Annotated in this window: 53 protein-coding genes and 2 tRNA genes (1 of these 55 running past the window's edge); 41 read left to right on the top strand and 14 right to left on the bottom strand. The window is 67.6% G+C overall.

Features of this window, described 5'->3' with window-relative positions:
* Together cfa and C1H66_RS16315 are read right to left on the bottom strand one after the other, a co-directional pair.
* Positions 1 to 1,003: the 5' portion of a cyclopropane fatty acyl phospholipid synthase gene (cfa, locus tag C1H66_RS16320; protein ID WP_102628936.1), read on the bottom strand. The gene continues 152 nt to the left of window position 1, outside the view; the window shows 1,003 of its 1,155 coding nt (coding positions 1–1,003); the start codon lies at positions 1,001 to 1,003; its stop codon lies off the left edge, out of view.
* 181 nt (positions 1,004 to 1,184) lie between these two features.
* Positions 1,185 to 2,120, bottom strand: coding sequence for a LysR family transcriptional regulator ArgP (locus C1H66_RS16315; RefSeq protein WP_102628935.1), 936 nt, complete (start codon positions 2,118 to 2,120; stop codon positions 1,185 to 1,187).
* A 96-nt stretch (positions 2,121 to 2,216) separates the two neighbouring features.
* On the opposite strand from C1H66_RS16315, the gene C1H66_RS16310 reads away from it, so the two are divergent.
* The 27 genes from C1H66_RS16310 (at position 2,217) to C1H66_RS16180 (ending at position 31,983) form a co-directional block, all read left to right on the top strand.
* Entirely contained in the window at positions 2,217 to 2,831 is a 615-nt protein-coding gene (locus tag C1H66_RS16310; RefSeq protein WP_102628934.1) for a LysE/ArgO family amino acid transporter, read from the top strand.
* A gap of 253 nt (positions 2,832 to 3,084) precedes the next feature.
* Positions 3,085 to 4,176, top strand: a complete 1,092-nt coding sequence (gene hppD / locus C1H66_RS16305) for a 4-hydroxyphenylpyruvate dioxygenase (RefSeq protein ID WP_102628933.1) — start codon at positions 3,085 to 3,087, stop codon at positions 4,174 to 4,176.
* Between the two features lie 179 nt (positions 4,177 to 4,355).
* On the top strand, positions 4,356 to 5,816 hold the full coding sequence (locus C1H66_RS16300; RefSeq protein ID WP_102628932.1) for a sodium-dependent transporter: 1,461 nt from the start codon (positions 4,356 to 4,358) through the stop codon (positions 5,814 to 5,816).
* A gap of 93 nt (positions 5,817 to 5,909) precedes the next feature.
* Positions 5,910 to 6,740, top strand: coding sequence for a uroporphyrinogen-III C-methyltransferase (gene cobA, locus C1H66_RS16295; RefSeq protein WP_102628931.1), 831 nt, complete (start codon positions 5,910 to 5,912; stop codon positions 6,738 to 6,740).
* Positions 6,741 to 6,922: 182 nt separating this feature from the next.
* On the top strand, positions 6,923 to 7,297 hold the full coding sequence (locus C1H66_RS16290; RefSeq protein WP_205738685.1) for a septal ring lytic transglycosylase RlpA family protein: 375 nt from the start codon (positions 6,923 to 6,925) through the stop codon (positions 7,295 to 7,297).
* A gap of 71 nt (positions 7,298 to 7,368) precedes the next feature.
* On the top strand, positions 7,369 to 9,063 hold the full coding sequence (locus tag C1H66_RS16285) for an ATP-binding protein (RefSeq protein WP_102628929.1): 1,695 nt from the start codon (positions 7,369 to 7,371) through the stop codon (positions 9,061 to 9,063).
* Positions 9,064 to 9,114: 51 nt separating this feature from the next.
* Positions 9,115 to 9,891, top strand: a complete 777-nt coding sequence (locus C1H66_RS16280) for a response regulator (RefSeq protein ID WP_102628928.1) — start codon at positions 9,115 to 9,117, stop codon at positions 9,889 to 9,891.
* Positions 9,892 to 10,042: 151 nt separating this feature from the next.
* Positions 10,043 to 11,047, top strand: coding sequence for a Bug family tripartite tricarboxylate transporter substrate binding protein (locus tag C1H66_RS16275; protein ID WP_102628927.1), 1,005 nt, complete (start codon positions 10,043 to 10,045; stop codon positions 11,045 to 11,047).
* Between the two features lie 117 nt (positions 11,048 to 11,164).
* Positions 11,165 to 11,647 (top strand): tripartite tricarboxylate transporter TctB family protein, encoded by a 483-nt coding sequence (locus C1H66_RS16270; RefSeq protein ID WP_102628926.1) that lies wholly within the window; start codon positions 11,165 to 11,167, stop codon positions 11,645 to 11,647.
* Positions 11,648 to 11,687: 40 nt separating this feature from the next.
* A complete protein-coding gene (locus tag C1H66_RS16265; protein WP_102628925.1) occupies positions 11,688 to 13,184 on the top strand; it encodes a tripartite tricarboxylate transporter permease in 1,497 nt (498 codons plus the stop codon).
* Positions 13,185 to 13,456: 272 nt separating this feature from the next.
* Positions 13,457 to 14,785 (top strand): ATP citrate lyase citrate-binding domain-containing protein, encoded by a 1,329-nt coding sequence (locus C1H66_RS16260; RefSeq protein WP_205738683.1) that lies wholly within the window; start codon positions 13,457 to 13,459, stop codon positions 14,783 to 14,785.
* A gap of 13 nt (positions 14,786 to 14,798) precedes the next feature.
* Complete coding sequence (locus C1H66_RS16255; RefSeq protein ID WP_102628923.1) at positions 14,799 to 17,510, top strand: CoA-binding protein; 2,712 nt, start codon at positions 14,799 to 14,801, stop codon at positions 17,508 to 17,510.
* Between the two features lie 457 nt (positions 17,511 to 17,967).
* Positions 17,968 to 19,269 carry an urea ABC transporter substrate-binding protein gene (gene urtA / locus C1H66_RS16250; protein WP_240618367.1) on the top strand — a complete coding sequence of 434 codons (1,302 nt, stop codon included), beginning with the start codon at positions 17,968 to 17,970 and terminating at the stop codon, positions 19,267 to 19,269.
* A gap of 157 nt (positions 19,270 to 19,426) precedes the next feature.
* Positions 19,427 to 21,022 (top strand): urea ABC transporter permease subunit UrtB, encoded by a 1,596-nt coding sequence (gene urtB, locus C1H66_RS16245; protein ID WP_102628970.1) that lies wholly within the window; start codon positions 19,427 to 19,429, stop codon positions 21,020 to 21,022.
* Between the two features lie 6 nt (positions 21,023 to 21,028).
* Entirely contained in the window at positions 21,029 to 22,171 is a 1,143-nt protein-coding gene (urtC, locus tag C1H66_RS16240) for an urea ABC transporter permease subunit UrtC (RefSeq protein ID WP_102628921.1), read from the top strand.
* Complete coding sequence (gene urtD, locus C1H66_RS16235) at positions 22,168 to 23,007, top strand: urea ABC transporter ATP-binding protein UrtD (RefSeq protein WP_102628920.1); 840 nt, start codon at positions 22,168 to 22,170, stop codon at positions 23,005 to 23,007. Before urtC ends, urtD begins: the two co-directional genes overlap by 4 nt.
* Positions 23,007 to 23,705 (top strand): urea ABC transporter ATP-binding subunit UrtE, encoded by a 699-nt coding sequence (gene urtE / locus C1H66_RS16230; RefSeq protein ID WP_102628919.1) that lies wholly within the window; start codon positions 23,007 to 23,009, stop codon positions 23,703 to 23,705. The genes urtD and urtE overlap by 1 nt, the downstream gene beginning before the upstream one ends.
* Before the next feature lie 307 nt (positions 23,706 to 24,012).
* Entirely contained in the window at positions 24,013 to 24,921 is a 909-nt protein-coding gene (locus C1H66_RS16225) for an urease accessory protein UreD (protein ID WP_240618364.1), read from the top strand.
* 282 nt (positions 24,922 to 25,203) lie between these two features.
* Positions 25,204 to 25,506: an urease subunit gamma gene (locus tag C1H66_RS16220; RefSeq protein ID WP_102628918.1), complete on the top strand. Its 303-nt coding sequence runs from the start codon at positions 25,204 to 25,206 to the stop codon at positions 25,504 to 25,506.
* Between the two features lie 25 nt (positions 25,507 to 25,531).
* Positions 25,532 to 25,864 (top strand): urease subunit beta, encoded by a 333-nt coding sequence (locus tag C1H66_RS16215; protein ID WP_102628968.1) that lies wholly within the window; start codon positions 25,532 to 25,534, stop codon positions 25,862 to 25,864.
* A complete protein-coding gene (gene ureC, locus C1H66_RS16210; protein ID WP_102628917.1) occupies positions 25,861 to 27,564 on the top strand; it encodes an urease subunit alpha in 1,704 nt (567 codons plus the stop codon). The genes C1H66_RS16215 and ureC overlap by 4 nt, the downstream gene beginning before the upstream one ends.
* 161 nt (positions 27,565 to 27,725) lie before the next feature.
* Positions 27,726 to 28,235 (top strand): urease accessory protein UreE, encoded by a 510-nt coding sequence (ureE, locus tag C1H66_RS16205; RefSeq protein WP_102628916.1) that lies wholly within the window; start codon positions 27,726 to 27,728, stop codon positions 28,233 to 28,235.
* Positions 28,225 to 28,947: an urease accessory protein UreF gene (locus C1H66_RS16200; RefSeq protein WP_102628967.1), complete on the top strand. Its 723-nt coding sequence runs from the start codon at positions 28,225 to 28,227 to the stop codon at positions 28,945 to 28,947. The genes ureE and C1H66_RS16200 overlap by 11 nt, the downstream gene beginning before the upstream one ends.
* Before the next feature lie 202 nt (positions 28,948 to 29,149).
* Positions 29,150 to 29,803 (top strand): urease accessory protein UreG, encoded by a 654-nt coding sequence (gene ureG / locus C1H66_RS16195; protein ID WP_102628915.1) that lies wholly within the window; start codon positions 29,150 to 29,152, stop codon positions 29,801 to 29,803.
* 44 nt (positions 29,804 to 29,847) lie between these two features.
* Entirely contained in the window at positions 29,848 to 30,081 is a 234-nt protein-coding gene (locus C1H66_RS16190) for a hypothetical protein (protein ID WP_102628914.1), read from the top strand.
* 180 nt (positions 30,082 to 30,261) lie between these two features.
* Positions 30,262 to 31,686, top strand: coding sequence for a phospholipase D-like domain-containing protein (locus tag C1H66_RS16185; RefSeq protein WP_102628913.1), 1,425 nt, complete (start codon positions 30,262 to 30,264; stop codon positions 31,684 to 31,686).
* 69 nt (positions 31,687 to 31,755) lie between these two features.
* Entirely contained in the window at positions 31,756 to 31,983 is a 228-nt protein-coding gene (locus C1H66_RS16180; RefSeq protein WP_102628912.1) for a lipopolysaccharide assembly protein LapA domain-containing protein, read from the top strand.
* Positions 31,984 to 31,997: 14 nt separating this feature from the next.
* Here the strand turns inward: C1H66_RS16180 and C1H66_RS16175 are convergent, their stop codons facing one another.
* Entirely contained in the window at positions 31,998 to 32,924 is a 927-nt protein-coding gene (locus C1H66_RS16175) for a YihY/virulence factor BrkB family protein (RefSeq protein WP_102628911.1), read from the bottom strand.
* 345 nt (positions 32,925 to 33,269) lie between these two features.
* Entirely contained in the window at positions 33,270 to 33,461 is a 192-nt protein-coding gene (locus C1H66_RS16170; RefSeq protein WP_102628910.1) for a hypothetical protein, read from the bottom strand.
* 152 nt (positions 33,462 to 33,613) lie between these two features.
* On the opposite strand from C1H66_RS16170, the gene C1H66_RS16165 reads away from it, so the two are divergent.
* The 6 genes from C1H66_RS16165 to dcd all read left to right on the top strand — a co-directional run bounded on the left by C1H66_RS16165 (position 33,614) and on the right by dcd (position 38,573).
* Positions 33,614 to 34,288 (top strand): spermidine synthase, encoded by a 675-nt coding sequence (locus tag C1H66_RS16165; RefSeq protein ID WP_102628909.1) that lies wholly within the window; start codon positions 33,614 to 33,616, stop codon positions 34,286 to 34,288.
* Position 34,289: 1 nt separating this feature from the next.
* Positions 34,290 to 34,892 (top strand): hypothetical protein, encoded by a 603-nt coding sequence (locus C1H66_RS16160; protein WP_102628908.1) that lies wholly within the window; start codon positions 34,290 to 34,292, stop codon positions 34,890 to 34,892.
* A 53-nt stretch (positions 34,893 to 34,945) separates the two neighbouring features.
* Positions 34,946 to 35,707 (top strand): RNA pseudouridine synthase, encoded by a 762-nt coding sequence (locus tag C1H66_RS16155; RefSeq protein WP_102628907.1) that lies wholly within the window; start codon positions 34,946 to 34,948, stop codon positions 35,705 to 35,707.
* Positions 35,708 to 35,829: 122 nt separating this feature from the next.
* Positions 35,830 to 36,822, top strand: coding sequence for a coiled-coil domain-containing protein (locus C1H66_RS16150; RefSeq protein WP_102628906.1), 993 nt, complete (start codon positions 35,830 to 35,832; stop codon positions 36,820 to 36,822).
* A 132-nt stretch (positions 36,823 to 36,954) separates the two neighbouring features.
* Entirely contained in the window at positions 36,955 to 37,761 is an 807-nt protein-coding gene (gene apbC, locus C1H66_RS16145; RefSeq protein WP_102628905.1) for an iron-sulfur cluster carrier protein ApbC, read from the top strand.
* A 245-nt stretch (positions 37,762 to 38,006) separates the two neighbouring features.
* Positions 38,007 to 38,573 carry a dCTP deaminase gene (gene dcd / locus C1H66_RS16140; RefSeq protein ID WP_102628904.1) on the top strand — a complete coding sequence of 189 codons (567 nt, stop codon included), beginning with the start codon at positions 38,007 to 38,009 and terminating at the stop codon, positions 38,571 to 38,573.
* A 105-nt stretch (positions 38,574 to 38,678) separates the two neighbouring features.
* On the opposite strand, the gene purN is transcribed toward dcd, so the two are convergent.
* Both purN and purM read right to left on the bottom strand, forming a co-directional pair.
* Complete coding sequence (purN, locus tag C1H66_RS16135) at positions 38,679 to 39,419, bottom strand: phosphoribosylglycinamide formyltransferase (RefSeq protein ID WP_102628903.1); 741 nt, start codon at positions 39,417 to 39,419, stop codon at positions 38,679 to 38,681.
* Complete coding sequence (gene purM / locus C1H66_RS16130) at positions 39,416 to 40,480, bottom strand: phosphoribosylformylglycinamidine cyclo-ligase (RefSeq protein WP_102628902.1); 1,065 nt, start codon at positions 40,478 to 40,480, stop codon at positions 39,416 to 39,418. Before purM ends, purN begins: the two co-directional genes overlap by 4 nt.
* Before the next feature lie 154 nt (positions 40,481 to 40,634).
* On the opposite strand from purM, the gene C1H66_RS16125 reads away from it, so the two are divergent.
* Complete coding sequence (locus tag C1H66_RS16125) at positions 40,635 to 41,711, top strand: AI-2E family transporter (protein ID WP_102628901.1); 1,077 nt, start codon at positions 40,635 to 40,637, stop codon at positions 41,709 to 41,711.
* Entirely contained in the window at positions 41,708 to 42,409 is a 702-nt protein-coding gene (gene hda / locus C1H66_RS16120) for a DnaA regulatory inactivator Hda (RefSeq protein ID WP_102628900.1), read from the top strand. The genes C1H66_RS16125 and hda overlap by 4 nt, the downstream gene beginning before the upstream one ends.
* A gap of 49 nt (positions 42,410 to 42,458) precedes the next feature.
* Here hda and ehuB read toward each other — a convergent pair whose 3' ends face one another.
* The 4 genes from ehuB to C1H66_RS16100 form a co-directional block, all read right to left on the bottom strand.
* Positions 42,459 to 43,331: an ectoine/hydroxyectoine ABC transporter substrate-binding protein EhuB gene (gene ehuB, locus C1H66_RS16115; protein ID WP_102628899.1), complete on the bottom strand. Its 873-nt coding sequence runs from the start codon at positions 43,329 to 43,331 to the stop codon at positions 42,459 to 42,461.
* A gap of 104 nt (positions 43,332 to 43,435) precedes the next feature.
* The gene (locus tag C1H66_RS16110) at positions 43,436 to 43,978 is read right to left on the bottom strand and encodes a carboxypeptidase-like regulatory domain-containing protein (protein ID WP_102628898.1); all 543 of its coding nucleotides are present in this window, start codon (positions 43,976 to 43,978) and stop codon (positions 43,436 to 43,438) included.
* Positions 43,979 to 44,122: 144 nt separating this feature from the next.
* The gene (locus C1H66_RS16105; RefSeq protein ID WP_102628897.1) at positions 44,123 to 44,491 is read right to left on the bottom strand and encodes a phasin family protein; all 369 of its coding nucleotides are present in this window, start codon (positions 44,489 to 44,491) and stop codon (positions 44,123 to 44,125) included.
* A gap of 137 nt (positions 44,492 to 44,628) precedes the next feature.
* Positions 44,629 to 45,660 (bottom strand): alpha/beta hydrolase, encoded by a 1,032-nt coding sequence (locus C1H66_RS16100; RefSeq protein WP_102628896.1) that lies wholly within the window; start codon positions 45,658 to 45,660, stop codon positions 44,629 to 44,631.
* 142 nt (positions 45,661 to 45,802) lie between these two features.
* On the opposite strand from C1H66_RS16100, the gene C1H66_RS16095 reads away from it, so the two are divergent.
* The gene (locus C1H66_RS16095) at positions 45,803 to 47,182 is read left to right on the top strand and encodes a class II fumarate hydratase (protein ID WP_102628895.1); all 1,380 of its coding nucleotides are present in this window, start codon (positions 45,803 to 45,805) and stop codon (positions 47,180 to 47,182) included.
* Positions 47,183 to 47,336: 154 nt separating this feature from the next.
* A complete protein-coding gene (locus C1H66_RS16090; RefSeq protein ID WP_170064172.1) occupies positions 47,337 to 48,092 on the top strand; it encodes a helix-turn-helix domain-containing protein in 756 nt (251 codons plus the stop codon).
* Between the two features lies 1 nt (position 48,093).
* Here the strand turns inward: C1H66_RS16090 and C1H66_RS16085 are convergent, their stop codons facing one another.
* Complete coding sequence (locus tag C1H66_RS16085) at positions 48,094 to 48,567, bottom strand: hypothetical protein (protein WP_102628893.1); 474 nt, start codon at positions 48,565 to 48,567, stop codon at positions 48,094 to 48,096.
* A 208-nt stretch (positions 48,568 to 48,775) separates the two neighbouring features.
* Here C1H66_RS16085 and C1H66_RS16080 point away from each other — a divergent pair, with 208 nt between their 5' ends.
* Positions 48,776 to 49,459 carry a cyclic nucleotide-binding domain-containing protein gene (locus C1H66_RS16080; protein ID WP_102628892.1) on the top strand — a complete coding sequence of 228 codons (684 nt, stop codon included), beginning with the start codon at positions 48,776 to 48,778 and terminating at the stop codon, positions 49,457 to 49,459.
* A gap of 144 nt (positions 49,460 to 49,603) precedes the next feature.
* On the opposite strand, the gene C1H66_RS16075 is transcribed toward C1H66_RS16080, so the two are convergent.
* The 3 genes from C1H66_RS16075 to C1H66_RS16065 all read right to left on the bottom strand — a co-directional run bounded on the left by C1H66_RS16075 (position 49,604) and on the right by C1H66_RS16065 (position 53,141).
* On the bottom strand, positions 49,604 to 50,668 hold the full coding sequence (locus tag C1H66_RS16075; RefSeq protein WP_102628891.1) for an endonuclease/exonuclease/phosphatase family protein: 1,065 nt from the start codon (positions 50,666 to 50,668) through the stop codon (positions 49,604 to 49,606).
* Positions 50,669 to 50,729: 61 nt separating this feature from the next.
* Positions 50,730 to 52,232, bottom strand: coding sequence for a glycerol-3-phosphate dehydrogenase (glpD, locus tag C1H66_RS16070; protein WP_102628890.1), 1,503 nt, complete (start codon positions 52,230 to 52,232; stop codon positions 50,730 to 50,732).
* Between the two features lie 150 nt (positions 52,233 to 52,382).
* Positions 52,383 to 53,141, bottom strand: a complete 759-nt coding sequence (locus tag C1H66_RS16065) for a DeoR/GlpR family transcriptional regulator (protein ID WP_102628889.1) — start codon at positions 53,139 to 53,141, stop codon at positions 52,383 to 52,385.
* Between the two features lie 152 nt (positions 53,142 to 53,293).
* On the opposite strand from C1H66_RS16065, the gene glpK reads away from it, so the two are divergent.
* From glpK to C1H66_RS16050, 3 genes are all read left to right on the top strand, one after another.
* Positions 53,294 to 54,781 (top strand): glycerol kinase GlpK, encoded by a 1,488-nt coding sequence (gene glpK, locus C1H66_RS16060; protein ID WP_102628888.1) that lies wholly within the window; start codon positions 53,294 to 53,296, stop codon positions 54,779 to 54,781.
* Between the two features lie 89 nt (positions 54,782 to 54,870).
* A tRNA-Val gene (locus C1H66_RS16055) sits at positions 54,871 to 54,947 on the top strand.
* 35 nt (positions 54,948 to 54,982) lie between these two features.
* A tRNA-Val gene (locus C1H66_RS16050) sits at positions 54,983 to 55,059 on the top strand.
* Positions 55,060 to 55,409 lie beyond the last annotated feature (350 nt).

The following is a 55,409-nucleotide window of genomic DNA, read 5'->3' as shown; positions in this document are numbered from 1 at the left end:
GCCAGTGGGTGTCGAAGTTCGCGAGCCACGCCATCAGGGTGTGGTCGTAGTCGGGGCCGAAGTTCTGCCAGTCCTCCATCATCAGGTGCGCCGATTCACTGGCCTTGGCGATATGCATGGCCGAGGGGAGCACCCCGTTGGGGAAGATGTAGCGGTTGAACCAGGGATCGGCGCTCACCACGGAGCGGTTGGAGCCGATGGTGTGCAGCAGGAAGAGGCCATCCTCGGCCAGCAACCGCTCGACGGTCTGGAAGTAGGTCTCGTAGTTGCGATGCCCCACATGCTCGAACATGCCGATCGAGACGACGCGGTCGTAGTGGCCCTCCAGCTCGCGGTAGTCCTGCAGCAGGATCTCCACCGGCAGCCCGGCGCAGCGCTGCCGGGCCAGTTCCGCCTGCTCGCGGGAGATGGTGATGCCGGTGACCTCGACCCCATGGTGGCGCGCGGCATGCTCGGCGAAGCTCCCCCAGCCGCAGCCGATATCGAGCACCCGCAGGCCCGGCGCGAGTTCGAGCTTGCGACAGGCCAGTTCGAGCTTGGCGAGCTGCGCCTGGTGCAGGGTGGCCGCGTCCTTCCAGTAGCCGCAGGAGTAGCACATGGTGGGGTCCAGCATGCGCTCGAACAGGTCGTTGCCCAGGTCGTAGTGGGCCTCGGCGACGATATAGGCGCGGGCCTTGCTCTGCAGGTTGAAGAAGCCCGACTGCAGGCGATACATCAGCCGTTCGGAGGGGGTGCGAGCGCGCTCGCCGAGGCCGTGGCGCAGCAACCGACAGGCCATCTCGTCGATCCTGTCGCACTCCCACCAGCCGTCCATGTAGGCCTCTCCCAGGCCGAGCGTGCCCTGGTGCAGCACCCGGGAAAAGAAGTCGGGATGGAAGATGCGCAGGTCGTGAGGGGCATCGCCGTTGAGGGTGACGCCAGAGCCGTCGAGCAGTTTCTCGACGACACGCCGGGCGCGGGTGTCTGGCAAGGCTAGGGGGCCGATGCGGGGATCACTGGTCATGGAGTCCTCCTGGTCCAGCAGGATCGAGGGTCATCGCAGGGCTGGCGGCAATGCTCGTGTCGTGCACCATCGGGTCTGACTGAATTGCATTGAGCATAGACCAGCCTGAAAAGACCGGGAAAATCCGTACGATCCAGCGCTGGATGGTTTGATGCCGCGGAGCAATCGCCGGGATGCATGGTCATGCCGCCGGCGGTGGCGTCAACCAGGCGTCAACGGTGCGCAGCAGATGGTCGGTCAGGTCGTCGAGGATCTCGCCGCCCTGACGCCAGTGGTGCCAGTAGAGCGGCACGTCGATGACGTAGCCCGGCGAGAGGTCGACCAGGCGGCCGTCGGCCAGGTGGGGCCCGGGATCGATTTCCTGCAGGCGCCCCTCGTGCAGTTCCCGCTCGGCCTGTCGTTCGGGCACCATGCCGTAGCCGAGCCCGGCCAGCGCCAGGCCGACGAAACCCTCCGACGAAGGGCACAGGTGGTGGGGGAAGGGCGGCTCCACGCCGTGCATGGCCAGGTAGCGGTGCTGGAGCCGGTCGTCGGGACCGAAGACGATGGCCGGCGCCCGACGCAACGCCTCGGGTGTCACGCCGTCGGGAAAATGGCGCGCCATGAAGGCGGGACTGGCCAGGGCGCGATAGCGCATGCTGCCCAGCGCATGGCTGCGCGCCCCCTGCACCGGCCGTGGCGAGTCGCAGATGCAGCCGGCCACGTCACCGTCGCGCATGCGCTTGAGCGCCACCTCCTGATCCACCACCACCAGCTCGAACAGCACCCGGTAGCGTTCGCTGAAACGGCCGATGGCCTCCGGCCACCAGGTGGCGAGGCTGTCGGCATTGATCGCCAGGCGCAACCGCCGTTCGCCGCTGCCCAGCGCCGGCACCCGGTCCAGTAGATCGCTCTCCAGCAGGCGTACTTGCTGGGCATGGTTGAGCAGCCGCTGTCCCAGGAGGGTGGGAGCGAGGCGCGGGCTTCTGACCAGCACCGGTTGACCCAGGCGTGCCTCGAGCAGCTTGATGCGCTGGGAGACCGCCGACTGGGTCAGCCCGAGGTGGCGGGCGCCGCGGTCGAAGCCTCCCTGGTCGATCACCGCCACCAGCGCCTCGAGCAGCTTGTAGTCGAGCATCAGTTTTCCTTATCCCACAGTACATATATTCATTTAATTAATCGATGAGTCGAGCTTAGCCTGGGTGGCATTCACCTGCCAGGGAGGAAGCGTCGCATGTGGTTATCGTGGCTCAACGGGCTGTTGATCTGCACCGGGTTGATCGTCGCCATCGGCGCGCAGAACGCCTTCGTGCTGCAGCAGGGGCTGAGACGCCAGCACGCCTGGCTGGTGGCCGGCATCTGTGCGCTGTGCGATTGGCTGCTGGTGGGGCTGGGCGTGCTGGGCCTGGGCGCGCTGATTGCCCAGCAGGCCATGCTGATGGAGGTGGCCCGCTGGGCCGGCGCGGGTTTTCTCGCCTGGCAGGCCTGGCTGGCATTGCGTCGGGCCTGCTCGCGGCATGCGCTGGTGGCCGGCGGGCGGGAGCAGGCCTCCTGGCGTGGTGCGTTGGCGGCCACCCTGGCGGTGACGCTGCTCAATCCCCAGGTCTATCTGGAGACGCTGGTGCTGCTCGGGGCGATCGGGGCGGTGCAACCCAGCCCGCTGGGGTTCTTCTTCGGCGCGGCGATGGCCTCGTTCGGCTGGTTCTTCGGCCTGGCGGCGGCGGCCGGCTGGCTGGCGCCGCGACTGGCGAGCCAGCGGGTATGGCGGGCGATCGAACTCGGGATCGCGCTGATCCTGGCCTGGGTCGCCTGGCGCCTGGCGAGCGGGGTGATGATGCCTCAGCTGTAACGTTGACGTTACGCCCTGTCAGGGAAACGCACCGGTGAGACGGCGCAGAGCGCCGACCAGGCCGGGCTGTAAGGTTTTCCTTACGCTGGGTCAGGCCGAGGCGGGCAGGGGGCGTCGGGAGGCCGCCAACCGGGCGTTTCGAAGGGCAGCCGCGACCACTAGTCTGGAGGCACGCATCGGCACCGCCGGAACGCCGACAACCAGCGACCCGACGCCGGGATTCCACGACAACCGCTCCCCCTGGAGGAAAGAGATGAACGCACCCGCCACGACCGTGTCGCCCATCAGCAAGACCAACCCCATCGGCACCAACGGCTTCGAGTTCGTCGAGTACACCGCACCGACCGCCGAGGGCATCGAGGCCCTGCGGCGGCTCTTCACCCGCATGGGCTTCACCGAGACTCGCCGGCACCGCTCCAAGCGGGTCACGCTGTTCCAGCAGGAAGGCGTCAACTTCGTGCTCAACGCCGAGCCGGGTAGTCATGCCGCCGAGTTCGGTCGCGTTCACGGCCCGAGCGCCTGTGCCATGGCCTGGAAGGTGGCCGATGCCCGCCAGGCCTTCGACCACGCCGTGGCCAACGGCGCCGAGCCGGTGGAGAACCCGGTCGGCCCCGGCGAGGTGGGGATTCCGGCGGTCAAGGGCATCGGCGGCTCGCTGCTCTACTTCGTCGATCCCAAGGTCGACGGCGAGGGGCGCACCATCTACGACATCGACTTCGAACCGATTCCCGGCCGGGGCGCCAACGACCACAGCGTCGGCCTCAAGGTCCTCGACCACCTGACCCACAATGTCGACCGTGGCCAGATGGACGTCTGGGCCGACTTCTACACCCGCATCGCCAACTTCCGCGAGATCCGCTACTTCGACATCGCCGGCAAGAAGACCGGGCTGCACTCCCGGGCCATGACCGCCCCCTGCGGCAAGATGCACATCCCGATCAACGAGTCCGCCGACGACAGCTCCCAGATCGCCGAATTCCTACGCGAGTACAACGGCGAGGGCATCCAGCACCTGGCCATGGCTACCGACGACATCTACGCCACGGTGCGGGCCCTGCGGGCCAACGGCATCACCTTCCTGAGCACGCCGGACACCTATTACGAGAAGGTCGATGAGCGGGTGCCGAACCACGAGGAGAATGTCGAGGAGCTGCGCGAGCTCAGCCTGCTGATCGACGGCGGTGAGGGCGAGGGCGTGCTGCTGCAGATCTTCACCGAGACGGTGATCGGCCCGATCTTCTTCGAGATCATCCAGCGCAAGGGCAACGACGGCTTCGGCGAGGGCAACTTCAAGGCGCTGTTCGAATCCATCGAGGAGGATCAGATGCGCCGCGGCGTCCTCTAGGACGACTGATCCCCGACGCTCCCCCGCCTCCCTTCCGGGCGGGGAGCGTTCCTGGCAGGTGGGCAGGATCAACTCCTGTTCATCTGCCATATCACAATAAAATCCGTCACAATGAATGGCTCGTGCCGATCATTCAACGCGTCGGGTGACAACAATATCCCCTGCTTCCCTGGTGAGACATGACAAGATCCCAACAACCCCGCGCCCAGTGGCTAGGCCGCTGGGGCTTCGTGCTGGCGGCTACCGGCTCCGCCGTCGGCCTGGGCAATATCTGGAAGTTCCCCTACATGACCGGCGAGCACGGCGGCGGTGCCTTCGTGCTGGTCTATCTCGCCTGCATCCTCGCCGTCGGGGTGCCGGTGATGATGACCGAGATCGCCTTCGGCCGGCGCGGCCGCGGCAGCCCCATCGATGCGGTGCACCGGGTGGTGGCCGAGTCGGGGCGCTCCCCGGGCTGGTCGCTGCTGGGCTGGATGGCCATGCTGTGCGGCTTCATGATCCTGTCGTTCTACGTGGTGGTGGCGGGGTGGTCCTTCTCCTATCTATGGAAGATGCTGACCGGTGGACTGGCCGGCTCCGGCGTCGACGACATGGTGGCGATCTTCGTCGCCAACAACGAGAACCCGCTCAACCTGGGCTTGTGGAGCACCCTGGTGACGCTGGCCACCATGCTGATCGTCGGCAAGGGGGTGCAGGCCGGCATCGAGAAGAGCGTCAGCTGGATGATGCCGGGCATGGTGGTGATGCTGCTGATCCTGATCGCCTACGGGGTCTTCTCCGGCGGCTTCGGCGAGGCGTGGCGCTTCCTGTTCTCCTTCGACTCGGGCAGTCTCTCCAGTGACGGTATGCTGGCCGCCCTGGGGCACGCCTTCTTCACCCTGTCGCTGGCCTCGGGGGCCATCCTCACCTACGGCAGCTACCTGCCGGCCCGCGCCTCCATCGTGCGCACCACCTTCAGCGTGGCCCTCGCCGACACCCTGGTGGCCTTGATGGCAGGGTTGGCGATCTTCCCCATCATCTTCGCCAATGGCATGAGCCCCGAAGGTGGGCCAGGGCTGTTGTTCATCAGCCTGCCGCTGGCCTTCCAGGCCATGCCGCTGGGCACCCTGTTCGGCATCCTGTTCTTCGTCATGCTCTCCATGGCGGCGCTGACCTCGGCGATCTCCATGGTCGAGGCCACGGTTTCCTGGCTCGTCGACAACAAGGGCGTCACGCGTTGTACGGCGGCCTGGGGCACCGGCATCCTGCTGTGGCTGATCAGCACCCTGGCGATGCTGTCGTTCAACCTCGGCGCCGACTGGACGCTCGCTGGCCGCCACGCCTTCGACTGGCTCGACTACCTGACCTCGCGCTGGATGATGCCGCTCGGCGGCCTCGGCATGGTGCTGCTGGCCGGCTTCGTGCTCAAGAGCGAGGTCTTCCGCGACGAGCTGGGGCTGTCGCCGCGCTGGTATACGCTCTGGCTGTTCATGGTGCGCTACGTCAGCCCGCTGGGCATCCTGGTGATCTTCGTCGATGCCCTGGGCATCGCCCGGGTCGAGTTCGGCGCCCACTGGCCCTGGCTGCTGGCCGTGCTGGTGGCGGTGATGCTGACCGGGGAGCTGGCGAGCCCCCGGCTGCGCAAGGCCCTGGGGGGGTGAGATCGGGGGTGCGGCGTTTTCGTGGTGGCGCCGTGATCCCCAATTCATTACTTTATGGCATATGTGACCGGAGAAAACTGGAGTGAAGGGCATATGAGCGCCGACCACGACCCTCGCGACGATCGCGCATCGCCCCCCGACGCCTTGCCTCGGGGCCGGGTCAGCCTGGTGGGGGCGGGCCCGGGAGACCCGGAGCTGTTGACCCTCAAGGCGCTCAAGCGACTGCAGGCCGCCGACGTGATCCTCCACGACCGGCTGGTCAGCGAGGAGGTCCTGGCCCTGGCCAACCCGGCCGCACGACGCCTCTATGTCGGCAAGGCGCGCTCGGACCACAGCCTGCCCCAGGAGGGCATCAACCAGGCACTGCTCGACTGGGCGCGTTCGGGCAAGCGGGTGGTGCGCCTGAAGGGCGGCGATCCCTTCATCTTCGGGCGCGGCGGCGAGGAGCTCGAGGCGCTGGTGGCCGAGGGCATCGAGGTGGAGGTGGTGCCCGGCATCACCGCGGCGTCGGGCTGTGCCGCCTATGCGGGCATTCCGCTGACCCACCGCGACCATGCCCAGTCGGTACGCTTCGTCACCGGCCATCTCAAGAACGGCAGCACGGACCTGGACTGGCCGGCGCTGGCCCGCCCCGGCCAGACCCTGGTCTTCTACATGGGCCTGCACGGCCTGGAAGAGATCCGTCGCCAGTTGATCGCCCACGGACTGGCGCCCGAGACCCCGCTGGCACTGATCGAACAGGGCACCACGGCCCGCCAGCGCGTGCATCGCGGTACCCTCGAGTGGATGCCGGACTCCCTGGCAGGCCTCCTGCGCCCGCCGACGCTGATCATCGTCGGCGGCGTGGTGGCGCTCCACGATCGCCTGGCCTGGTTCGATGGCCACCTGGCGGAGAGCCGCGGCTGGGACACCGGGAAACGGTAGGCCGGCCCGGTAACCGCCTTGCATGACGGGCCGGGCATGCGACAATAATCGGCCCGATTTGCCGAGCCTTCGCCATGTCATCCCGTCACCGCAGTATCATTGCCGATATCGTTACCGCCGAGGCCGTCGCCGCTCGTGGCGCCAGGGGCGCACGCCGACTGTCCACCGCCTTTCGTCTGCCGATGCTGCTGCTGGCGGTCGTGCTGCTCGCCGGCTGTGCCGGCCGCGGCGGCCACCCGGCCGGCGTCGAGGCGCCGGCCGGGTGGAGCGGCGAGCAGGGACAGGCCTCCTACTACGCCGATCGCTACCATGGCCGGCGCACCGCCAGCGGCGAGCGCCATGACCGGCAGGCCCTCACCGCCGCCCACCGCACCCTGCCGTTCGGCAGCCGGGTGCGCGTGACTCGTCTCGACAACGGTCGCGAGACCGTGGTGCGCATCAACGACCGCGGCCCCTTCGTCAGGGGGCGTGTCATCGACCTCTCCCGGCGCGCCGCCGAGGAGCTCGACATGGTGCGCAGGGGCACGGCGCCGGTACGCATCACGCCCGAACGCTGAGGCGCATCTGGCGGGTGCCTGTGCCCGGCAGGCGTGACACAATGACGACTCTTCGTCATCGAGTCTGCGCCATGTCATCCCGCCGTGCCGATGCCATTGCCGAGGTCAGGCGCCTGCGTCGCCCCCGGGCGCGACGCCACCGGCTGATCCGCAGCTTCCGCCTCCAGGTGATGTTGCTGGTGGGTGTGCTGCTGGCCGCCATGTTGCTGGCCCAGGGGGCCTACCTCAATCACCGCAAGGCCGAGATCATCAGCGACCAGATGGGCGAGCGCGCGTTGGCCGTGGCGCTGAGCGTGGCCGCGATTCCCGAGCTGATCGAGGCCTTCTCCCACGCCGACCCGGCGGCCACCATCCAGCCCATCGCCGAACGCATCCGTCGCGAGACCGGTGCCCGCTACGTGGTGGTCGGCAACACCGAGGGCCTGCGCTACTCCCATCCGCTGCCCGAGCGCCTCGGTCTGCCCATGGTCGGCGGCGACAACGACCGGGCGTTGCTCCACGGCGAGTCCTATGTCTCCGAGGCCACCGGGTCGCTGGGTGAGGCGGTCCGCGGCAAGACCCCGGTGTTCGACGACCAGGGCAACATCATCGGCATCGTCTCGGTGGGGTTCATGCTCGACCGGGTGGCCATGGACGTGGGGCGGCACACCAGCCTCGGCTGGTGGCTGGTGGCGCTGATGATCGTGCTCGGCTTCGCCGGCGCCTATGGCCTCTCGCGTCACCTCAAGCGGGTGATCCTGGGCCTCGAGCCCCACGAGATCGCCCGGCTGGCGATGGAGAAGGAGGCGATCCTGCAGTCGATCCACGAGGGCATCCTGGCAGTGAACCGCGAGGGGCAGATCACCCTGGTCAACCAGCAGGCGCGGCGCTTCCTCGACCTGCCGCTGGAATGCGAGGTACTGGGCCGGCCGATCCAGGCCGTCGTGCCCAACTCGCGGCTGCTCGAAGTGCTGGAGCGTGGCGAGCAACAGTTCGACCAGCAGATGTGGCTCGGCGACCACCCGGTGGTGGTCAACCGGGTGCCGGTGATCCATGCCGGCGAGATCGAGGGCGCGGTGGCGACGTTCCGCAGCCGACGCGAGATCGTCGAGCTCTCCGCGGCTCTCACCGCCGCCAGCCGCGATGTGGACATGCTGCGTGCCCAGGCCCATGAGTTCTCCAACAAGCTCTACACCATCTCGGGGCTGCTGCAGCTCGACCGTATCAAGGAAGCCCTGGCGCTGATCCACCAGGAGAGCGAACGTGCCCAGGCCCAGATGAGTTTCCTGATGGGACACGTGGCGGACCCGGTGATCAGCGGCACCCTGCTCGGCAAGCTGACCCGGGCCCGCGAGCTCGGGGTGACCCTGGAGATCGACGACCAGAGCTCGCTGGCCGCGCCGCTCACCGCCACCGGTCAGGAGGTGCTGATGACGGTGATCGGCAACCTGCTCGACAACGCCTGCCATGCGGCCCTCCAGAGAGATCGAGGTGGCGCTGGGGGGCCACGGGTGCGGCTCTTCTTCACCGACCTGGGCGAGCAGTTGTTGATCGAGGTGGAGGATAACGGCCCTGGGGTAGCGCCCGAGCATGTCGAGGCGATCTTCCGCGAAGGCTTCTCGACCAAGCCGGGCAAGCACCGCGGCATCGGCCTGGCGCTGGTCTCGCGGTTGTGCCGCGAGCATGGCGGTGCGATCACCCTGGAAGAGAGCGAGCTGGGCGGTGCCTGCTTCACGGTGGTGCTGGATCGTTCGCTGTGCCGGATGCCGGTCGCGGCCGAGCGCTGACGGCACGCCGAACACGACGACAGACACAACGACGAGCACAAGGGAGAATCGATGCCACACCCCGGCCATCCACCCTCGAGCCCCCCATCCCGGGACTACGGGATCCTGATCATCGAGGACGATTTCCGCATCGCCGAGATCCACCGTGCCTTCATCGAGCAGAGCGAAGGCTTCCGGGTGGTGGGCATGGCGCGCTCCGGCGCCGAGGCCAGGGAGCTGCTCGCGCAGCATGCCGACATGACCCAGCTGGTGCTGCTGGACGCCTATCTGCCCGACGTGGAAGGACTGGAACTGCTGTGGGAACTGCGTCGTGACCATCTGCACATGGATATCGTCATGGTCACGGCGGCCCGCGAGGTGGAGACCATCGCCGAGGCCCTGCGGGGTGGCGTCTTCGACTACCTGATCAAGCCCACCGAGGCTTCCCGCATGGCGCAGATGCTGGCCCGCTTCCGCCGCGAACGCGCCGCCCTGGCGTCCCGCGGCGAGATGAACCAGGAGGAACTGGACCAGGCCCTGGCGCGCCTGCGTCCGCAGCAGGCCCCGGGCGGCTGTGCCCGATCGCTGCCCAAGGGCATCGATCGCCTGACCCTGACCGCGGTCATTCGCGCTCTGGAGGGCGCGACATCCCCGCTGACCGCCATGCAGGCCGCCCGTACCATCGGTGCCAGCCGCTCCACGGCACGCCGTTACCTGGAGTTCCTGGTGTCGGTACAGGTGGCCGCCGCCGAACTGGGCTATGGTGATGTCGGCAGGCCCGAGCGTCGTTATCGCCTGGTCGGCGACGTCGCCCCGTGGCTCGAGGAGGGGGGAACCGGCGGGGTGTGAGCACAATGCACACAATGATCATAACGCCCTTTTTATCGTTTATGATCACAAGCTTGCCGGATCCTGCCGGGCTCTTCTAACGTTGCTGATGCACACGGACGCAATAGTCCGATCCGTGGATAGAACAACAGAGACTCGTTTGGAGAACGCCATGATCGTCAAGACATCCCGCCCGGCAGCCCGCCTGGCCGCTCTCGTCCTGCCCCTGGCCGCCCTGGCCGGCATGGGCACCGCCGCCCAGGCCGACGACTGGACGCCGACCAGTGCCATCGAATTCATCGCCCCGGCCAATCCCGGTGGTGGCTGGGACACCCTGGTGCGCACCACCTCGCGGGTCATCCAGGAGGAGGGGCTGGCCGACCAGAACTTCGCCGCCATCAACGTGCCGGGCGGCGGTGGTGCCGTGGCCTGGGCCCAGATCGCCCGGGATACCGGCAACCCCCACAAGTTGTTCGCCACCAGCCCGCCGATCATCCTGGTGCCCCTGGCCGGCACCTCGCAGTACGATCACACCAACTTCACGCCCATCGCACGCCTGATCACCGACTACTCGATCGTGCTGGTGCCACGCGATTCCGAGTACCAGGATCTCAACGATCTGTTCGACGCCATACGCGAGAACGCCAGCCTGAGCGTCGGCGGTGGTAGTGCGCCGGGTTCCATGGATCACATCTCCATCGCCGGCGTGGCATCGGCTGCCGGCCTCGAGGCGGCCGATGTCAACTACATCGCCTTCTCGGGAGGTGGCGAGGCGATGACCAACCTCATGGGCGGTCACGTCGAGGCGGTGATCACCGGAGCCGGTGAGGCCGCGGGCCAACTGGGGCCCGACAGCGAGGTCCGTGCGCTGGGCGTGTCGGCTCCCGAGCGGCTGGGTGGCCCGCTGGCCGATATCCCCACCTATCAGGAGCAGGGCATCGACTACACCTTCGATATCTGGCGCGGGGTGATGGGCACCCCCGACATGCCGGAGGAGGCCGTGGCCTATTACGAGGAGCTGTTCGCGCAGATGCTCGAGACCGATGGCTGGGCCGACGCGCGCGATCAACTGGGCTGGATCGACGCCTATCAGAACAGCGAGGAATTCGGCGCCTTCCTCGACGAGCAGAAGGAAGAGTTCAGCGAAGTGCTGAGCGAGCTTGGGCTGATCCGCTGATATCGGCGACGCCCCCCGTCTCGCGCGAGCCCTGCGCCAAACAGGGCTCGCGTTCCCTCGAATGCATGACTTGAACCCATGGGAGCGCTGGCGCTCCGGGTTCGGGATGACTGCCTCATGACAAGACTCAATACCAATCAGTGGCTGGCACTGGTGATTGCCCTGTTCTCCATGGGCTACCTGGTGATGGCCTATCAGATTCCGAGTTTCCCGCTGCCGCGTCCGGTGGACTCCGACCTCTTTCCCAAGGTGCTGGGGTTCGTGCTGCTGGGCCTGGCGTTGCTGCTGTTCCTGGAACAGCCCAAGGCCCGGGACGTCCCGCAGCCGAGCGATGTCGACGAGCAGGCCATACCGCTGCTGTTGCGCCCCTGGTCACGGGTGGTCGTGACCTCGCTGGCGATCGCCGTCTACGCCGCAATACTGGTCTCGATCGGCTTCGTGGTGGCATCCACGCTGCTGTCGTTCGGCCTCACCTGGTACTACGGCTATCGTCGTCACGTCGTCAACCTGGCCGTTTCCCTGGGTGTGGTGCTGGCGTTGTACCTGACCATGACCAAGGTCATGAACGTCTACCTGCCGACCGGGATCCTGCCGATCTGATGTCGCCCGACACGCTCAGCCAGCGAGAGAGAACCTGACAATGGATGCTTTCAACAACCTGATGTATGGCTTCGGCATCGCGCTGGAGCCGATCAATATCCTCTATGTCTTCGTCGGGGTGTTCGCCGGCACCATCATCGGCATGCTGCCCGGCCTGGGGCCGATCAGTGCCCTGGCGCTGATGATACCGATCACCTTCGCCATGGATCCCTCCTCCGGCCTAATCCTGATGGCAGGGGTCTACTACGGCGCCATCTTCGGCGGGTCGACCTCGTCGATCCTGCTCAACGCCCCTGGCGTGGCGGGGACCGTAGCCACCTCCTTCGACGGCTATCCCATGGCCAAGCAGGGCCTGGCGGGCAAGGCCCTGGCCATCGCCGCCTATGCCTCCTTCGTGGGCGGCACCATCTCCATCGTCTTCCTGATGATGGTGGCGCCGCTGCTGTCGAAGGTTGCCGTCAGTTTCGGCCCGGCGGAGTACTTCGCCCTGATGGTGCTGGGCCTGACCGCGGTGGTGTCGCTCTCCGACAAGTCGCTGGTCAAGGGGCTGATCGCCGCCGTGATAGGGGTGATGATCTCGATCATCGGCATCGACCTGCAGACCGGCACCGTGCGTTACGCCTTCGGTACCGCCCATCTCCTCGACGGCATCGATTTCCTGGTCGTGGCGCTGGGCATCTTCGCCCTGGCCGAGGTCTTCTACATCCTGCTGCGCGGCGGGGGCGGCAAGGAGCAGCCACGCAATGTCATCGGTTCGCTGAAGTTGTCGAGGGGCGAGGTGAAGGAGATCGCCGGCCCCATCGGCCGCAGCTCGGTGCTCGGCTTCTTCACCGGGGTACTGCCCGGTGCCGGCGCCACGATCGGCTCGTTCCTCGGTTACAGCATGGAGAAGCGCCTGGCGAAGGATGGCGATACCTTCGGCAAGGGCAACATCAAGGGCGTGGCGGCGCCCGAGGCGGCCAACAATGCCGCCTGTACCGGGTCGTTCGTGCCGCTGCTGACCCTCGGCGTGCCCGGCTCCGGTACCACGGCGGTGCTGCTCGGCGCCCTGCTGGTGATGGGAGTGACCCCGGGACCGGCGATGCTGGTGGATCGGCCCGATGTGTTCTGGGGCGTCATCGCCAGCATGTACATCGGCAACATCTTCCTGCTGGTGCTCAACCTGCCGCTGATCCCGTTCATCGCCAGGATCCTCGACATGCCGCGGCCGCTGCTGCTGTCGTTGATCCTGATCTTCTGCATGATCGGCGTCTACGGGATGAGCTTCAGCGTCTTCGACCTCTTCCTGCTGCTCGGCTTCGGCCTGCTGGGCCTGGGCATGCGCCTGTTCGGGTTCCCGGCCGCACCGCTGATCCTGGCGCTGATCCTCGGCGGAATCATGGAAGAGTCGATGCGGCGTGCGCTGCAGATCTCCGGCGGCGACTGGTCGACCTTCATCGACAAGCCGATCTCGCTGACCCTGCTGATCATCGCCGGGCTGTCACTCACCCTGCCGCTGGTCAAGAAGGTCGTGGTCCGGGTACGCGCTACCAGCTGAATCCTTGAAGTGACTTGTCGATTCCGACAAGCATACAGAACTCAGCCAATTGTTCGGGGTATCAACTCTTTCGATGCCCCTTTTTTACGCCAGCCATGGCTCGCCGTGCACGAAGGGCGGGTGAATCTCGAGGTGGAAGCTCGGCGGAACTCAGCAGACAAACATAATGACAGCTGAATGAACCCCTGTTGACGACCTTGTCAGTAGCCGTAGATCGAAGAGGAAGGCTCCAGGAAAGAAAGGGGCAATAGAGGCTCTATCTTTCCTGCCGCTTGCTTGAATCTTTTACCGGAAAACAGCGGTCTATTGGAGAAAATAATATGCAGCTTACCGGAATGCTACACGGGGCAAGACTTCTCAATCATGTCGGGTTTCCGGCCTCGGAAGTTCTTGGGCCCGATGCGACTGAGGACCAGATTCAGGACTTGATCGCTCGCCATGGGCTGATCTTCATAAAGCCGCTGTTCCGCGGTGGCGTCGGCAAGAAAGGCAAGGCGGGGCTGATCGGCAAGGCGAGCGATCTGCGTACCGCCCTGGCCGAGAAGGAGCGACTCTATTTCGCCGAGCATCGCCACGGCAATGCCTACGCCAAGGCGAACGGGGTGACATTCGAGGCCGGCGTGCCGGCCGAGCACGAGGTCTATTTTGCCATCTCCGACGACAGCCGCTTCCGGGCGCCGACCATGACGCTGACCCACCGCGGTGGCGTCGATATCGAGGAGCTGGACAAGTCCGAGATTGCCACCGTACCGTTCGAGGCGCTGACGGGTCTCAAGGCCTTCGTGGTGGCCAATGCGCTGAGCGACATCGGTGCGCCCAAGGAGATCATCTCGCCGCTGGTGCAGCACCTGCCCAAGCTCTGGGAGTTGATGCATCACTATGGGATGACCACGCTGGAACTGAACCCCATCCGCATGCGCCCCGGCCGCGACGGCCGGCTGATGCCGATTGCCTGCGACTTCAAATGTGGCTTTGACCGCGATGATCCCCGGGTGGGGCGGTTGGGCCTGCCCGAGCAGATCTTCGCCGCCGACGTCTCGGCCTTCGAGCAGGAAGTGAACCGCCTGCGTACCCACCAGGGCCAGTCGGATGTCTTTGTGATCAACGACAAGGGCACCATCCTGGCGCCAACCTTCGGCGGTGGTGCCAATAGCCTGGTCACCGAGGTGTTGGGGGACGCCGCGATCATCTCCTCGGATTTCGGTGGCAATCCCCCCTATGAAAAGATGAAGTCGGTCGCCGCGATCTGCTACCGGCACTTCCTTGCCCAGACCAATGTGCTGTTCATCATCGGGGGGAAATCGAACAACACGGATATTCTCGAGACCTTCCGGGGCATGGGCGACGCGCTGCGCGAGCATTTCGCGCAGTACGGGCCGACCCCGCTCTATGTCGTCGTCGGGCGCGGCGGGCCGAACCTGGTGCGTGGCATGGGCAACCTCGGCGACACGCTGGACAGCCTTGGCGTGCCCTACCGCTTCTTCGGCTTCGACAGCGCAATCTCGGAGGTGGTGAGCTACGCGAAGAATCTCGATCTGTGGATGCGTGACGGAGGCCGTGCCGAGATCGCCCGGCATCTCGGCATCAAGTCACCGGCTTAAGGGGAGAAGCATCATGTATCTTCAGGGTATTGCGGATTTTCCATACTTTCTCGGCATTCGCTCGCTGGCCGATGTGGCGAGGCGCGAGGATCGCGTCTGTGTTCTCAACATCATGGGGGGCGAGTCACGCACGGTGACGCCGGTGAGTCATGCCTACTCGGGGGGCAACGTGGTCTTCGGTACCTCGCCGGGGCGTGCCGGGCAGACGCTCAAGACCCCCGCGGGCGACATTCCGGTGTTCAATAACGTGCGCGAGGGCCTGGATGCGGGGCACACCTTCAATGTGGGCGTCGTCTACCTCCCGCCCCCCAGCGTGCGCGATGGGGTGGCGGAACTCATTCGTGTCAACGACGCTCTGGAAAAGATCGTCATCATCACCGAAAAGATTGCCGTGCACGATGCCCGCGAGATCCGCGCGATGGGGCAGGCCAATGGCGTCGACATCATCGGGGGCAATTGCCTCGGTGTGGCCGACAGCTGGAACCAGGTCCGCATTGGCGGCGCGCTCGGCGGCGACAGTCCCGAGGAGTCCCTGCGCAAGGGCTCGGTCGCGATCTTCTCGAATTCGGGGGGCTTCACCACCACCATCGCGCAGTACCTCGCGACCGAAGGCTGGGGCACCACAACGCTCGTCTCGAGCGGAAAGGACGTCTATATCCATTACAACGCACGTGACTTCTCCCATGCGCTGGTGAACGACGACCGCTCGAAAGCCGCGGTGCTCTATGTCGAACCGGGTGGCTATCACGAGCACGGCGTCGATTTCGGCAAGCCGACGGTTGCCTGTGTCGTCGGCCGCTGGAAGTCGAAGCTGACCCGCGCCGTCGGCCATGCCGGGGCGATGGCCGGCTCGGGCGACCGGGCGGAAGACAAGGAGGGCTGGTTGATGGAGGCCTTCGGGGTTGATGGCCTCTACACGCCCGACAGCCCGGTGGTCTCGGCCAAGGGCGCAGTGGTGACCAATATCGCCGACATCCCCAGGGCACTGACCGCGGTGATGAAGCTGAACGGCGTTTCGCCCGATTTCGCCTCGACGGGCAGCCTCGCGCTCAAGCCCTGGGTCGCCAACGACCAGGGCCTGGCGCTGCCCCCCGAACTCGCCATGCCCCCGGTGACGCCGAGAGAGCCCTATGCGACCCAGATCGCCGTGCTCAAGCGCCAGGTCGGCGCGGTGATCGCCCGCCAGACCATGAAGGACAAATCCGGTGCTTCGGTGATGGACCCCACCACCCAGGTGACCAGCGTGCACGGCTATTCGGTGCTCGACCTTGCGCTCGATCCGCTGGAGGCCAACTTCGCACTGCCTCTCGTCCACGAGATCGCCGGCGAGAACGATCGTGCCATGCTTGACGTGGCCGTGGCGGCGGAGGTGAACCTGGTCGGTGACCCGATCCTCGTGGCTGCCGACGCCGCGCGGGACGCGGGCAATGCGCCCAACTCCATCATGGCGGCCGCCGCCGCGATCGTCGGACCGCAGCGGGTCGAACGCGCGTTGGCCTGTACCAGCGCGCTGATCGATCTCTTTGCGCATTCCGGCCTGCGGGACGGCCGTAGCGAGGAGTTCGACATCTCGGCGATCACCATGGACGCTGCCACCCGCGCGCTCTTTCTCGCCTCCGAGGCCGAGGCCGACGACCCCCGCCCCGAGGCGATGCTCGCCGCCGTCAAGGCGCGCGGTGGCAAGTCGGTCTTCCTCAAATACCTCGCCACCCTGAACGGCCGCCTCTCCCGGGATGCCATCCTCGCCGCGATCAGTCTGACCATCGCCTGGGGTCCCCTCATGCGTAAACGCATCTCGCGCCTGACCGCCGAGACGTTGCCCTGGTATTTACGCCTCTACGGCGTGATGGTCGGCGCGACGATCCCGGGTTCCCACCACCAGCCCGGTTCGCTGTGTGGCATTCCGCGCGACGAGCGCTTTGGCCAATGGACCATGGCGGACCTCTGCTTCCTCGCCATGACCGGCAAGAAGCCGACCCGCGACGAGGCGTTGCCGCTCCAGATCCTCGTCGGCCTGCTGATCTCCAACGGCCCAGGCTCGATCTCGGCACAAGGCGCCAAGGGGGCGGTCGCGGCTGACGGACCCCAGACCCCCAAGCGCGTGCAGATCAACAAGGCCATGGTGGGATTTCTCACCCACACCGGCTACAGCCACGGCGGCAACGGCTTCGAGGGGATGGCCTTCCTGCTCGACCAGTTCAAGGACAAGGGGCTCATCGACCCCACCGACCCGAGCCACGGCATCGACCTCAAGGCCATGGCCACCGACTTCGCCCGCGCCTACAAGCGTGAGAAGGCCGAGGCCAAGGAGATCGGGACCGAGGTTCGCGCCTTGCCCGGCGTCCACCACCCGATCTTCAAGGGCAAGCCGGTCAACTACGATCCGCGCGAGCGCTTCATCGCGGAGTTCATGGCGAAGCGCGGCGACTACAACATCTTCCACGCCTTCTACCGCGAACTGGTGCAGGCGCTGTATGACGTGGGTGCCAGCCGCTATGTCTTCTGCGTCAACGTCGACGCGGTGATCGCGGCGCTGCTGCTCGCGCTCCTGTGGAAGGATTACACGTCTGGCGAGCTGACCGAGCGGGACCTCGAGACGGCAGCCTTCAGCGTCTTCCTCTACGGCCGCATGATCGGTTCCGCGGCCGAGATCGATGACCACCTGAACCGGGGGCGCAACATGGACACGCGCACTCCCGCTTCGGCGTGCTTCCATGTTGTCTGATCGATCTTGGCTGACGCTGGGAGGGCCAGCGCGGGCACCACACCGTTAGCTTGCGGGTAGTCCCCAGCACGAACGAGAGAAGCCACATAAGGGGTGTCGACGCGGTCGGCGCCCCTTTTTTCATCATGGGAGTGCATGAGCTCGACCAAGGTGCATCCATCGAGGTGCGTGCAACGGCCGTGGCGATGGCCGCCTGCACTCGGGTGGTGCAACAGCGCCGGTATCGTGCCGTTCCTCTTTTGGTAAGTGATTGAAAGGTTGGTGTAAAGAAGTGTCTGCCACAGGGTGGCGCAGACATTGCAGGTACTGGTCGCTGTCCCGAGCGCCGGCCGGATCCTGCCCCGGCGGCGCGGTGAAACCACAACGAGTCCTTCCTTCAGGAGGGCGCATGGAGGTTCGAGTGACCACATCCCGACGCAAGGCACTGTCTCGTCCCGTCTCGCAGCCGTCACGCTGGCTGGCGACCGCCCTGGTCTCCGCCGCCACGCTGGGCGCCAGCGCCCAGGCGCTGGCCGAGGAGCCGATCAAGGTCGGCATCCTGCACTCGCTTTCCGGCACCATGGCGATCAGCGAGTCGACCCTCAAGGACACCGTGGAGATGCTCATCGAGCAGCAGAACGAGCAGGGCGGCTTGCTCGGCCGCCGGCTCGAGGCGGTGGTGGTCGACCCGGCCTCCAACTGGCCGCTGTTCGCCGAGCGGGCCCGTGAGCTGCTCGCTCAGGAGGAGGTCGACGTGATCTTCGGCAACTGGACGTCCGTCTCGCGCAAGGCGGTGCTGCCGGTGGTCGAGGAGCTCAACGGCCTGCTGTTCTATCCGGTGCAGTACGAGGGCGAGGAGTCGTCCGAGAACGTCTTCTACACCGGCGCCGCGCCCAACCAGCAGGCGATTCCCGCCGTCAACTACCTGCATGACCAGGTCGGCGTCGAGCGCTGGGTGCTGGCCGGCACCGACTATGTCTATCCGCGTACCACCAACCGCATCCTCGAGGCGTACCTGCAGGAGGAGTTCGGGGTGGCCGAGGAGGACATCCTGGTCAACTACACCCCCTTCGGTCACTCCGACTGGCAGAACATCGTCGCCGAGATCCGCCGCTTCGGCTCGGAAGGGAAGAAGACGGCGGTGGTCTCGACCATCAACGGCGACGCCAACGTACCCTTCTACCGCGAGCTGGCCAACCAGGGCATCGATGCCGCCGACATACCGGTGGTGGCCTTCTCGGTGGGCGAGCAGGAGCTCTCCGGCATCGACACCGGTCCGTTGGTCGGCCACCTGGCCGCCTGGAACTACTTCATGAGCGTCGATAGCGATGCCAACTACGACTTCATCGACGCCTGGATCGACTACACCGGCGACGAGGAGTCGGTGACCAACGACCCCATGGAGGCCCACTACATCGGCTTCAACATGTGGGCCGAGGCGGTGCGCAAGGCCGGCACCACCGAGGTCGACGCGGTCAAGGACGCCATCATCGGCGTGGCCGTGCCCAACCTCTCCGGCGGCTATGCGGCGATGATGCCCAACCACCACATCACCAAGCCGGTGCTGATCGGCGAGATCCAGGACAACGGCCAGTTCGACGTGGTGTGGCAGACGCCGTCCACCGTGGCCGGCGACGCCTGGTCCGACTACCTGCCGGGGTCCCGTGACCTGATCAGCGACTGGCGGGCGCCGATGCGCTGCGGCAACTTCAACGTCGCCAATGGATCCTGCGGCGGCAGCACCGCGGCCGAGGAAGCCGAGGCCGCCCTGGCCGAATGAGCACGACCCCTGCCTCGCCGTCCGCGGCGGCGGGGCAGGCACGCCATCTCGACCCCTTCCAGAGGAAAGCCCGATGAGGAATTTCCCGTTGCCCTGGCCAGCGGCGGTCAGGGCGAGCGCCGGCGGCGTCGCCGGCCATCCAGGTCGCGGGCTGGTCATGCTGCTCTCGCTGCTGACCCTGTGGCTGCTGGGCGGTGCCGTCCAGGCGCAGACGCCGACACCCGAGACCGCTGCCGATGCCACGGCCATCCAGCTGCTCGAGGCGCTGGACGTCAGCTCCTATGCCGAGAAGGGCGAGGCCATCGAGGCCATCGTCAGAAGCGACGACGAGCGCGCCCGCGACTGGCTATCGGCCCTGCTCGACGGCCGCCTGCAGCGCACCGACGAGGGCCGCTTCGTGGTGGTACTCGACAACATCGGCCGTCACTGGCCGGTGGCCGACGCCCTCAGCGGCGAGCCACTCGGCGAGATGTCCCGCCGCGAACTGGATCGCATCGGCATCAACAACGCCCTGCGCAACCAGTTGCGCAGTGCCATCGCCGTGGTCGATCTCTACTCGGCGGATCTCGCGTTGCGCCGCGCCTCCGCCGAGCGCCTGCTCGGCGAGGTCGACGCCGACCTGGCCGGCCCGCTGTCGGAGCTCATCGAACAGGAGAGCGACGCTCGTGTCCGTGAACGCCTGGCCCTGGCCCTGGCCATCCATCGCCTGGAGCAGGGCGAGCTGGCGGCCATCGACCACCTCGATGGCAGCCTGCATCCCCGGGCGCGGGTCGCCCTGTCGCGGGCCGCGGCGGGCGCTGATGACGAGCTCGCGTCGGCCGCCCGGTCGGCACTCAACGATATCGAGCAGAAGCTCAAGCTCAATCGCGCCGCCGAGACCCTCTACTTCGGCCTCAGCCTCGGCTCGGTGCTGGTGCTCGCCGCCATCGGGCTGGCCATCACCTTCGGGGTGATGGGGGTGATCAACATGGCCCATGGCGAGCTGATCATGCTCGGCGCCTACACCACCTGGGCGATGCAGCAGCTGCTGCCCGGCCAGCCGGGGCTGGCGCTGATCCTGGCGGTGCCCGCCGGTTTCCTGGTGGCGGCCCTGGCCGGTATCGCCATCGAACGGGGGGTGATCCAGTTCCTCAAGGGGCGCCCGCTGGAGACCCTGCTGGCCACCTTCGGTGTCAGCCTGATCCTCCAGCAGCTGGTGCGCACCGTGATCTCGCCGCTCAACCGCACCGTGGTCACCCCGGAGTGGATGAGCGGCTCCCTGGTGGTCAACGACGCCCTGTCGCTGACCCTGAACCGGATGGTGGTGCTCGGTTTCGCCCTGGTGGTGTTCGCCGGCCTGATGCTGATCATGCGCCGCACCCGCCTCGGGCTCGAGGTGCGGGCGGTGACCCAGAACCGTGCCATGGCCCGCTCCATGGGCATTCGCGCGACCCGGGTCGACATCCTGACCTTCGCGCTCGGCTCCGGCGTCGCCGGGCTCGCCGGCGTGGCGCTCTCCCAGCTCACCAACGTCGGCCCCAACCTGGGCCAGAACTACATCATCGACTCCTTCATGGTGGTGGTGTTCGGCGGCGTCGGGAACCTCTGGGGCACCCTGGTGGCCGGCCTGTCGCTGGGGGTGATCAACCAGGTGCTCGAGCCCTGGGCCGGCGCCGTGCTGGCCAAGATCATCGTGCTGGTGTTCATCATCCTGTTCATCCAGAAGCGCCCCCGCGGACTCTTCCCGCAGAAGGGCCGGGCGGCGGAGGGCTGACCGATCATGTGGCTGACACGACCCTTCAGCGAGCGCTCGACGCTCATCTTCCTCGGCGTGCTGCTGGCGGCCCTGCTGCTGGTCACGGCGCTGCACCTGGCCGTGCCCCGGGGCCATCCGCTGCACGTCACGGCCTATACCGTCAACCTGCTGGGCAAGTACCTGAGCTATGCGCTACTGGCGGTGGCGGTGGACCTGGTGTGGGGCTATCTGGGTATCCTGAGCCTCGGCCATGGGGCCTTCTTCGCCCTCGGCGGCTACGCCATGGGCATGTACCTGATGCGCCAGATCGGCGATCGCGGCGTCTATGGCCACCCGGAGCTGCCGGATTTCATGGTGTTCCTCAACTGGGACAGCCTGCCCTGGTACTGGCTGGGCTTCGACATGGCCGGGTTCGCCTTGCTGATGGTGCTGCTGGCGCCGGGGGCGCTGGCGCTGGTGTTCGGCTTCCTGGCGTTCCGCTCGCGGGTCACCGGCGTGTACCTCTCGATCATCACCCAGGCGCTGACCTTCGCCCTGATGCTGGCCTTCTTCCGTAACGAGATGGGCTTCGGCGGCAACAACGGCCTCACCGACTTCCGCGACATCCTCGGTTTCAGCCTGCGCAGCGATGCCACGCGGCTGGGGCTGTTCCTCGCCACCGGCGTGGCGCTGGCGCTGGGCTATGTGCTGTGTCGGGCCATCGTGGCCAGCAAGCTGGGGCGGGTCTGCGTGGCGACCCGCGATGCCGAGGCGCGCACACGCTTTCTCGGCTACCGGGTGGAGCGCGTCCAGCTGTTCGTCTTCGTGGTCTCGGCGATGCTCGCCGGCGTGGCGGGAGCGCTCTATGTCCCCCAGGTGGGCATCATCAACCCCAGCGAGTTCTCGCCGATCTTCTCCATCGAGATCGTGCTGTGGGTGGCGCTGGGCGGCCGTGCCACCCTCTATGGCGCGGTGATCGGGGCGCTCCTGGTCAACTACGCCAAGACGGTGTTCACCGGGGTGATGCCGGATGCCTGGCTGTTCGCCCTGGGCGCGCTCTTCGTGCTGGTCACGGTCTTCCTCCCGAGGGGAGTGGCCGGGCTGCTGGGCTATCGTGTCAAGCGCCTGAAGCGCCGTCGCCAGGACGAAGAGGACACCCCGACCGCCGGTAGGGAGGCGACCGCATGAACTTTCTGACATCCCTGGCCGACCGCGATCGGGTCTTCGACTTCCTGGTGCCGGCGCAGTCCCCGGTGGACGTACGCCACGGCCCGATCCTCTATCTCGAGGACGTGACCGTCAGTTTCGACGGCTTCAAGGCGATCAATGCCCTGAACCTGACCATCGACGACGGCGAGCTGCGCTGCATCATCGGCCCCAACGGTGCCGGCAAGACCACCATGATGGACATCATCACCGGCAAGACCCGCCCCGATGCCGGCAAGGTCTGGTTCGGCAGCCGCCACGACCTGCTGGCCATGAACGAGCCGGAGATCGCCAGCCTCGGCATCGGCCGCAAGTTCCAGAAACCCACGGTGTTCGAGGCCCTGAGCGTGTTCGAGAACCTGGAGCTGGCCATGGCCGCCGACAAGCGCATCCTGCCGACGCTGACCGCGCGCCTGTCCGGCGCGGTCCGCGACCGCATCGACGAGGTGCTCGAGACCATCGGCCTCGCCGAACTGCGAAGCCGCCCGGCGGGGATCCTCTCCCATGGCCAGAAGCAGTGGCTGGAGATCGGCATGCTGTTGATGCAGTGCCCGCGGTTGCTGCTGGTGGACGAGCCGGTGGCCGGCATGACCGAGCAGGAGATGGAGCGCACCGCCGAGCTGCTGACCGGACTCGCCGGCAAGCAATCCGTCGTCGTCGTCGAGCACGATATGGGCTTCGTGCGCTCCATTGCACGCCAGGTCACGGTGCTGCACCAGGGCAGCGTGCTGGCCGAGGGCAGCATGGACCAGGTCGCCAGCGACCCGAAGGTGATCGAGGTCTACCTGGGCGCCGAGGCCGAAGAGGAGGTGGGCTGATGCTCGCGATCGACAGGCTCAACCAGTACTACGGCGAGAGCCACACCCTGTGGGACCTCGACCTCGAGGTGCCGGCCGGAGAGTGCACCTGCGTGATGGGGCGCAACGGGGTGGGCAAGACCACCCTGATGAAGGCGATCATGGGCGAGGTGGCGGTGTCGTCGGGCTGTGTGCGCTATGCCGACGAGGTGGAGCTGACGAGCCGGCGTGTCGAGGAGCGTTCACGCCTGGGTATCGGCTACGTGCCCCAGGGGCGGCAGATCTTCCCGTTGCTCACCGTCGAGGAGAACCTGCGCACCGGGCTCGCCGCCCGCCGCGACGGCAGGCGCACCATTCCGGAGCGTGTCTTCGAGCTCTTCCCGGTCCTCGCGGAGATGAAGCACCGGCGTGGGGGCGACCTCTCCGGTGGCCAGCAGCAGCAACTGGCCATCGGTCGCGCGCTGGTGATCGAGCCGCGGTTGCTGATCCTCGACGAGCCGGGGGAGGGCATCCAGCCCAATATCGTCACCCAGATCGGCGAGGTGATTCGCCGGCTGATTCGTGAGGATGGCCTGACGGTACTGCTGGTGGAGCAGAAGCTCCCCTTCGCCCGCAAGTATGCCGACCGCTTCGCGATCATGGATCGCGGCCGGCCGGTGGCCAGGGGCGGGATCGGCGAGCTCTCCGATGCCTTGATCAGGGAACACCTGACGGTGTGACCGCACCGGCCCTTGCGGCGCCTGCGACCCGCGACACCGGCCTCGCGCCGGTGTCGTCGTCGAATGCACCGGTATGGGACTGATGCCCATCTGGCCTGACGATACTGGTGCATTCGAGGGCTCGGGGCGCACCAATCCGGTGCCATTTCGTCCTGCGCAACGGCCGTGCGTGGAGCTTTGTATACGATATAAGATGATGAATATCATGGAGTATTCATGATTTTCACCGTTCTGGTACGAGCATTGCCATGAACAGAGCAGTTGCCACTCGACGTGCCCCACGTCCCAGACCAGAAGGCAGTTGCCGATGACGGCTTTCGCGCCAGCCATGCCCCATGCCCTGACCCGGAGCCCGGGCGCCGAGGAGTCCGGACATCGCTTCGATGCCGGACGGCGCTGGAGCGCATCCCTGGAGCTCGCCTTCGACGATCGTGGTGGCGTGACCCGCATGACCCGGGCCCGCCATCGGGGGCCGTTGCGGGTGCAGCGGCCCTTCTATCCGGAAGGGGACGTGGGCGCCTGCCATGTCTACCTGCTGCACCCGCCGGGCGGGCTGGTCAGTGGTGATGCCCTGACGATCTCTGCCCGGGTGGGCAGCGGCGCCCAGGCGCTGCTCACCACGCCGGCCGCCAACAAGCTCTACAAGGCCGACAGCCACGGGGTGGCCTGGTCGCAGCAGGCCCGCCTCGAGGTGGCCGATGGGGCCGTCCTCGAGTGGCTGCCCCAGGAGACCATCGCCTTCGACGGCTCGCGGGGTGAGCAGCGCACCGCCATCGCGCTCTCGGGCGCTGCGCGCTGCCTGGGCTGGGAGGTGCTGGCCCTGGGCCGGCCGGCGAGCCGGCTGCCCTATGTCTCCGGACGCATCGACCAGCACTTTCGCCTGACGCGGGATGGCAAGCCGCTGTGGCTGGAGCGACAGCCCCTCGACCCGGCTCATCCTCGCTTCATCGGACGCTGGGGGCAGGGTGGTGCCACCGTCCAGGCCACGCTATGGGCCGTGGGCCTGCCCGACGAAACGGCGGCCATCGCCAGCTTGCGCGAGGCGATCGAGGCGAGCCCGCGCTGGGCGGTGACGGTGCGTCATGGCGTGCTGCTGCTGCGCTACCTGGGGCATGAACGCAACGAGGCCTGGGCGCTGTGCGAGGCGGCCTGGAAGGTGCTTCGGCCGCGGCTGGTCGGCCGCGAGGCCTGCGTGCCGCGGATCTGGAGGACATGAGGAGGCGTTGGCGAAGGCCTTTGGGGTCAGACCCGATGGCCGCGTCTTGGTGGTCAGGTTCCGGCGCTGGCGGTCCCTATGGGGTCAGACCCCGGCGGGGGCGGTGCGGCGGGAAAGGTGCACTATGACAGGCATGGCGACTTGGCTGGGGTCTGACCCCATAGGGGCCATGCCGTCGACATAGGCAGCGAACGGGAAGTCAACGCCGAGAAAAACGTGGGATGCACCCCAAAAGCCTACCAGCCGCGAAGCGCCGTTCTTACATCTTGAGGAGATACACCCATGGAACTGACCCCCCGCGACAAGGACAAGCTGCTGCTGTTCTCGGCCGCCCAGCTTGCCGAACGCAGGAAGGCGCGCGGCCTCAAGCTCAACTACCCCGAGGCGGTGGCGCTGATCAGCTTCGAGATCATGGAGGGGGCCCGGGATGGGCGCAGCGTCGCCGAGCTGATGAGCCACGGTCGCGAGATCCTGACCCGCGACGACGTCATGGAGGGCGTGGCCGAGATGGTCGACGAGGTGCAGGTGGAGGCCACCTTCCCGGATGGGACCAAGCTGGTCACGGTCCACGACCCCATAGTCTGAGGAGATGGCAATGATTCCCGGCCCAATGATTCCAGGACAGTACCAGCTACAGGACGGCGAGATCGAACTCTGTGCGGGACGCGAGCGGATCACCGTCGAGGTCGCCAACACCGGCGACCGCCCGGTCCAGATCGGTTCCCACTACCATTTCGCCGAGGCCAACCCGGCCTTGATCTTCGACCGTGACAGGGCGCGCGGCCATCGCCTCGATGTGGCCGCCGGCACGGCGATCCGCTTCGAGCCGGGCCAGACCCGCGAGGTGACGCTGATTCCCTTCGCCGGCCGCCGCCATCTCTACGGTTTTCGTGGCGAGGTGATGGGGGCGCTCGACGGGACAGCGAAAGGAGACACGCCATGAAGATCGGCCGTCAGGCCTATGCCGACATGTATGGCCCCACCGTGGGCGACCGGGTGCGTCTGGGAGACACCGAGCTGTGGATCGAGGTGGAACGCGACGCCACCCACTACGGCGACGAGGTGAAGTTCGGTGGTGGCAAGGTGATCCGCGACGGCATGGGCCAGAGCCAGCGCTGTGACGAAGCGGTGATGGACACCGTGATCACCAATGCGCTGATCCTCGACTGGTGGGGCATCGTCAAGGCCGACGTGGGGCTCCAGGCCGGGCGTATCGCCGCCATCGGCAAGGCCGGCAATCCCGACACCCAGCCCGACGTGGAGATCGTCATCGGCCCGGGCACCGAGGTGATCGCCGGGGAGGGCAAGATCCTCACCGCCGGCGGCATCGATGCCCACATCCACTTCATCTGCCCCCAGCAGGTGGAAGAAGCGCTGATGAGCGGCATCACCACCATGCTCGGCGGCGGCACCGGGCCGGCCACCGGGTCGAATGCCACCACCTGTACCCCGGGGGCCTGGCACCTCGGCAGGATGCTCCAGGCGGTCGACGACCTGCCCATGAACATCGGCTTTCTCGGCAAGGGCAACGCCAGCCTGCCCGAGGCGCTCGAGGCCCAGCTCGTGGCCGGTGCCATGGGGCTCAAGCTGCACGAGGACTGGGGCACCACGCCGGCTTCCATCGACAACTGCCTCAGCGTGGCGGAACGCTACGACGTGCAGATCGCCATCCACACCGACACCCTGAACGAATCGGGCTTCGTGGAAGACACCCTGGCGGCGTTCAAGGAGCGGGGCATCCACACCTACCACACCGAGGGGGCCGGGGGTGGCCATGCGCCGGACATCCTCACCGCCTGCTCGAAGGCCTACGTGCTGCCGTCGTCGACCAATCCGACCCGCCCCTATACCGTCAACACCGTCGACGAGCACCTCGACATGCTGATGGTGTGCCACCACCTCGATCCCAACATCCCCGAGGACGTGGCCTTCGCCGATTCGCGCATCCGCCGCGAGACCATCGCCGCCGAGGACATCCTCCACGACCTGGGGGTGATCTCGATGATCGCCTCCGACTCCCAGGCCATGGGGCGGGTCGGCGAGGTGGTATGCCGCACCTGGCAGACCGCCCACAAGATGAAGGTGCAGCGCGGCCTGCTGCCGGAGGACGAGGCGCTCGGCGCCGACAATTTCCGGGCCAAACGCTATATCGCCAAGTACACCATCAACCCGGCCATCACCCACGGCATCGCCCACGAGGTGGGCTCGGTGGAGGTGGGCAAGCTGGCCGACCTGGTGCTGTGGAGCCCGGCCTTCTTCGGCGTCAAGCCGGCGCTGATCCTCAAGGCGGGGATGATCGCCGCCGCCCCCATGGGCGACCCCAACGCCTCGATCCCCACGCCGCAGCCGGTGCACTACCGCCCGATGTTCGGCGCCTTCGGCCGCGCCGCGAGCCAGACCCGGCTGACCTTCGTCAGCCAGGCGGCGCTGGACGCCGGCATCAAGGCGCGGCTCGGCCTGCAAAGCGAGCTCTCGGCCTGCAAGAACGTGCGCGGCGTGCGCAAGGCCGACATGAAGCTCAACGACGCCTGCCCGCACCTCACCGTCGACCCGCAGACCTATGAGGTGCGTGCCGATGGCGAACTCTTGACCTGCGAGCCGGCTACCGAGCTTCCCTTGGCGCAGCGCTACCACCTTTTCTGAGATACGGGCTTCGACTCCCAAGGCGAGCGGCGCCGGGGGGAGGCCGTAGCGAGGGTCTTTTGCCATGGATGGCAAAAGTAGCGTACAGGGAGGTATTGACAGCGCCCTCGCGCAGGCCTGCCCTCGGATCAGCCGCGGGTGATTTCAATGAGGCGATACCGATGCTGAAACTGATCGAACGCCTGGGCCCCATCGCGGCGGACCAGGAAACCGACACCCTGACGCTGCCCTATGAGCTTCGCATTCGTGGGCGGCTCAAGGCGGTGAGCGATGCCGGGCGCGAGCTCGGTCTCTTCCTCGACCGCGGCCCGGTGCTGCGCGACGGCGAGGCCCTGCGCGGCGAGGGAGGCGAGGTGGTGCGTATCCGCGCCGCCGTGGAGCCGGTGGTCACCGCGCGTATCACCGCCGGCCTGCCGCTGGCGCGGCTGGCCTACCACCTGGGCAACCGCCACGTGCAGCTGGCGCTGGGCGAAGACGAGCGGGGCGGCTTCGTGCGCTTCCCGCCGGACCATGTGCTGGAGGAGCTGGCCGAGTTGCTGGGGGCGAGTCTCGAGCATCACGAGGCACCCTTCGATCCGGAGCCGGGGGCCTACCAGCAGCTGGGCGGCCATTCTCACGGCCATGGCCATCATCACCATGATCACGACCATGGACATCACCATGCCCACTGACCCGGGCGACATGCCGAGCGGAGGGCAGGGCGATGATCTGGCGCTGCTCGGCCTGCTGCAACTGGTCAGCCCGGCGCTGCCCATCGGCGCCTTCGCCTTCTCCCAGGGGCTGGAGAGCGCCTTCGAGCTGGGCTGGGTCACCGACGAGGCGAGCCTCGGCGACTGGCTCGCCGGCGTGCTCGACGACGGCCCGACGCGCTGTGAATTGCCGGCCCTGGCGCGCCTGCAGCAAGCCTGGGCGGCGGGCGACGGCGAGACCATCGCCGAGTGGAACCGGTGGCTCGCCGCCAACCGCGAGACGGCAGAGCTTGCCGCCGAAGACGCCCGGCTGGGCGCCTCCCTGGCGCGGTTGCTGGGCAGCCTGGACCTGTTGCCTCCCGGCCTTTCAGGCGAGTCGCCTGGGCTACCGGCGGAGCCGAGCTACGTGACGGTCTTCGCCTGGGCCGCCTGCGTGCGCGGCGTGACGGCCCGCCAGGCCATGCTCGGCTTCGCCTGGGCCTGGCTGGAGAACCAGCTCGCCGTGGCCTGCAAGGCGCTGCCGCTCGGCCATACCGCCGCCCAGCGGCTGGTGGAGCGGCTGCGTCCGGCGCTGGTCGCCGCGGTGGACCAGGCCCTTGCGCTCGGCGATGACGAACTCGGCCCGGCACTGCCCGGCCTGGCGCTCGCCAGCGCGCTGCACGAGACCCAATATTCGCGTCTGTTTCGCAGCTAGCAACGATAGCCGGGTGTCGGCGCTGGTGGCGCCTTTGGGGTCAGACCCCGGCGGTGTCGAATCCGCTCGCCAGGTGCACCATGACAAGCCTGGTAACTCGGCTGGGGTCTGACCCCATAGGGGCGGGCCTCGGCGTCTGGTAGATCGCGACTGGGATGACCCCGAGAGAATGAAAAGTGATCGATAGCACAGGAGTAACGTTATGAACCATTGCTTGCGAATAGGGGTCGGCGGCCCGGTGGGCTCCGGCAAGACGGCACTGCTCAAGCAGCTCTGCCTGGCGCTGCGCGACCACTACGACATCGCCGTGGTCACCAATGACATCTATACCCGCGAGGACGCCGACTTCCTGCTCAAGCACGAGGCCTTGCCGGCGGACCGCATCCTCGGTGTCGAGACCGGCGGCTGCCCGCACACCGCCATCCGCGAGGATGCCTCCATGAACCTGGCGGCCATCGACGAGCTCCAGGCGCGCCACCCGAACCTCGAGCTGGTGCTGGTGGAGTCCGGCGGCGACAACCTCTCGGCGACCTTCAGCCCCGAGCTCTCGGATCTCACCCTCTACGTGATCGACGTCTCCGCCGGCGACAAGATCCCGCGCAAGGGCGGCCCCGGCATCACCAAGTCCGACCTGCTGATCATCAACAAGATCGATATCGCCGAGCAGGTCCACGCCTCGCTCGAGGTGATGGAGCGCGACTCGCGGAAGATGCGCGGCGAGCGGCCCTTCGTGTTCACCAACCTCTACGACGGCGTCGGCCTCGAGGAGATCATCCGCTTCATCCTCGACCGCGGCATGCTGCCGGAACGCCGGCCGCCCGAGCGTCGTCCCCGGCTCGACGCCGCCAACGCCTGATCCCGTCGATCGTCGATTCAAGAATTACCAAGGAGATTGCCCCCATGACACGTCAGCTTTTCATCGTTTCCCACGCGGCACTGGTTGCCGTCGTCGCCCTGCTGCTTGGCGCCGGCCTGGCCGTGGCGCATCCCGGGCACGAGGCCCCGGCGGTGCACAGCCACACCGGGAGTCCGGCACTGCTGGCGGTGATCGCCATGTCCCTGCTGGGCGTCGCGGCCCTGGTCGCCTTGACCCGCTTCGTCGTGCGCCGCCTGAGGCTGCGCCGGCAACCGTGATCGTCGCAAGCGGTCCATCTGCAACGCCCGGCCCTGGCCGGGCGTGCTGCGTCATCTCAGTCGGCGGGGTATGCTGCAGCTGTCGGCGCCACAGGGGGGCCGTCGCCCGGGATGCCGGGAAGGGAGTCCAGGATGCGATCGTTCGGTGGCCGCCGTGCCGCGAGTCGAGGGAGGAGAGGCATGTGGCCATGGCTGGTCGTGGCGCTGCTGGTGGCCTGGGCCGCCATGGGCGCCTGGCAGCGTTTCAAGCCGCTGCCGGAAGGGATCGGACGCGCCTGGCCGGAGCGCCCCGCGGCGGGGGTGCGCTTCCTCGCCGACGAGACCTGGGTCGACGCCACGGGCGAGCGGCGGGTCCGCGGCGAGATCTTCGACGAGGTGCTCGCGCTGATCGGCCAGGCCCGGCGGCTGGTGGTGCTCGACATGTTCCTGTTCAATGATTTCGCCGGCGCGGCGGAGGGCGACGGCTTCCGTCCGCTCTCGGCGGAGTTGACCGAAGCGCTGATCGAGCAGCGCCAGCGATACCCCGGGCTCGCGGTGGTGCTGATCACCGACCCGCTCAATACCCTCTACGGTGGCCTCGAGCTCGACCACCTTCGCACCCTGCGCGAGGCCGGGGTGACGGTAGTGATGACCGACCTGACCCGGTTGCGTGCCTCCAACCCGCTCTGGTCGGGGGGCTGGCACCTGGGGCCGCGCTGGCTGGGCAACGGTACCGAGGGCGGCTGGCTGCCCAACGCCCTGGGGCCGGGCCGGGTACCGCTGCGCAGCTACCTGGCGCTGCTCAATTTCAACGCCAACCATCGCAAGAGCCTGGTGGTCGATCATGGCGACGGCTGGGTGGGGTTGGTCACCTCGGCGAACCCCCACGACGCCAGCAGCCTGCACGGCAATGTGGCACTGCGCTTCGAAGGTGCGGCCGCGCTCGATCTGCTCGACGCCGAGCGCCCGGTGGCCGGCTGGTCGGGCGTGACGCTGCCCGGTCCTGCGCCTCCCGAGGCCACTCCGGTGCCGGGCGAGCCGCGCCTGCAGGTCCTCACCGAGGGAACGATTCGCGATGCCCTGGTGGCCGCCCTGGTGCGGGCCGAGCCCGGCGATCGGCTCGATATCGCGGTCTTCTACCTCGCCCACCGCGAGGTGATCGAGGCCCTGCTGGCGGCCCATTCGCGCGGTGTCGATATCCGGGTGCTGCTCGACCCCAATCGCGCTGCCTTCGGTCTCGAGAAGGGCGGGATTCCCAACCGGCCGGTGGCCCGGGAGCTCCACGAGGCCGGCATCGCGGTGCGCTGGTGTGTCACCCGCGGCGAGCAGTGCCACAGCAAGCTGCTGCTGCGATGGCCGGCGGGGGATGGGGAGGCCGAGATGATCCTCGGCTCGGCCAACTTCACCCGGCGCAACCTCGACGATCTCAATCTGGAAGCCAGCGTGCGCCTGGTCGGGCCGGCCGATACGCCGGCGCTGCGCGAGGCCGGCGACTTCTTCGAACGGCGCTGGCATTCGACGCCGCTGCGGGTCACCAGCGAGCCCTTCGCGGCCCACGACGAGGCGACGACCTGGCAGCGGCTGCGCTATCGGGTGATGGAGGCCACCGGCCTCTCGACCTTCTGAGGCCGCGACTTGACAGCGGCTGGCCCCGTGACCAGCTTGGAAGGGGCCGATTCGACAGGGAGAGACGGCATGGACAAGCTGCTGCTGGTGGTGAAGGTCGCGATCACGGTGCTGGTGCTCATCCTCTTCGTGCAGAACATCGCCGTGGTGGAGATACGCTTCCTGACCTGGAGCCTCACGCTCCCCCTGGCGCTGGTGCTGGTGGTGATCTACCTGCTCGGCATGGTGAGCGGCCGGAGCCTGATGGGATTGATGCGCCGCTTGAGTGCCGATCGCGGCCGGGGGCCGCGCCGCTGAGGCCACCCGGGGGCTCAATCCACGTGGGTCACCGCCTGGCGCCTGGGGTCGATATGCCACGCCAGGCCGAGCCGGGCGTTGCGCTCCAGCTCGGCGATCACCTGCGCCCCCAGCAGCAGGATGATGGCGCCCACCTCCAGGCTCAGCAACACCACGATCAGGGTGGCCAGCGAGCCGTAGACCGCGTTGACGAACGACAGGTTGGCGAAGTAGAACACCAGCAGCAGGCGCACCCCCTCCCACAGCAGCGCGGCGACGAAGCCGCCCACCACCGCCCGCCTCAGCGCGATTGTCACCACCGGCAGCACCTTGTAGATGGCGCTGAACAGCAGGAAGACCCCGAGGAAGCTGGTCAGGTTGAGCATCGGCTCCGAGAGCCCCGCCAGCGGGAGCTCGCGGTCGAACAGCGCGAGCCACAGGGAATTGAGGGAACTGGCCAGGGTCACCAGCAGGGTCAGGGCCAGCAGCCCCGCGCCGAGTACCAGCATGAAGGCATAGGGCATCAGCACCGAGACCCAGACGCTGCGGCCGGCATGGTGGGTATCGGGGGCATGGAAGATGATCGCCAGGGCGTCTTCCAGCATGCGAAAGGCGAAGGAGCTGAACAGCAACAGCACCGGAAAGCCGAGAATGCCGATGACGTCGCGGGAGTCGAGCAGGGCGCGCACCGCCTCGATCAGCACCTCGGCATGGGCCGGCGCCAGGTGGCGTGCCTGGACCGACAGCACGCCGAGCAGGTGCTGCTCGTCCACCACCCGGGCCAGCAGCACCACCAGCAGGGCGAACAGCGGCACGATGGAGAGCAGGATGTTGTAGCCCACGCCGCCGGCGAGCAGGATGCCACGGTTGCGCAGGAAGGCCGTGAGCACCCGCCACAGGAAGCGGGCCACCCGTGGCAGCAGGGTGAAGGCGGCGTGTCGCAGTCTGCGGTCTCGTACCATGGGGTCTGCCATCCTTGTGCGCTGCTAGCATGATACGCCGCAGTGGAGCCCGGCGGCCAACACCGCCTCCGTGGTGGTCGTCCGGATTGCTGACAGTGCCGGGTTGTCCGGTCTCGGCTCCCAGCTACACTGTGAGGTGACCGACGGCCAGGGGGCGGGCTGGTTTTCCTGTTTCAGATATGAGCCAGCAAGGAGAGCAACATGCGTAATATCATCTATATCATCGGCCTGATCGTGGTGGTGTTATTCATCCTGTCGCTGCTTGGACTGCGCTGATCCACTCACGCCCATCATTGTTGGTGCTGCCTCACGGCCTGCGCTCCGATGCGATGAGCCTCGGGGCACTCAATCCATGCCGAAGAAGCGGCGCTCGTAGGCGATCTCGTCCCGTTGCGCCACGCCCAGCGCGTGCAACCGCTCCAGCTCGGCGGCTCCTGCCTCGAGACGGGACAGGTCACCGGGCGCCAGGCGGTGTGCGCGAGCGGTTTCATCGGCGAGCGCATGGCAAGCCGCCGCCAGGGCCAGCATAATGAGCATCGCCGGCAGGTACCCGACGGAACATTTCCGGGCTGGGCATACGGGGTCTCCCTCGTATTGTCTTGCTCCCGGTCAGGCGTTCGAGGCGACGGGTGGCCGGTTGGTTTCCGCCGGGCAGTCCGGCGCAGTCCTTATTCCGTCAACGAGGCATCATGGCCAAATTCGAAGTGATTGGTACGGCGAGCATCCCCGGTCGGGGCGGCGAGCTGCGCTTGCTGCAGCGCAATGACGAGTTCTCCATCCGCATCGCCGGCAAGGCCGGTGAGCTGATGAACACCCGCCTGCATGGCTCCGAGGATGCCCTGGCCGAGCTGGCCTGTGAGCGCATCGCCGAACGCCCCGCGGTGCGGGTGCTGATCGGCGGGCTGGGCATGGGCTTCACCCTGGCCGCGGCGCTGGAAACCCTTGGCGAGGATGCCGAGGTGGTGGTCGCCGAGCTGGTGCCCGGGGTGGTCGAGTGGAACCGTGGTCCGCTCGGCACCGCCGCCGGGCATCCCCTCGACGACCCCCGGACCCGCGTCAGCCTCGGTGATGTGGGCGAGCTGCTGCGTCGTGAACCCGGCGGTTTCGATGCCATCATGCTCGACGTCGACAATGGCCCCGAGGGCCTGACGCGCGAGGAGAACGACTGGCTCTACTCGCCCAGGGGGCTGGCCGCCGCCCAGGAGGCGCTGCGCCCTGGCGGCGTGCTGGCGATCTGGTCGGCGGGCCAGGACCCGGCCTTCACCGAGCGCCTGCGGCGAGTCGGCCTGCTGGTCGAGGAGGTCACGGTACGTGCCCATCGTCCCGGCAAGGGGGCGAAGCACCGCATCTGGCTGGCCAGCTGAGATGCGACCCGGCGCCGTCGGTTTCCGTCTCCCGTGGCTGCTCGCCGCACTGCTGCTGGGCGGTTGCGCGGGGCGTATCGCGCCTCCCGAGGCGCTCGTCGACCCGGTCGATGTCTACCTGCTCGACCATGGCCGTCATGCCAGCCTGGTGCTGCCCCGGCAGCAGGGCGGGATGGTGCGATACAGCTACGGCGAATGGGGCTGGTACGTCGAGGGGCGTCGACATCTGTTCGCCGGGATCTCGGCGCTGCTCTGGCCGACGGCCAGCGGGCTGGGACGTGGCGTGCACGAGGCGATCGATTCGCCCCACGACCTTCACCGGCTGGCGCCCGAGGGTCTCCAGCGCGTCTATTCCCTCCGGGCGGAGTCGGCGCGGGTGGCGGCGCTCAGGCGTCAGTTGGACGCCCACTTCCAGGCGGGGGACGTCACGCCGACCTACAGCGCCGAGTTCGATCTCGAATTCGTGCCCTATCCCCGCGCCTACTGGCTTACCCACCAGTCCAATCTCGTCACCGCCCAGTGGCTACGGCGCCTGGGTGTCGAGGTGCGTGGGGTTCCCTGGTTCTCCAACTGGCGTGTCGAGGAGCCGCGAGGCGCCCCCTGACGGTGTCCGAATCCGGGTACAATCCCCTCTCCCAAACCTGCCCGAGAGCCACCATGACCCCGAATGATATTCCGTCCACGGCCGGTGAAGCCGCCGGCGGCACGGAGCGCCTCTCCAAGCGCCTGGCACGGCTGTTACCCTGCTCGCGTCGCGAGGCGGAGCAGTACATCGCCGGTGCCTGGGTGCTGGTCGATGGCCGAATCGTCGAGGAGCCGCAGTTCAAGGTCGGCGACCAGCGCGTCGAACTGGCGCCTGGCGCCAGGGCCGAGGAGATCCCCCCGGCCACGCTGCTGTTCCACTGCCCGTCCGACCATGATGCGAGCGATGACGCGGCCCTGGCCCGAGCGTGGATCACCGCGGCCTCGCACTGGGAGCAGGACCCCAGCGGTCGGCGCCCGCTCAAGGCGCACTTCCGCGGCCTGGCCGCGATGCTGCCGCTGTTGCCGGGGGAGGGGGGGCTGCTGGTCTTCACCCAGGACCGCGGGGTGGCCAGGCGGCTCGACGAGCAGGTCGCCCGGCTGGAACAGGAGTGGCTGGTCGAGGTGCGTGGCACCCTGGACGAGGAACAGATGGAGGCGCTGCGGCGTGGCTCGGCGGTCCCGGGGCGGCGGCTGGCCCCCGGCAAGGTGAGCTGGCAGAGCGAGACCCGGTTGCGTATCGCCCTGAAGGGCATGGTCCCGGGCCAGCTCGAGGCGATGTGCAGCGGGGTGGGGTTGACCGTGCTGTCGGTCAAGCGGTTGCGCATCGGCGGGGTCTCCCTGGGCCGTGTGCCGACGGGAGAGTGGCGCTACCTGCAGCCCGGCGAGCGCTTCTGAGGCACGGCGCCTCTCGCTTTCCCCGCCTGCACTCGCTATGTATGCTGAGCGTGTCGCACCCATGCCGCGCGGCCCAGCCGGTCGGCACCGATTCGTAGCCTGAATCCGAGAGGAGACGTCGCATGTCGGAAACCGCGCAGACTTCATTCTTCAAGGACAATCGTGCCAGGGGGCTGGCCGCCGTGGCGGTCGTGGCCGTCTTCTGGGCGCTGTTCGCCCAGTCCAGCGCCAACTCCCACAAGGAGGAACGCGAAGCCCTCGAAACCCGGCTCTCTGCCGTGGAGGGCGAGAACGAGACACTGAGAGGCCGGCTCGCCGAGCGCGAGGAGACCGAGGCGGACATCGAGAGTCTCGAGGCGCGCCTGGCGGAGCTTCGGGAGGAGCAGGAGGGCGCCGAGAACGAGCTCGAGCGGGCACAGCTCGAGGTCGCCGCCGCCAGGGCCGAGCTCGAGGAGGTGCAGGCCTCGCGAGAGGCGGTGACGGCAGATGCCGCTGGGGCGGAGGAGCGTCTGAACGAGGGCCAGGAGGCGCTGACGGCACTGCAGCAGGAGTATGACGAGACCGACCAGGCCCGGCAGGATGCCGATCAGGCACGCCAGGAGGCGGAAGCCGCCCGCCAGGCAGCCGAAGAGGCGCGTCAGGAGGCGGAGGCTGACCGGCAGGCGGCCGAGGAGGCGCGCCGGGAAGCCGAGCAGGCCTACGCGCAGGCCGCCGCCGATCTAGAGGCGCGTCAGGGCGAGATCGAGGAGGCCGAGGGGCGTCTCGCCTCCCTGGGTGACGAGCTCGGTGAGCGGGAGTCGCAGCGCGATGCCCTGGCCGACGAGATCGGCGCGCTCGAGCAGCAGCGCGAGACCCTCGAGGGGCAGCTCGAGGCCATCCGGCAGGAGCAGGGCGAGGCCGAGGAAGCCCTGCAGCAGCGCCGCAGCGAGCGTGATGACCTGCTGGTGGCCATCGAGATCGGCCGCGAAGAGGTCGAGACCATCGAGGCCGAGGTCGAGCGCCGCGAGTCGCAGCTGGAGCGGCTGGAATCACAGCTCGCCGCCTGGCGCACGGAGCTGGCCGAGCTGGAGGCCAACCTGGAGGCCGGCCAGGCCCTGGAGGCCGAGCAGGAGTGACGCGAGCGTTGGTCCGAGGAGCGCGAACGGCGAGCCTGGCTCGCCGTTCGTGTTTCCGCCCCCATTGCGTGGCCCGGGACTCAGGCGGGTATACTGGTCGTATAGCAGCCCAACAGCATTGAGGAGCGAGTCGTGATCGAAGGGGTCCAGCATATCGTCGCCGTGGCATCCGGCAAGGGCGGCGTAGGCAAGTCCACCGTCACCGTCAACCTGGCACTGGCCATGGCCGCGGAGGGCTACCGGGTCGGTATCCTCGATGCCGATATCCACGGGCCCAGCCAGGCCCAGATGCTGGGCGTGGGCGAGGGGGTGCGCCCCCAGGCCGCCGGCGAGAACCGCTTCCGGCCGCTGCAGGCCCACGGCCTCCAGGCCATGTCCATGGCCTTCATGGTCGACACCCGCGAGCCCATGGTATGGCGCGGTCCGATGGTGGCCGGTGCCTTCCAGCAGTTGCTCACCCAGACCGCCTGGGACGACCTGGATTATCTCTTCATCGACATGCCCCCGGGCACCGGGGACATCCAGCTGACCCTGGCCCAGAAGGTGCCCGTGGCCGGTGCGGTGATCGTCACCACGCCCCAGGACATCGCCCTGCTCGACGCCCGCAAGGGCATCGAGATGTTCCGCAAGGTGAACGTGCCGGTGCTGGGCGTGGTGGAGAACATGAGCCTGCATGTCTGCTCGAACTGTGGCCACGGCGAGCCGATCTTCGGCGAGGGCGGGGGCGAACGCATCGCCGCCGAGTACGAGACCCGGGTGCTCGGGCGGTTGCCGCTCACGCTGTCGATCCGCGAGCAGGCGGACGGCGGACGCCCCACGGTGGTGGCCGAGCCCGACGGCGAGGTGACGGCCACCTTCCGCGACATGGCGCGCCAGGTGGCCGACCAGCTCCGGGAACAGGCGCCCGACGGGCCGACCATCTCCTTCAGCGACGACTGACTGATCGCAGTTACCCAAAGCGAGGGGCGCCGGGGGCAGGCCGAAGAGGAGGTCCGATTCCAGGGAAGGAATCGGTAGCGCCCAGGGACGGGTTTACAGCGCCTCCTCGTAGGCCTGCCGCCGGATCAGCCCCGTGTGGCTATCTGCAATGCCCCTGGGCGATTGACAGGGTGGATGACGCTCGGGGCCGGGGCCGCTATCATGTCGGCCCCGATTCCCATTCGATACCCCACCAGGACGTCCCGATGAGCATCAAATCCGACAAGTGGATCCGCCGCATGGCCGAGCGGGAAGGCATGATCGAGCCCTTCGAGGCCGACCAGGTGCGCTACGTGAACGATCGTCGGGTGATCTCCTACGGGACCTCCAGCTACGGCTACGACGTGCGCTGTGCCGACGAGTTCAAGGTGTTCACCAACATCCATTCGGCGGTGGTGGACCCCAAGGCCTTCGACGACAAGAGCTTCGTCGACATCAAGGGCGACGTCTGCGTCATCCCGCCCAACTCCTTCGCCCTGGCGCGCACCGTGGAGTACTTCCGCATCCCGCGCAGCGTACTGACGATCTGCCTCGGCAAGTCGACCTATGCCCGCTGCGGGATCATCGTCAACGTCACGCCGCTCGAGCCGGAGTGGGAAGGGCACGTGACCCTGGAATTCTCCAACACCACCAACCTGCCGGCCAAGATCTACGCCAACGAGGGCGTGGCGCAGATGCTGTTCCTGGAGTCCGACGAGGTCTGCGACGTCTCCTACAAGGACCGCGGCGGCAAGTATATGGGGCAGCGGGGGGTGACCCTGCCGCGCACTTGAGCCGGCCCGGCTTCGCCGGGAGCCGTAAGCCATAAGCTTGAAGCTGCAAGAAAAAGCGAACCCCACAGGCGCAAGGCTCGTGGGGTTCGCTTTTGACTATCTGGCTTACAGCTCTTGATCCTCGTCGAGCTCCTCGGCGGCGTCGGCATGGGACATGCGCATCCCCTGGGGCGGCAGCGGCAGGCCATCGAAGGTGGCGCCCTCGGCGCCGAGCTGCAGGCGTCCCTCCAGGAACCACTTCACGGCGATGGGGTAGATCAGGTGCTCGCGGGCGTGAACCTTCTCCTTCAGGCTCGCTGCCGTCTCGTCGTCGGCGAGGGCCACGGCGGCCTGCAGCGCCACCGGGCCGCCGTCGAGCTCCTCGGTGACGAAGTGCACGCTGCAGCCGTGCTCGGTCACGCCGTCGGCCAGCGCCCGTGCATGGGTGTCAAGGCCCTGGTAGGCGGGCAGCAGCGAGGGGTGGATGTTGAGCATGCGCCCCAGGAAGCGCTGCACGAAGCGCGGGGTGAGGATGCGCATGAAGCCCGCCAGCACGATCAGGTCGGGCTCGTGGCGCTCGACCACCTTGATCAGGGCGCCGTCGTAGGCGTCGCGGCTCTCGTACTCGCGGTGCGGCAGCACCACGGCGTCGATGCCGGCGTCCCGGGCGCGCTGGAGGCCGTAGGCGTCGGGCTCGTTGGAGATCACCGCGACGATCTTGCCGCCCAGCCTGTCATGAGACTGCTCGTCGATCAGCGCCTGGAGGTTGCTGCCGTTGCCGGAGATCAGCACCACCACCCGGCGGGCATCAATGGGTTCCGGGGTGAACTCCGTCAGGGTGTCGCTCTGGTAGCCGGTGTCGCTCATGCCTCGACGTTCTCCAGCCGCACCGGCTCCTCGTCGCCCCGGCGAGCGGTGATCTCGCCGATGCGGTACACGGTCTCGCCCTGGGCCTGCAGGTGAGCGCGGGCCTGGTCGGCCTTGTCGGCGGGCACCACGATCACCATGCCGATGCCGCAGTTGAGCACGCGATGCATCTCGTGCTCGTCGACGTTGCCCTGCCGCTGCAACCAGTCGAACACCGCCGGGCGGGTCCAGCTCGAGACGTCGATGCGCGCGGCGAGGCCGTCCGGCAGCACCCGGGGGATGTTCTCCAGCAGCCCGCCGCCGGTGATGTGGGAGAGGGCGTGCACGGCCACGCCGCTCTCCTTGATCAGTGACAGCAGCGGCTTGACGTAGATGCGGGTGGGGGCCAGCAGGGCGTCGCCCAGTGGCTGGCCGTCGATGGCGGTGTCCAGGTCGGCACCGCTGACCTCGAGGATCTTGCGGATCAGCGAGTAGCCGTTGGAGTGCGGACCCGAGGAGGCGACGCCGAGGAGGACGTCGCCCTCGGCGACCTTGCTGCCGTCGAGGATCTCGGATTTCTCCACCACGCCGACGCAGAAGCCGGCCAGGTCGTAGTCGCTGCCCTCGTACATGCCGGGCATCTCGGCCGTCTCCCCCCCGACCAGCGCACACCCGGCCTGGGCACAGCCCTCGCCGATGCCGGTGACCACGTCGGCGGCGATGTCCACATCGAGCTTGCCCGTGGCATAGTAGTCGAGGAAGAACAGCGGTTCCGCCCCCGCCACCACCAGATCGTTGACGCACATCGCCACCAGGTCGATGCCGATGGTGTCATGGCGGCCCAGATCCATGGCCAGGCGCAACTTGGTGCCGACCCCGTCGGTGCCCGAGACCAGTACCGGCTCGCGGTAGCCGGCTGGGAGCTGGCACAGGGCACCGAAGCCGCCCAGCCCGCCCATCACCTCGGGGCGGGTGGTGCGCTTGGCCACGCCCTTGATGCGATCGACCAGGGCATTGCCGGCATCGATGTCGACACCGGCATCCTTGTAGCTGAGCGAGGGGCGGGAAGTGGAATCGGTCATGACCTGTCCTGTATAAGAATGGCTGTCGGTGCGTCGTCGGTGCCGACGGGCAGTGGGCAAGAGCGGGCGTGAATTGTAGCATCATGAGGCAGGACTGGCAGCCGTCGGCTGGCCTGCATTGCCAGGGTCGGGCATCCGGGACAGGGAGGCAGCGATGCGCAGAGAATGGTGGGTCCTGATCGGGGTGGTGGCGCTGGTATGGCTGCTGTTTCGTCTGGAGGCGATGCTGATGCCGTTCTTCGCCGGCATGATCCTCGCTTATCTGGGCGACCCCCTGGCGAACAGGCTCGAGCGATGGGGCCTGTCACGTCCGCTGGCCGTCTGCGTTGTCTTCCTGGTGCTGGTCCTGGCTCTCGCGGTGGCGCTGCTGGTGCTGATCCCGTTGCTCGCCCAGCAGTTCCGCCAGTTCGGCCAGGTGATTCCCGGTATCTTCGGCTGGGTCGAGACGGTGCTGGCTCCCCAGCTCGAGGCCTGGACCGGTTTCGATGTGACCGGTGAATTGAACAACGTGCAGGAGACCCTCTCCGCCCACTGGCAGGACGCCGGTGGCTACCTGGCCCAGTTCCTGGGGCAGGTGGGGCGTTCCGGCATGGCCTTCGTCACCTGGGTCACCTATGTGGCGCTGATCCCGGTCGTGACCTTCTATCTGCTGCTCGACTGGAACCGGCTGATGGCGAGCATTCGTGACCTGCTGCCGCGGGAGTGGGAGGCCGATGCGGTGCGTCTGGCCCGGCGTTGCGACGAGGTGCTCTCCGCCTTCCTGCGCGGCCAGCTGCTGGTGATGCTGTGCCTGGGGGTCATCTATGCCGTCGGGCTGTCACTGATGGGCGTGCGCTTCGGGGGCTTGATCGGGCTGATCGCGGGCCTGGCCAGCATCGTGCCTTTCCTGGGGTTCATCGTCGGCATCAGCGTGGCGCTGATCGTGGCCTTCTTCCAGTTCGGCAGCTGGCTGATTCTGCTTGGCGTGGTGGTGGTGTTCTCCATCGGCCAGGTCATCGAGAGCACCGTGCTGCAGCCCAAGCTGCTGGGTGATCGGATCGGGCTGCACCCGGTGGCGGTGATCTTCGCCGTGCTGGCCGGGGGCAACCTGTTCGGCTTCACCGGGGTGCTGCTGGCGCTGCCGGCGGCGGCGGTGATCATGGTACTCTTGCGGGAACTCAACGATCGCTACAAGAACAGTACCTTGTACGACGCCAGACAACGCCCCACCGACGACGAGGAGTCGACATGAGCCGAGCACCCGCGCAGCTGCCGTTGGGCGTGGGGCTGCGTGACGATGCCACCTTCGCCAACTTCCTTTCCGGCGCCAACGCCTCCCTGGTCGACCATCTCGTCCATCAGCTCGACAACGACGGTGAACCCTTTCTCTACCTCTGGGGCAAGCCCGGCGTGGGGCGCAGCCACCTGTTGCAGGCGGCCTGTCACGCGGCATCCGACCGGGACCGGCGGGCCCTCTATCTGCCGCTGGAGGAGCTGGGGCATTTCCCGCCACTGATGCTCGAGGAGGTCGAACGCCTGGATCTGGTGGTCATCGACGACCTGGAGCGGGTCATCGGTCGCAAGCGCTGGGAGGAGGCGCTGTTCCATGCCTTCAACCGGCTGCGGGATGCCGGCAAGCGGCTGGTGATCGCCGCCGAGGCCGCCCCCCGGCAGTTGCCGGTGCGGCTCCCCGACCTGGCCTCTCGCCTCACCTGGGGCATGACCTTCCAGGTGCAGGGGCTGGATGACGCACAGCGCCTGGCGGCGCTGACGCTGCGCGCCCGGGTCCGCGGCATGCAGCTGCCCGACGAGGTCGCCCGCTACATCCTGCATCGCGGGCCGCGGCGCCTGGGCGAGCTGTTCGCGGCCCTGGAGGCGCTGGATCAGGCCTCGTTGTCCGCCCAGCGCAAGCTGACCATTCCCTTCGTCAAGCAGGCGCTGGGCTGGTAGGTGGCTTTGTCCGACAACTGCCTGCGCTCGCCGAATTTTCGGATAAAGCCTAGCCGCTGCAGAGCTGCTCGGTGCTGAAACGGAAGGAGTTCAGCACGTCGTCCTGGGTGAAGCCATGGTCGGTCAGGATCTGCTCCCAGGCATTGGTGCGCTTGTAGGCCGTCAGTGCCTCGTTGACCGCATCGCGGAGTTCCCCGGCCTCGGGCCCGAAGGCGAAGCCCCCCCAGCTGCGCACCGCCTCGCCGTCGATCACCGGGTCGACGAAGTCGAGGACCACTTCCACGTCGTTGTCGATCCGCTCGAGGGCGCTGACCGTCAGGCCGGTGGCCGCGTAGGCGTCGGCCTGGCCGCCGGTGATCGCGCCGATGGCATCCTCGTTGCGTTCGAGGGTGACGATCCGGTCATCGGGCACGTCCAGTGCCATGAGGATCTCGCGCTGGTCGGCGCCGGCCATGACGGCGACCTTGACGTCGTCGCGTTGCGCGAAGTCGGCGTAGGAGGTGATCGTTCCGGGGTTGGTGGCCCTGACCAGCAGACCCTCGCCATAGGTGGTGTTCGGCTCGGAGTAGAGGATCTGCGCGCAACGCTCCGGCAGGATGGCCATCTCTGCCGCGGCCATGTCGAAGCGCCCCTCGCGCAGGCCGGGAATCAGGTCGCCGAAGGTGGTCTCGATCCACTCGATCGACTCGATACCCAGCTCGTCCATCAGGTGCAGGGCGACCTCGGGGCCCGCGCCGCGGGGCTCGCCGTGCTCGTCGATATAGCCGTAGGGTTCCTCATTGGCCACGGCGATGCGGATACTGCCGCGTTCATGGATCTCGTCCAGGGTGGCGGCGCTGGCGCTGCTGGCGCTGGCCAGGCCGAGCAGTAGCGCCGTGATGGCCAGCCGCGCCGGCCAGCCGGCTCTGCTGTGGTTGCGCATGAGCTAACGTCCCTCCGTGGGTGGTGGTCCCGAGCATCGTCGCGGGCACCGAGAGCCTCTGGCATCAACATAGGAGACGGGGACGGCTCACGCCAGGCGGTGCCTCAGCGGCTGAGGTTCACTTCCAGGCGCTGGCCATTGCCCAACGACACCTGGCGGATGATGACTCGCCGTTGGCCGCTGGCGGGGTCGACGACGCTGCCCGACACGTAGAACTCGCCGGCCGGTATCCCGTTCAGGCTGAAGTGGCCCTGGCCATCGGTGCGCGTGGTGTGGGTGTATTCTCGTGCCCGGGGATCGGCGGGTTCCACGGCACGGCCGGCCAGGGCCTGCTCGGCGGCCTCGGCGGAATAGGTGGTCACCGGGGCCACCGAAACGGTCTCGCCGCTGCCGGGGGTGCCGTTGAGGCTCAGGCGACCGCTGATGACGCCGCTACCGGTCCTCTGCAGGGCGGCGTACTCCGCCTCGGGAAACGCCACCTGCCGGGCCACGCGACCGGGCGCCGGAAGCTCCGCCTCGGGCTCGCGCTCGCGCTCGGTGCCCCTGTCGATCACCTCGATGCGCTCGGTCGGTGCAGGCGCGGGGGGCATGATTTCGCAGCCGGTCAGCGCCACGGCCGTCAGCAAGACAGGAATCCAGCGTTGCATGAGCACTCTCCCGATGATGGATTCTCCGGGCCCCGTAGGTGGCCCCTGAGCCAGGAGATCTTAACGCAAAAAGGCCGCCGATCGATGATCGGCGGCCCTTCGAGGGCGCTGGCCGGCGCGGGGCCGGCCAGACCTGTCAGCGGCTTACTTGGCGGCCTTGGTGGCAGTCTCTTGGGCCTGCTTGACGTTTTCCTCGGTCAGCTTCTGGCTCTTCTGCACGAAGTCCTGCTGCAGGGAGACGACCTTCTCGGCATCGCCCTTGAGGCGCTCGGTCAGGTCCTTGGCGACCTTCTGCTGGCCTTCCATGTAGGCACGCAGGCCTTCGGCATCCTTGACGCTCATCAGGCCGCGCAGCTGCGCCAGGCCGGTGTCGGCATAGGCCTTGCTGGCGTCGAGCTGGGCATTGACCAGCTTCTCGGTGTAGTCCACGGAGAGCGACGCGTAGGCGCGGGCCGGACCGAAGAACATGGATTCGAACTGTTCGGTGAATTGCTTGGTATCGAAGTTTTGCATCGTGAAACCCTCCGGGGCGCTATGAAGTATCGGGAAGCCACACGGTGGTGTCGCGTTTCCCTTCCTGTTGCACTGCACAATAGCAGAGTGGTTTGTGCAGTGCAATATTATTTTTCGCTTCTACGACAGCGACGTAATCACCCCTCGCAGAGCCGATCGCGGGCGGTGTCGTGGTCGACCTCGTGGCCGGAGGGCAGCGCCGCCCGCGGGTCCAGTAGCCAGGTGGCGATGTCCTCATGGGTGGCGGCGTTTCCGCTGTAGCGGGTCAGCATGTGGAAGCCGTCGGGGTAGAGCACCAGCCGGTGGGCCGGTGTGGCGGGAAGGCGTTCGAGGAGGCGACAGGTCGGCTCCGGGGGGATCACCTGATCCCGCTCGCCGTAGAGCAACAGGATCGGCGGGGGCAGGCGCTCGCCGGCTCGGCTGGCGGCATCCATCAGTCGGCTCAGGCCGTGCAGGGTGCCGACGAGCGCACGGCGCTGGATCAGGGGGTCGTTCAGCATGCGGCGCATCACCTCCGGATCGTCGGTGGGATGGATGCCCAGGCGCCGCGTGAGGCGGGAGCTGAGACTCAGGTCCGGGAAGAGATAGGCGGCAACGCGCAGGCCGAGGCGCTGGTACCAGGGCATGGTCGAGAGCCCCCACACCGCCGGCGAGACCAGCACGGCACCGTCCACCCCGGCAGGCGAGCCGCCGGTGAGGGCGAGCATGGCCACGGCCCCGCCCATGCTCTTGCCGACCAGATAGAGCGGGGTCTCGGGGTAGCGCTGGCGCAGCAGGCGGGACACTAGGCGCGCGTCGTCGACCAGGCGCCGCTCGCCGTGCCAGAGGCCGCGCCCGCTGGTGGTGCCGAAGCCACGCTGGTCGATGGCGTGCACGGCGATACCCCGGGCGCGCAGCGACAGGGCCAGGGGTTCGAGGCTGCCGGCATGGTCGTTGAAGCCGTGGAGTGCCAGCACGATCGCCACGGGGTCACCCGCCGGCAGCCAGCGGCGCATGGGTAACTGATAGCCGTCCTCGGCGATCACCCGGCCGTCTCTCAGTTCGGCGGTGACGCCGGGGAGAGGGTCGGGCGATGCGGGTGCCGTGGCGGCACAGCCGGCCAGCCAGAAGATCACGAGCACCGGCAGTCGTCGCACGGCACCCGTCGAGCGAGTGAGGCTGCCTGTCATGCCCGGTGCCATCCTGGGTTTCATCACCATGACCATAACGGAGCCCGGGGGGAATTGGCGAGGGCCGCCTTGCAAGCGGCGCCCGGCGGCACCATGGTGAGAGAGGGATTTCCCGCAGCGTCCTGCGACGAAGGAGAAGGTCATGAGCGACCATCGCATCGAGCGTGACAGCATGGGCGAGCTCGAGGTGCCCGCAGAGGCCCTCTACGGTGCCCAGACCCAGCGCGCGGTGAACAACTTTCCGGTCTCCGGCCAGCCCCTGCCGGCGGCCTTCATCCATGCCATCGCGCGCATCAAGCTGGCCGCGGCGAGGGTCAACCGGGAACTCGGGCTGCTCGACGCCGAACGGGCCGCGGCCATCGTCGCCGCCGCCGAGGCGGTGATCGCCGGCGACCACGACGGCCAGTTCCCGGTGGATGTCTTCCAGACGGGTTCCGGCACCTCGAGCAACATGAACGTCAACGAAGTGCTGGCCCGCCTGGCCAGTCGTGACGGCCTGGCGGTGGGGCCCAACGACCACGTCAACATGGGGCAGTCGAGCAACGACGTCATTCCCACCGCCATCCACCTCTCGGCGGCGCTGGAGGTGCAGTCGCGGCTGCGGCCGGCGCTGGTGCACCTGCGTCAGACCATCGATGTCCGAGCCTGCGAACTCGATCACGTGGTCAAGACCGGCAGGACGCATCTGATGGATGCCATGCCATTGCGCATGAGCCAGGAGCTGGGGGGCTGGTCGAGCCAGGTGGGACAGGCCATCGAGCGCCTCGACAGCGCCATGGTACGCCTCTGCCGGCTGGCCCAGGGGGGCACCGCGGTGGGGTCCGGCATCAATGCGCACCCCGAGTTCGCGGGGCGCATGGCCCGGGACCTGAGCGAGCAGACCGGGCTGGCGCTCGCCCCGAACGACAGCTTCTTCGCCGGCCTGGCCTCCCAGGATGCCGCCGTGGAGCTGTCGGGCCAGCTCAGGGGGCTGGCCTGCGTGGTGATGAAGATCGCCAACGACCTGCGCTGGATGAACTCCGGCCCCCTGGCGGGGCTTGGCGAGATCGAGCTCGAGGCCCTGCAGCCGGGCAGTTCGATCATGCCGGGCAAGGTCAATCCGGTGATTCCCGAGTCCGCCGCCCAGGCCGCGGCCCAGGTGATCGGTCTCGATGCCGCGGTGACGGTGGCCGGCCAGAGCGGCAATTTCCAGCTCAACGTCATGCTGCCGCTGGTCGCCAACAACCTGCTCACCGCCATCGGATTGATGGCCAATACCTCGTGGCTGCTGGCCGATCGTGCCATCGCCAGCTTCAGGGTGCGCGAGGAGAACCTGCGGCAACCGCTGTCGCGCAACCCCATCCTGGTGACGGCGCTCAACTCGGTGATCGGCTACGACGCCGCGGCGGCCATCGCCAAGAAGGCCTACGCGGCAGGGCGGCCGATCGTCGAGGTGGCCGAGGAGGAGACCGACCTCTCCCGCGAGGAGCTCGAGCGGCTGCTCGACCCCGCGGCCCTGACCCGCGGCGGGATTCCCGAGTAGCCAGGCGTCTCTTTCTCGAGCGCACCGGCTGGCCACCGGGACGTCCGTACGGGAGGCAAGGGACTTCGACGAAAGCATGACGGCCCTCGCTCTCCCCGGGTCTCATACTCAGGACAATGGAGTAACCCCGAACGAGTTTCGGGAGGGGGAGGCCATGACGAGCCGCAACAAGGTGTTGCACTTTGCCGGCCGACGCGCCGTCGACTGCCTGTCATGCCGGTCGAGTCCCTTCTGCTTCACCGGACGACTGCCGGTCGACGAGGTCCCCGAACTCGGCGACATCATGCGTCGCCGGGCGACGCTCGACAAGGGCGACCTCCTGATCGCGCAAGGCTCGCCCTTCACCAGCCTCTTCGTGGTGCGCTCCGGCAGTCTCAAACAGGTCACCACGACCGCAAGCGACGAATACCTGGTCACGGCGCTCTTCCTTCCGGGGGAGCTGATCGGCCTCGATGCCATCGGTGAAGGTCGCTACCCGGGCAGTGTCGTGTCACTGGAGACCGCCACGGTATGTGAATTGCCGTTCACGGAGTTCTCCGAGCTCGGCACCCGTGTGCCCGAGTTGCGCCGGCGGTTCCTGTGTCACCTGAGCCAGGAGCTGGGGAGCGAGCGCCTGTGGATGCGCCTGCTGCTGCGAAGGACCTCCGAGGTGCGACTGGCGCACTTCCTCGTCGCCATGTCCGAGCACTTCCGGCGCCGTGGCTATTCGCCCCACCGCTTCCGGTTGGCGATGTCGCGCGGCGATATCGCCAACTACCTGGGGCTGACGATGGAAACCGTCAGCCGTACCCTGGTGCGCTATCGCGAGCAGGAGCTGCTCGCCACACGCGGCCAGGAGTTCCATATCCTCGACATGCCCCGCCTGGAGCGCCTGGCCGAGACCAGTGGACGGCGCAGCAGCGTGGGGTGACCTAGGCCTCGAGCGACGACTGCGCCAGCCTCTCGCCGAGGACGCGACATTCGGCGCGCTTCTGGGCAACGCAAGCGAGCAGGGGCCGATACAGCTCCGGCGTGGCATTGGTTTCCAGCAGCCATTCGAAGAACCGGCGCGAGGCGTCGGCGCTCTCCAGGGTCTGCTTGAGCGCCTGCCTCTCCAGGGCGACATCGACGCTGAAGAGGCGCTGTCGCTTGCCCGACGTCGACGCCTCGGTGTCGTCGATGACAAGGCAGGCGGAAAGTCCCAGGGCCCTGGCCGCGTCTCGCAGGGTCTCGAGTCGCTGTTCGCACTCCCTGCCCAGTTCGGCCATCAGGCGACTCGCTTCGGGAGCGGTGGCCCGGAGCCTGCGCGCGAGGCCCCGATAGCGGTGCCTCTCCTTCGTCTCATGGGCACTGGCCAGTGCGAGCTGTTCCAGGGGCAGGAGGGTGTGGGTGGTCAAGGTGTTCATGGAGCGTCATACCTCCGTGGAAGACTCGCATGGCGATGAAGCGAGGTGCTGGGCGTTGGCCGACTGTCAGAGTAGTGAGTGGACTGCGGTAACGGCCATGACAGGTATCAACTTCCGGGACGAAAGCCCGGGACCCTCCCCCGGCGCCGGGGGAAAGCCCGACACGGAGTGACAGTTGTCAAGAATGGTGCCGAATGATGCACCGTGAATGCGTGATTTCAGGCATGGTGTCTGGCTCGGCGAGCGGGGCTGCTGCGTGCCGCCGGTCCGAGCCAATGACCGTTCTGGAGATGATGTATTCACCGACATGAGCTGCTTGCACCTGCCCCTGGGGCTGCCCCTGGATGAGATCCCCGAACTCCATGATACCGAGACGTTCACACTGCTGAGGAAGGACGAAGTGCTCTTCGAGCAGGGCGCCCCGTTCACCGGGCTGTTCCTGGTGCGCTCCGGGAGCCTCAAGCAGGTCTCGACGATCCACGGAGGCGACCCCCTGGTCATGGCCTATGCGATGCCGGGCGACCTGGTGGGGCTCGATGCCATTGGGCAGGACGTCTATCCCGGGACCGCCCTGGCGCTGGAGACCCTGACGGTGAGCGTGCTGTCGCGGGAGCGGATCGGCGAACTCGGTGCCCAGGTGCCGGAGCTGCGGCAGCAGTTGTGTCGCAACCTGAGCCAGGAGGTGCACAACGAGCGGCTGATGCTCCGGTCGTTGTTGCACCGGACCGCCGTCGGGCGACTGGCGTATTTCTTCGTCGCCATGTCGGCGCGCTTCCGGCGTCGCGGCTACTCGCCCACCCAGTTTCGCCTGGCGCTGTCGCGCAGCGACATCGGCAGCTACCTGGGCCTGACGGTGGAGACCGTCAGCCGCACCCTGGCGTCCTTCCACTAGCAGGAACTGCTAAAGGCCAGCGGGCGCGACTTCCATATTCTCGACCTCGACCGGCTCATCCGCCTGGCCGAGTCGAGCGGGCGGCGGGGAAGGGGGTAGCAGCGGCCCCGGCAATAGGCGGCTGGACACGCGGCGGGATTCCCGTCAGTCCGATTGGTCGCGGGCCCGGGCCTCGCGGATCGTGTCCCGGGCGTCGCGCCGTTCCTCGTGATCGGCCGCGGGGGCGTCGTGCTCGTCGGCGCGCGAGGGGCGGAAGCAGAGGGTGGCGAGGATGGGGAAGTGGTCGGAGCCGAAGCCGGGCAGGCGCGACATGGCCTCGAGAGTGAAGTGCTCGCTGACGAAGATATGATCCAGTGGCCAGCGCAGGAAGGGATAGTCGGCATGGAAGGTGCTGAACATGCCGCGTCCCTGCCGTGGGTCGAGCATGCCGCTGACACGACAGAAGAGTCGCGTGGTGCGAGACCAGGCCACGTCGTTGAGGTCCCCCACCACCAGCGTCGGCATGGGAGTCTCGTGGATTCGCTTGCCCACCAGCAGCAACTCTGCATCGCGCCACAGGGACTCCTCGCTCTCGTTGGGCGCCGGTGGCCGGGGGTGCAGGGCGTGCAGCCTGATGATGTCGCCGCTGTTCAGCGCGATATCGGTGTGTATCGAGGGAATGTCCTCCTGGATCAGCCATTCGACCCGGGGAGCCAGCAGGGGCAACCGGGAGTAGAGGTGCATGCCGTACAGGTTGTCGAGCGGGACCTTGACGCTATGCGACCAGTCCGCATCCAGGGCCGCATCGAGCCGTTGCTGCCACCAGCCGTCCGACTCGAGGGTCACGATCACGTCCGGGTCGTAGCGCTGGATCAGGCCGACGAGCCTGTCGGCATTCCGGTTGGGGGTAAGCACGTTGGCCACCAGCACGGTCAGGCATCGCGCCTCCTGACCGGGCTCGGCCGCCTGGACCTGCACCGGCCACAGGCGGGTCCAGGGCAGGATGCGAGGGACTTGCAGCGCCAGGGTCGCGAGGCTCGCCGCCAGGCATGCCCAGGACCAGGGTGGCCCGGCGAGCGGCGAGAGCACCGCCGTGACCAGGGCAAGCACGGCCAGCTGCAGTCGCGGGAATTCGCAGGCGCGTATCCACCACCAGTGCACCGGCAGTCTGGCGATGAGCGTGGTGCCGAGCAGCAGTATGGCCAGACCGGTCAGCGCGGGGGCGAGCATGCGATGATTCTCTGTCGTAGGGTCGACAGTCATCCATATCACAGCCAGCCCCGCGGGAGAATCATGCCGCCAGCCGGCGCCGATGCACCTCGATGTACTCGGCCAGGCGTGCGGTCTGGGAGGGATTGAGGCGCAGGCCGAGTTTGGTGCGCCGCCAGAGGATGTCCTCGGCGCTGCGTGCCCATTCGTGGTCGACCAGGTAATCCACCTCGGCGGCGGTGAGCCCGGCGCCGAACGCTTCGCCCAGTGCCTCTTCACTGCTGGCCCCGTGCAGGAAGCGCAGGCAGAGGCTGCCGTAGCTGCGGGCGAAGCGTCGTGCCCTGGCGTCGCCGAGGAAGGGGTAATCGGCGAGCAGGCGGGTGGTGAAGTCGTGCTGGTCGCCGATGTCACCGCCGGGCAGCAGGGCCGCCGCCGTCCAGGGGCCCTCCATGCCGGGAAAGTGGGGCCGCAGCGCGTGCAGGGCCGCCTCGGCGAGCTTGCGATAGGTGGTGATCTTGCCGCCGAACACCGACAGCAGGGGGGCGCCGTCGCTGTCCAGGTCGAGGGTGTAGTCGCGGGTCATGGCCGACGGGTCGGCGGACTCGTCGTCGCACAGCGGGCGCACGCCGGCGAAGGTGGCGACGACGTCGGCTCTCCCCAGCTGGCGGCGGAAGTGGCCATTGACCACCTCGAGCAGGTAGTCGATCTCCTCGTCGCTGGCCGTCACCCGGGCAGGATCGCCGTCGTGGCGTCGGTCGGTGGTGCCGATCAGGCTGAACGACTCCTCGTAGGGCAGCACGAAGACGATGCGCCGGTCGCTGTTCTGCAGGATATAGGCGCGGTCGTCGCGGTTGAGACGGGGGACGATCAGGTGGCTGCCGCGGATCATGCGGATGGCGTAGCGGGACGTTCGCCCGGCCTGGTCGCGCACCACGCTCTCGACCCAGGGGCCGGCGGCATTGACCAGCACCCGTGCCCGGCGCTCGAAGCGGGTACCGCTCTCGACGTCCTCCAGGCAGATGACCCAGTGTCCGGCCTCCTGTCGTGTGCCGACGCAGCGGGTGCGGACCAGGATCTCGGCACCATGCTCCCTGGCCTGGAGGGCGTTGAGCACCACCAGGCGCGCGTCATCGACCCAGCAGTCGGAGTACTCGAAGCCGCGGGAGATGCCGGGGCTGAGCCCGTCCTCCTCGGCGAAGGTCACCCCTCGCGATCCGGCCAGGCGTTGCCGCCGCCCCAGGTGGTCGTAGAGGAAGAGGCCCGCGCGCAGCATCCAGGCCGGCCGCAGATGAGGGCGGTGGGGCAGGACGAAGCGCAGCGGCCAGATGATGTGGGGGGCCTTGGCCAGCAGTACCTCGCGTTCGCGCAGGGCCTCGTGCACCAGGCGAAACTCGCGATGCTCCAGATAGCGCAGGCCGCCATGGATCAGCTTGCTGCTGGCCGAGGAGGTGGCGCTGGCCAGGTCGGCCTGCTCGCACAGCGCCACCCGGAGGCCGCGTCCGGCGGCATCGACGGCGATGCCGACGCCGTTGATGCCGCCCCCGATGACGAACAGATCGATCACGTCGCTTGCCTTGCCGCCCATGGATGTCTCCTGCGTGACCGATGCGGGTCGCCGCCGTGATGATGGATGTTAGAAAACGAAAATAGATGAATCAAAACCGAACATCAAGAGGCGAGGCGAATTTCTCCCGTCGTGGCGGGGCGGTCGCGGGAGGGGGCCTGGAGGGCGCGGTCAGGCGATATGCAGGGACACGTCGTGCGCCTCCAGCAGGCGCAGGATGGACTCCGGCGGGCGACGGTCGGTGAACAGGGCGTCGAGCTGGCCGAGATTTCCCTGGCGAACGACCGGGTTGCGGTGGAACTTGGAGTGATCGGCGGCCAGGAACACCTGGCGTGAATTGCGGATGATCGCCTGGGCGACGCGTACCTCCTGATAGTCGAACTCGAGCAGCGAGCCATCCTCGTCGATGCCGCTGATGCCGATGATGCCGTAGTCGACCTTGAACTGGTTGATGAAGTCGATGGTGGCCTCGCCGATGATACCGCCGTCACGGGAGCGCACCTGGCCGCCGGCGATGATCACGTTGAAGTCCTCCTTGTGCTGGAGGATCGCCGCCACCTTGAGGTTGTTGGTGATCACCTCCAGGCCCTGATGCTCGAGCAGGGCCTCGGCCACCACTTCGTTGCTGGTACCGATGTTGATGAACAGCGAGGCGTGGTCGGGGATGTGCCGGGCCAGCAGGGCGGCGATGCGTTGCTTGGCCTCCAGGTTCAGGGTCTTGCGGGTGTTGTAGGAGGTATTGACCGTGCTCGACTCGAGTCCGGCACCGCCATGGACCCGGCGGATCAGGCCCTCGCCGGCCAGGGCGTTGAGGTCGCGCCGAATGGTCTGCGGGGTGACCGTGAAGTGGTCGGTGAGCTGCTCGATGCTGGCATAGCCCTGGCGGCGGACCAGGTCGACGATGGCGTCCTGTCGTTGCTGCTGGTTCATGTCGGCTCCTTGTCAATCGTCCCATTGTATGCCATCCCGGGAGGAGGGAGCAGGCCGCAGGGGGGTATCGTTCGACAAAAGTCGTAAAGCATTACGAACACACTGCAGTACTCTTGGTGATCACAAACGAACATCCATCGACAGGAACCACCATGGCCGACTACCTGCTTGCCATCGACCAGGGCACCACCAGCTCCCGTGCCATTCTCTTCGATCGCGAAGGCCGCAATCGGGCCATGGCCCAGCGCGAGTTCGTCCAGCACTTCCCGGCGGACGGCTGGGTCGAGCACGACCCGGAGGCGATCTGGGAGACGGTGCTCGCCACCTGCCGCGAGGTGATCGAGCGCTCCGGTGTCGGGCTCGAGGAGATCGCCGGCATCGGCATCACCAACCAGCGCGAGACCACCCTGCTGTGGGACAGGGCGACCGGCGAGCCGCTGCACAATGCCATCGTCTGGCAGGACAGGCGCACGGCGGATGCCTGCCAGCGGCTGCGCGAGGCGGGGCATACCGAGGCGGTGCAGGCCAGCACCGGGCTGCTGATCGACCCCTACTTCTCGGCCACCAAGCTGGCCTGGCTGCTGGAGCACGTCGACGGGGCCCGGGCGCGCGCCGAGCGCGGCGAGCTGGCCTTCGGCACGGTCGACAGCTTCCTGATCTGGCGACTCACCGGCGGCCGGGTGCATGCCACCGATGCCACCAACGCCTCGCGCACGGCGCTGTTCAACATCCACGAGCAGCGCTGGGACCCGGCACTGCTCGAGCTCTTCGAGATCCCCGAGAGCCTGCTGCCCGAGGTGAAGGACTCCAGCGACGACTTCGGCACCGTCGAGCCTCGCTGGCTGGGGGGCGAGTTGCCCATCGCCGGTGTCGCCGGTGACCAGCAGGCGGCGCTGTTCGGCCAGGCCTGTTTCGCGCCGGGCATGGGCAAGAGCACCTACGGCACCGGCTGCTTCATGATCGTCAACACCGGTGACGCCGCCGAGACCTCCCGCAACCGCCTGCTGACCACCATCGGCTATCGCCTCCATGGCAAGCCCACCTACGCCATGGAGGGCAGCATCTTCGTCGCCGGCGCCACGGTGCAGTGGCTGCGCGACGGCCTGCGGCTGTTCGCCGACGCCGCCGAGACCGAGGCCCTGGCGCGCCAGACCCGCAGCGGCCATAGCGTCTACCTGGTACCGGCCTTCACCGGGCTGGGGGCGCCACACTGGGACCCGAAGGCCCGTGGCGCGATCCTCGGCCTGACCCGCGACACCGGCATCGCCGAGATCGTCGCCGCCGGCCTGCAGGCGGTCTGCTACCAGACCCGCGACCTGCAGGTCTGCATGAGCGACGACATGGCGGCCACGCCGAGCACCCTGCGGGTGGATGGTGGCATGGTCAGCAACAACTGGGTGATGCAGTTCCTCGCCGACATGCTCGGCGTCCAGGTCGACCGTCCCACGGTGCTCGAGACCACCGCCCTCGGGGCGGCCTATCTCGCCGGGCTGCGACTCGGCTGGTACCGTGACCTGGACGAGATCGCCGGGCTCTGGCAGTGCGAGCGCAGCTTCGTGCCGCAGATGGAGGAGGGTGAACGCGAACGGCTCTACCAGGGCTGGCAGGAGGCGGTGGAAAGGGTCAAAAGCGCTCGTTGAGGGCTTGCAAATGCCAGCAGTTTCGGTAATATACGCATCCGTTGCCGCGGCGCCGAGAGCGTCGCGCAGCCGACAGGATGCGCCGATGCAGGACCATAGCTCAGTTGGTTAGAGCGCCACGTTGACATCGTGGAGGTCGGCGGTTCAAATCCGCCTGGTCCTACCATTCCCTGGCGGCTGCGATCCTGGCAACAGCGTGACAGGACCATAGCTCAGTTGGTTAGAGCGCCACGTTGACATCGTGGAGGTCAGCGGTTCAAATCCGCTTGGTCCTACCAGCTCCCGAGACGCCCCCGCAGCCCTGCTGCGGGGGCGTCTCTCATTCCCGATCCGTTCGTTCGACGAAGACGGCCATCAGGGCCTCGATGCCGGCCTGGTCGGCGGCCGGCGCGGTGGCCGGCCCTGTAGGTATCTCGCATCGTGGTGTCGCTCGGGGCTGATCCTGCGGCCTCTCCACGAATTTCTCGATGATGGCGGCATGTTCGCCGAGTAAAGGCGCCGAGGCCCGCCCCTATGGGGCAGACCCCAGCCAAGTTGCCAGGCTTGTCATGGTGCACGTGGCGAGGGGATTCGACACCGTCGGGGTCTGACCCTGGGGGATCCCCAGGTTTTTACATCCCACTGGCAC

This window comes from Halomonas heilongjiangensis (genome assembly GCF_002879645.1).
Taxonomy (GTDB): domain Bacteria; phylum Pseudomonadota; class Gammaproteobacteria; order Pseudomonadales; family Halomonadaceae; genus Halomonas; species Halomonas heilongjiangensis.
Note: the sequence above shows the minus strand (reverse complement) of the source record. Positions and strands in the feature narration are given on the sequence as shown.

Coding starts and splice junctions, on each gene's coding strand:
- C1H66_RS16315 (WP_102628935.1), bottom strand. CDS start 2,120: ATGCTCGACTACAAGCTGCTCGAGGCGCTGGTGGCGGTGATCGACCAG.
- C1H66_RS16310 (WP_102628934.1), top strand. CDS start 2,217: ATGTGGTTATCGTGGCTCAACGGGCTGTTGATCTGCACCGGGTTGATC.
- hppD (WP_102628933.1), top strand. CDS start 3,085: ATGAACGCACCCGCCACGACCGTGTCGCCCATCAGCAAGACCAACCCC.
- C1H66_RS16300 (WP_102628932.1), top strand. CDS start 4,356: ATGACAAGATCCCAACAACCCCGCGCCCAGTGGCTAGGCCGCTGGGGC.
- cobA (WP_102628931.1), top strand. CDS start 5,910: ATGAGCGCCGACCACGACCCTCGCGACGATCGCGCATCGCCCCCCGAC.
- C1H66_RS16290 (WP_205738685.1), top strand. CDS start 6,923: ATGCTGCTGCTGGCGGTCGTGCTGCTCGCCGGCTGTGCCGGCCGCGGC.
- C1H66_RS16285 (WP_102628929.1), top strand. CDS start 7,369: ATGTCATCCCGCCGTGCCGATGCCATTGCCGAGGTCAGGCGCCTGCGT.
- C1H66_RS16280 (WP_102628928.1), top strand. CDS start 9,115: ATGCCACACCCCGGCCATCCACCCTCGAGCCCCCCATCCCGGGACTAC.
- C1H66_RS16275 (WP_102628927.1), top strand. CDS start 10,043: ATGATCGTCAAGACATCCCGCCCGGCAGCCCGCCTGGCCGCTCTCGTC.
- C1H66_RS16270 (WP_102628926.1), top strand. CDS start 11,165: ATGACAAGACTCAATACCAATCAGTGGCTGGCACTGGTGATTGCCCTG.
- C1H66_RS16265 (WP_102628925.1), top strand. CDS start 11,688: ATGGATGCTTTCAACAACCTGATGTATGGCTTCGGCATCGCGCTGGAG.
- C1H66_RS16255 (WP_102628923.1), top strand. CDS start 14,799: ATGTATCTTCAGGGTATTGCGGATTTTCCATACTTTCTCGGCATTCGC.
- urtB (WP_102628970.1), top strand. CDS start 19,427: ATGCTGCTCTCGCTGCTGACCCTGTGGCTGCTGGGCGGTGCCGTCCAG.
- urtC (WP_102628921.1), top strand. CDS start 21,029: ATGTGGCTGACACGACCCTTCAGCGAGCGCTCGACGCTCATCTTCCTC.
- urtD (WP_102628920.1), top strand. CDS start 22,168: ATGAACTTTCTGACATCCCTGGCCGACCGCGATCGGGTCTTCGACTTC.
- urtE (WP_102628919.1), top strand. CDS start 23,007: ATGCTCGCGATCGACAGGCTCAACCAGTACTACGGCGAGAGCCACACC.
- C1H66_RS16225 (WP_240618364.1), top strand. CDS start 24,013: ATGACGGCTTTCGCGCCAGCCATGCCCCATGCCCTGACCCGGAGCCCG.
- C1H66_RS16220 (WP_102628918.1), top strand. CDS start 25,204: ATGGAACTGACCCCCCGCGACAAGGACAAGCTGCTGCTGTTCTCGGCC.
- C1H66_RS16215 (WP_102628968.1), top strand. CDS start 25,532: ATGATTCCAGGACAGTACCAGCTACAGGACGGCGAGATCGAACTCTGT.
- ureC (WP_102628917.1), top strand. CDS start 25,861: ATGAAGATCGGCCGTCAGGCCTATGCCGACATGTATGGCCCCACCGTG.
- ureE (WP_102628916.1), top strand. CDS start 27,726: ATGCTGAAACTGATCGAACGCCTGGGCCCCATCGCGGCGGACCAGGAA.
- C1H66_RS16200 (WP_102628967.1), top strand. CDS start 28,225: ATGCCCACTGACCCGGGCGACATGCCGAGCGGAGGGCAGGGCGATGAT.
- ureG (WP_102628915.1), top strand. CDS start 29,150: ATGAACCATTGCTTGCGAATAGGGGTCGGCGGCCCGGTGGGCTCCGGC.
- C1H66_RS16190 (WP_102628914.1), top strand. CDS start 29,848: ATGACACGTCAGCTTTTCATCGTTTCCCACGCGGCACTGGTTGCCGTC.
- C1H66_RS16185 (WP_102628913.1), top strand. CDS start 30,262: ATGTGGCCATGGCTGGTCGTGGCGCTGCTGGTGGCCTGGGCCGCCATG.
- C1H66_RS16180 (WP_102628912.1), top strand. CDS start 31,756: ATGGACAAGCTGCTGCTGGTGGTGAAGGTCGCGATCACGGTGCTGGTG.
- C1H66_RS16175 (WP_102628911.1), bottom strand. CDS start 32,924: ATGGTACGAGACCGCAGACTGCGACACGCCGCCTTCACCCTGCTGCCA.
- C1H66_RS16170 (WP_102628910.1), bottom strand. CDS start 33,461: ATGCTCATTATGCTGGCCCTGGCGGCGGCTTGCCATGCGCTCGCCGAT.
- C1H66_RS16165 (WP_102628909.1), top strand. CDS start 33,614: ATGGCCAAATTCGAAGTGATTGGTACGGCGAGCATCCCCGGTCGGGGC.
- C1H66_RS16160 (WP_102628908.1), top strand. CDS start 34,290: ATGCGACCCGGCGCCGTCGGTTTCCGTCTCCCGTGGCTGCTCGCCGCA.
- C1H66_RS16155 (WP_102628907.1), top strand. CDS start 34,946: ATGACCCCGAATGATATTCCGTCCACGGCCGGTGAAGCCGCCGGCGGC.
- C1H66_RS16150 (WP_102628906.1), top strand. CDS start 35,830: ATGTCGGAAACCGCGCAGACTTCATTCTTCAAGGACAATCGTGCCAGG.
- dcd (WP_102628904.1), top strand. CDS start 38,007: ATGAGCATCAAATCCGACAAGTGGATCCGCCGCATGGCCGAGCGGGAA.
- purN (WP_102628903.1), bottom strand. CDS start 39,419: ATGAGCGACACCGGCTACCAGAGCGACACCCTGACGGAGTTCACCCCG.
- purM (WP_102628902.1), bottom strand. CDS start 40,480: ATGACCGATTCCACTTCCCGCCCCTCGCTCAGCTACAAGGATGCCGGT.
- C1H66_RS16125 (WP_102628901.1), top strand. CDS start 40,635: ATGCGCAGAGAATGGTGGGTCCTGATCGGGGTGGTGGCGCTGGTATGG.
- hda (WP_102628900.1), top strand. CDS start 41,708: ATGAGCCGAGCACCCGCGCAGCTGCCGTTGGGCGTGGGGCTGCGTGAC.
- ehuB (WP_102628899.1), bottom strand. CDS start 43,331: ATGCGCAACCACAGCAGAGCCGGCTGGCCGGCGCGGCTGGCCATCACG.
- C1H66_RS16110 (WP_102628898.1), bottom strand. CDS start 43,978: ATGCAACGCTGGATTCCTGTCTTGCTGACGGCCGTGGCGCTGACCGGC.
- C1H66_RS16105 (WP_102628897.1), bottom strand. CDS start 44,491: ATGCAAAACTTCGATACCAAGCAATTCACCGAACAGTTCGAATCCATG.
- C1H66_RS16100 (WP_102628896.1), bottom strand. CDS start 45,660: ATGACAGGCAGCCTCACTCGCTCGACGGGTGCCGTGCGACGACTGCCG.
- C1H66_RS16095 (WP_102628895.1), top strand. CDS start 45,803: ATGAGCGACCATCGCATCGAGCGTGACAGCATGGGCGAGCTCGAGGTG.
- C1H66_RS16090 (WP_170064172.1), top strand. CDS start 47,337: ATGACGAGCCGCAACAAGGTGTTGCACTTTGCCGGCCGACGCGCCGTC.
- C1H66_RS16085 (WP_102628893.1), bottom strand. CDS start 48,567: ATGAACACCTTGACCACCCACACCCTCCTGCCCCTGGAACAGCTCGCA.
- C1H66_RS16080 (WP_102628892.1), top strand. CDS start 48,776: ATGCGTGATTTCAGGCATGGTGTCTGGCTCGGCGAGCGGGGCTGCTGC.
- C1H66_RS16075 (WP_102628891.1), bottom strand. CDS start 50,668: ATGCTCGCCCCCGCGCTGACCGGTCTGGCCATACTGCTGCTCGGCACC.
- glpD (WP_102628890.1), bottom strand. CDS start 52,232: ATGGGCGGCAAGGCAAGCGACGTGATCGATCTGTTCGTCATCGGGGGC.
- C1H66_RS16065 (WP_102628889.1), bottom strand. CDS start 53,141: ATGAACCAGCAGCAACGACAGGACGCCATCGTCGACCTGGTCCGCCGC.
- glpK (WP_102628888.1), top strand. CDS start 53,294: ATGGCCGACTACCTGCTTGCCATCGACCAGGGCACCACCAGCTCCCGT.